Raw genomic sequence first — 57,671 nt, forward strand, 5'->3', positions numbered from 1 at the left:
CTAAATTCTTTTCCCAAGTCAACGGCAGCTAGGCTGTCGTGGATAATTGGGCTCATTTCATTGCAAATCCGGGAGGCGTTCCTCCCTTGCGGGCTGCAAAGATACGTAGCTCGCTTTCACCTGTGCAAGCTATTCCAAGCTTTGATTTGATGTTTTTTTCGCCTCATTTTCTAAGTCATTGAAGACGACCCATTTGCAGTTTAAGATCTGCCCGTTCCGCGGGTGTTAATCCTTTCCTTGCCCCTTCTCCCCTCCCCTGGCACCTGCGGCAGCGGCTTATTGAGTGGCGAGTTTCAAGTGGCGAGTTTCGAGTAGCGAGTTTCGAGTAGCGAGTTTCGAGTAGCGAGTTTCAAGTGGCGAGTGGCGAGTGGTAGCGCTCTAAAATCTATCTTCTAGCTTCTAAAGTCCGGCGTCCTATATATAAGGTCTCATTGCCCACAAAAAAGCCCGGCCCACCTAAACGGCAGACCGGGCGAAAATCAAAGCTTTCCGTAGAAAGCCTGAGCTGATTTAACCTTCTTGAGATTCTTGAGATGCGGAGCAAGAAGGGATCAACATTCCTATGAGATTTTAGACGGAAGCGGGCTTTACGGTCTTTACGATCCGTGCAGCTACCTTGTAGGGGTCCGCAGCAGAGTTCGGGCGGCGATCTTCCAACCAGCCCTTCCAGCCACGGTCAACCGTAGCGATGGGGATCCGGATGGAGGCACCACGGTCGGAGATACCGTAGCTGAACTCGTGGATGCTCTGCGTTTCGTGGAGACCGGTAAGGCGGAGGTGGTTATCGTGGCCGTAGACCTCGATATGTTCCTTCGTAACGGGGCGGAAAGCTTCACACACCTTCTCGTAGTCTTCCTTCTTACCGCTGTTGCGGAGGAAAGAGTTAGAGAAGTTGGCGTGCATGCCGGAACCGTTCCAGTCGCCTGCAACCGGCTTACACTCGTAGTTGATGGCGATACCGTACTGCTCGGCTACGCGCTCGAGGAGGAAGCGGCCCAACCAGATCTGGTCACCGGCTTCTTTAGCACCCTTCGCGAACGTTTGAAATTCCCACTGTCCGGGAGCCACCTCGCAGTTAATACCTTCAACCGTCAAACCGGCGTCGAGGCAGGCGTCGAGGTGTTCCTCCACGATCTCGCGACCGAATGCATTGTTGGCGCCTACGGAACAGTAGTACTGTCCCTGGGGAGCGGGGTCGGAGCCGTCAGCGGGGAAGCCGAGGGGCTTGTTCGTTTCTGGGTCCCACAGGAAGTACTCCTGCTCGAAGCCGAACCAGAAGTCCTGGTCCTCATCGTCGATCGTAGCACGGCCGTTGGATTCGTGTGGAGTGCCATCAGCGTTCAGAACTTCGGTCATTACGATGAAGCCATTCTTACGCTGGGGGTCTTTGATGATAGCAACCGGCTTAAGAAGACAGTCAGAGCTGCCACCTTCCGCTTGCTGGGTAGAGGAACCGTCGAAGGACCACATGGGGCAGTCCTCGAGTTTACCGCTGAAGTCAGCGATGATCTGCGTTTTGCAGCGCAGAGACTGCATGGGCTTGTTACCGTCAAGCCATACGTACTGTAGCTTATGCTTAGTAGCCATGGAAAAAGTTGTTTTGATTGGTTAAATCAGATTATTAAAAAGTGGCGCTGCCGCAGGTGCCGGGGAAGTGGGGAGAGCCCACCTAGCCGAGCAAGAAAGCCTGCGGCAGGCCAGTGTTGTTAATTAGAAAGAGTAGAAAGCACCTACGACAAAGTAGAGGGCGCTGGTGTCATCCGCATCAATGGGTTGGTTACCCACGTTGCTGAAACCAAACCCATTGCTACCCGTGTCGTAACGGAATTCCGGAACGATAGTCAGATCACCAATGGTGATGGCGCTGTTAGCCGTCAGGGCAATCACGCTGGGTTGGTCAGTATCATCGCCTTCTGCGGCAGTAGCACCGAAGTACTCACCACGGAGGCTGAAAGCCAGGTTTTCCTTGGCGGTGTAAGTAGCGTAAAGGGCGGTACCGAAGAAACCGTTACCGTCTGCGTCGCCGTCTACGGAAGAGCTGTAGTTGCTAGCGTTAACACCGAGCATGAAGGATTCGCTTACTTCGTAAGTTGCCGTAAGGTCGATTTGAAATTCATTGGTGTCATCGTCGTCTTCGTCGGTGCTGCCTTCAGATTCCTTACCGGCAAGCGCGCTGAGGTAACCGGCAAAACCGCCAGACTCAAAGCTGAGCTGTGCACCGTAGTGCTTACCCCCAACTACGTCGAGTTTGGAGTCCGTGTCGTTGAAGACACCAACCATTGCGCCGAATCCTTCCGCGATGGCGAAGTCAGCCTTCACACCGGTGTGGTAGAAGGGACCGTTGCTAAAGAGGTAGGACATGGTGTAGTTGGCGTTACCGGGCACATCGATTACCTCATAACCGATGAAGGTACCGAAGTTACCGAGGGTGATCGTCACGGCATCAGATGGTGAGTAAGCAACGTACAACTGCTGGACGGTGCTGGCAAAATTGCCGGTCAGGGCGCCACCGAAGTTGCTGTCACCATTAGCTTCTACGGCACGGGGACCGAAGCCCAGTTGGCCGACAAAGCTGACGTCGCCCATTGTCTTTTCTGCGAGCAGATTGACGTTACCGATACCGAAAGTGTTAGTGGCGCTGGAAAACGAAGTGGGCAGCAACAGGGCATCCTCATTAGCACCCGCGCTATTGATCAGGCTGGAGCTGTAGTAAGCATCCACGTAACCGGTAAGACTAAAGCTGGGCTCTTCCTCGGTCTTCTCCACCTCTTCGGTGGGAGGATCCGTGGGTAGTGGGTCAGTTGATTGAGGGCCCGTAACCTGGGCGAAGAGCGGCGTGCAGAAAAGCGTTCCGGCCGCAAGAGTGAGTGTAGTAAAAAGTTTCATTGTTAGTCTTCTGAAGTTCTGAGGGGAAATGGGAGTATATAATAGGTCGTTGTCCTCAGGCTGGGTGGCTAGCTCGTCACTAGTCTCCCAGCCTGAGTCAACGAGTTGGTTTAGCCTTCGGTAAGTTGGAATACACCGTCTTTCTTACCGTCCGTGTAAGCGTGCATATCGTGCTCGCCTACGTCGAGGCCTTTAATTTCTTCTTCCTCATCCACGCGAATGCCAAGGGTAACCTTGAGTGCACCCATGATGCCAAAGGCAGCAACGAAGGAGAAGGCGCCAATGGCGGCAACACCGATGAGTTGAGTTACGAAACTGTGCTCAGGGTTAGTAGAGAAAATACCTACTGCAAGCGTACCCCAGATACCACACACACCATGTACGGAAGTGGCACCTACGGGGTCGTCCAACTTGAGCGTACGGTCGAAGAATACGATGCTCAGTGGGATGATGATACCAGCGATGAGGCCGATAATGATGGCGGAAGAACCCGTCACTACGTCAGCACCAGCAGTGATACCAACAAGGCCACCGAGGATACCATTCATCACCATGGAGAGGTCGTAAGACTTGAACATGATGTACGCCGTAAAGAAGGCAGCGATACCACCGGCAGCAGCGGCCAGGGAAGTGGTTACGAATACGAGGGAAACACCGTTAGGGTCAGCGCTCAGTACGGAACCGCCGTTAAAGCCGTACCAACCGAACCACAGGAGGAAAACACCGATGGTAGCGAGTGGCATGGAATGGCCGGGGATAGCCGTAATCCGGCCGTCGCTTTTGTACTTACCCTTACGTGCACCCAACAGAATGATGGCGGCCAAAGCGGCAAAGCCACCGGCAGCGTGTACGACCGTAGATCCAGCAAAGTCGTAGAAGCCCATGGCATCCAACCAGCCAGCGCCCCACTTCCAACTACCCGTGATGGGGTAACAGATCGCTACGAAGATGGTAGCAAAAAGGAGGAAAGGAACGAGTTTGATCCGTTCGGCAACGGCACCGGATACAATCGTGGCACACGTAGCGGCGAACATACCCTGGAAGATAAAGTCGGTATAACCGGTCATAGCCATTGCGTCACCGGCATCCGCCTGTACTTGCTGGGCGGCGTAGTCGGCAGAAGCTCCGGCATCCCAGTCCATGGGGCTGAAGCCGCCGAGGATGTCACCGATCAACCAGCCGTCCCCGGGGTACATCAGGTTGTAACCTACCAGGTAGTAAGTCAGCAGACCGATGGAAAGGATCATGCAGTTCTTGAAGAGAATATTGACCACATTTTTCTTTTGCACGAAACCGGCTTCCAGACACGCAAAGCCGAGGTGCATGATGAATACGAAGCAAGTCGCTACGAGTATCCACAGGTTATTAATGAAAAAAGCTTCCATAGCAGAATTGAGGTTTATGGGAGATCGCCCTCCCAAGTAGAAGTGTAGTGAAAGAATCGTCCCAGGCCCCCCAATCAGCAGGGGGGATAGGACTTCTGAACTAATCTGGCTAAAAGTGGTGAATGGCTGAAGGGTGGCCCAGCGGTAAACAGTGAAAGAAGTGCTGAAGGCCAGTGATGGTCGAGCGGTTAAATCAACCAGTGTAAAGGTGAGTTGCAGTAGTATTTGCTGGAGGCATTCCTCGAGTAGCCTGCTTTAAATGGCGCTCTCGTCCCGCTCTCCGGTACGAATGCGGACGATGCCTTCCACGTCGTAAATGATGATCTTGCCGTCGCCTACTTTACCGGTCTTGCCGGCCGCCTGGATGGCACCAACAATGTCGTTGACCTTGGCCGCGGGGGCGAGGATATCCAGTTGGAGGCGGGCGATGTAGTCGGCGTCGTACACACTACCGCGGTAGGTGAGTTGCTCGCCGCGTTGGAGGCCGAAGCCTTTTACCTCCGTCAGGGTAAAGAAGTTGACGTCGATGGCCGCAAGGGCGTCCCGTACGGACTCAAAACGGGAAAGGCGAATAATAGCTTCAATTTTCTTCATGCGAAGTGGCTACTTATTGCTCCGAAGGTTGGTGGTTAATCAGCTCGGAAGGGTTAAGAACTAAAAATTGGGCGGTGCTATCTGGAGGGCTGCTCAGCGAGTGTCGTCACCCCCGCTTTGTTGATCACAAAAGTGAACAAGGATTTGGACCCAGTTTAGCTAAGGTGTTTGTACTTTTGTTATGATCACAATGGCTACTTTTTCCACAAACCATTGTTAATCAATTTCTTACAAATTATTAATCGCGCATGCCCAAGCAGATTAAAGATCAACTTTGGCGGCTCATTAAAAGCCTGAACAAGTCCGAGAAACGGAACTTCAAGCTCTACGCAAACCGCCTGGGGGCGGCTTCGGAACGGAAATTCGTCTCCTTGTTCAAGGCCATGGATCGGGCAGCGAGCGAGGATGATGGCGCCATCCGGGAGAAGCTACAACTGAGCGCGGCCGGCTACTCCAACCTCAAGCGCCACCTTTACCAGGAAGTGCTCACCAGCCTCCGTTTGATCCACATCACCAAGGAGGTGGACATTGAACTACGGGAACAGATCGACTTCAGCCGCATCCTCTACGGTAAGGGACTGTACCTCGACGCTCTACGCGTCCTCGAGCGGGCCAAGCACCGGGCCATCGACCACAATCAGGATTTACTCCACCTCGAGATCGTAGAATTTCAGAAGCTGATCGAAGCCCGCCACGTTACGCTTAGCCGTCAGATCGTCAACAAGATGGACCTGTTGCTGAACGAGTCCGCCATGAAGAGTTACTCCATCCTCAATACGAGCGAGTTGCTCAACATGAATATCCAGGTTCACGGCCGGTACATCGAACGGGGGCACGTTCGGTCCGAAGAAGAGCGGGAGGAAAACGACCGGTTCTGGTCCGAGATCCAAACGGTGCGGATTGACCGTGAGACCGTCACGAGTACCTTCCACCAGAAGATCAACCGCTTCCAGGCGGCGATGTGGTACCACTACATCGAGTTGAACTTTGCCGAGAGCCAGCAAGCCGCCGAGAACGCCTCTACCCTCTTCACCATCAGCCGGCAGATGACGGTGAAGGACCCCGACCTGTACGTGCGCTGCCTCTACTACGTCACGGTGTTCGCCTACCTCAACGAGGAACCAAAAACCATGCGGCGTTACCGATCTCGGCTGGGGGCTTTCATGGACGATGAGAAGATCCGCTTCAACGAAAACTCCCGCCGCATCGGGGCCGTGTACCGCAAACTCAGCCGGTACAATGAATTATTCCTGCTGAAAGACTACGCCGCGGCCTACGATTTCAGCCGGCGCATCGCGGAAGACTACGCCAGTGGGGCCTTCAAACCGGCCCGCCACCGTTGGGGGCTCTTCCTGTACAAATCCGCCGCAGCGGCGTTCCTACTCGGTAAATACGATGATGCCATCGATGATTTAAACGAGGTCATTAACATGAAGACGGGCATCCACCGGCAGGATCTGATGATCAACACGCGGCTCCTCCACGCGCTCTGCAATTATGAGTTGGGTCACCATTCGCTGGTCGCCTACCACCTCACCAGCCTCAGTCGGCTCTTACGCAAGAGTCGGGAGGCGGCGGAGGTCCACCGCGCTACCGTCCTTACGTTGCAGCGGCTCATCAGTCTTCCGGTTGCGGAGCGCGGGCCCCAGTATTTACGCCTGTCCCAGGAAGTCGACCGGCTGAAGAGCGACCCATTTGAGGCCAAGGCACTGATGTATCTTGACGTTACCCATTGGTTAGCCGGCTACACCCATTTCACCGCACCTGCGGCAGCGCCCAGTTCCTTCAAGTAGCTTGGACGAAGCAGTTCAAGGTGGCGCTGCCGCGGGTGCCCAGCCATTGGAATTGCAGTAATTGGCAGCTGACGGACAGGACAACTACCGGGGTGCAAATACCTGCTTAACGGGAAAGGACCTACCTTAGTCATGAATTTGTAAACTACTTCGACCGCATTGCACTGCGGTACTTTAAACCAACATCATGAAACGACTACTACCGATACTGGCCGTGATGGCCGGGCTCCTCCTCACTATTTTATTCTCCGCAAGTTCCGGTGGTGCCGCCGCTGGTAATGGACGTGGTTACACCGGCGCGCCCAGTTCGGGTGGAGGTACGGAAAGCCTGTGTACCCAATGCCACGGAGGGGGCAATTTTGGCGAACCGGGCGTAGCCGTCTTGATCTCCGAAACTGATGGAGGAGATAATGTAGCAGCGTACAAGCCCGGTGAGACTTACTTCGTAACCGTTGACATCTCCGCACTTAACTCACCGGCCGCTTACGGATTTCAGTCTCTCTTCCTGGCTGACGATGGCACCATGATTCGCCCACCGGCGGGCACGCTGCAGAATCCGACGAACGGGACCAGAATCTCTGCCGCGCGCGGCAGAGACTACGCCGAACAAAGTGCCCGCAGCGCCACGGGCTCCTTCTCCTTCGAATGGGTAGCACCCGAAGCGGGAACTGGCGAGGTGACGATGTACACCGTCGGTAATGCCGTTAATTCCAACTTCGGAACCAGTGGCGACAGTCCATCCACCGCGCCCACAATCGTAACCCTTTCGGAGGACCGATCCCTACCCGTCGACCTCGTGTCCTTCACCGCAACGGCCGAAAAAGGCACCCCTACCCTACGCTGGGAAGCCGAGAACGAAGAAGCCTTCTCCCACTACTCCGTAGAAAGGAACACCGGATTGGAGTGGACAACCATTGCCCGCGTGGACGGCAACGGTGCGGAGCATTATTCCTTTTCCGACGTGGCCGCACCAGTTGGCGAAAATACCTACCGCCTAAAAATGGAAGACCTGGACGGAACTTATGCCTACAGCCCGGTACGGAGTCTTCTTTTGGAGGAAGGAGGCATCAGTATATACCCCAATCCTACGCAGGACTTCATCAAGGTACCGCAACGAGCAACCTTATCCGGACAGGGGCGAATTATTTCCGCTGACGGTAAGGTCATCCGAGCCGTAAGTACTGTGGAGGCCATCGACGTGCGGGACCTTGCCCCCGGCGTGTATTACCTTTCCGTAGAATTGGCGGGCAACCCTTCCGTACAACGCTTCATCAAGCGGTAAGGAAGATTTCCCTATTCACTCACCTAGCGATACCACAATATGAATAAGAATATTTACACCTATCTGCTCCTGGCCGGTGGCCTATTGGCCTGCGTGACTTTTCTCGGAAACTCCCGCGGGGCGGCATCCGCCGGCAACTATTACACCGGAGCACCCAGCGCCGCCGGTGGAACGGAAGGCACCTGTAGCACCTGCCACCGCTCGGGTAGCTTCGGCGAACCCAGCCTGGAACTGCTATTTGCCGATGCCGGTAGCGATGATTTTGCCGCACTGACCGCCTACGAACCAGGAAAAGAATACCAGGTGAAGTTAGCCGTCGGATACATGAGCGACGCTCCGGCTGGTTACGGCTTTCAGACACAGATCCTGACGAGTGGGGCGAACCCCACCACCGCCGGAACTCTGACGGCGTCAGGACCGGTTAGAATCAGCAACGGACCCAACGGATCCGGCCGCCGTTACGCGGAGCAGAGCCAAATTTCGAACGATAGTAGCTTCGTCTTTAGCTGGACGGCCCCCGACGCGGGCACCGGTGCAGTGGACATCTACTCTGTCGGCAACCTCGTCAACCGCGCGCAGGGAATGGGTGGCGATAATGGAAGTTCCAGCCCTCTGATTACCGCTTTGGCGGAAGGGCAACCTTCCGGGGTAAATAATCTCGTACGTTTATCCGGCGCCCTATTCCCAAATCCACTACGGCCGGGCCAGGCTGCTACCCTGCGGGTGGACGTGCTGCGGAGCGGAGACTACCAACTGCAAGTGACGGACCTTGCTGGCCGCATCCTAACCCGCAGCGACCAATACCTGGCTACGGGTAGCCAAACGCTGAATCTCAACGTTGCTTCACTCGTGCCGGGTGTTTACGTGGTATCTCTTCAAAGTGGAGCGGATGCCTTCGTGCAACGCTTGGTGGTAGAGTGATCCGATAGTTTAACTGGTACTTAACCAAGAAAGCCGCCTCTTCCGTAGAAGGGGCGGCTTTGTCATTTCGTTGGCGGGCAACATCAAATACTATTGGCGTGGTTTTAATCCCAAACGTAGGGAAACGATGTGGCTAAAGGTGCTGCGTCCGTCGTCCTCCCCCAAATCGGTATAGGCGTAATCCACGTTGAGCTGGCCAACCTTGAGACCAAGGCCGAGTGACGGGCGGGAGTTGATGCGCTCTTCCAAATCAAAATCCTGGATTCTTTGCAGTTGGGATACACCGGCGCGGATGAAGATGAAGTCGCCGTAATCTGCCTCCAAGCCGAAGGCGGGGTCCAGGCTGATGGGGTCCTCAGCGATGAGGGTATTCCGTTCTCCGTCGGTGGTCGCGATGAGGTCGAGTTCGGCGGTTAGGTTTATATCCTTCGTGATATTGAACTTCCGGGCGGCCGCGAGGATGAAGGTAGGGTTGGTCGTCTCCACGCTTTCAATCACGATGTCGTTACCCGTTGCGGTGAGGGTGGTTCTTTCCTCTTCGGTGAAGTTGAGGGACCAGGTGTTGAAGGTGGAGGTAATGTCCTTTCCCAGCAAGGCGAAGGTCCAGTTACCCCGGTCGAGCTGCGCGCCGAGGTCGAGCCCGAACCCCCAGCTGGTAGCAAATTCCCCAATAGTGCGATGGATGACCTTTACGTTACCGCCGACTCGTAGATCGCCCGCAGCCTTGGGGAAGGTGCGTGCGTAGGTGCCCAGGAAAGCGTAGTCCGCAGCCGAAAACTCCGTGATGTTATCAAAGTTGATGGTGCCGTCCGCCTCGTAGAGGGAGAGGGTGTTTGGGATGTTATCGATCCCAAAGCGGATGAGGCTTAGCCCCAGCCGTTGGTTGCCACTGGCTAATGGCAAGGTGAAACCCAGGTAATCGTAGTTCCCTACGCCACCGAACCATTCGGCGTGCATGGCCCCGATCTCGAGGCCCGCATCCGGATCAATCCCCGCCAGCCCTGCGGGGTTCCAGGCGGTTGCGTAGACATCTTGCTGGCTGGCTACAACGGCCGTTCCCATGCCGTGAGCGCGGGCGCCGACGCCAATCGTCAGGAATTCGTTACTGTACTTCTGGGCGGTTGCGGTAGCCGTCAGCGCAAAAATGCAGATCAGGGCGAGTAGGTGCCGGTGTGGTTTGGGGGACATAGGACAAAGGTAAAAGGAAGCAACGACGTAGCGCGAGGAATCGGTGTGCGCCCGTAGGATATGTGATACCTTTAGCTTCGGAAACGTTGGCGAAAGCTGCTGCTCCGTCGTTGCCACTACACTTTACCCCTCCATGTCCACCCCTGCCGTTCAACTCCGCCAAGCCAGCATCCACCAGGGTGACCGGGAAGTGCTGGGTGACGTCAACCTGGAAATGGCACCGGGAGAATTCGTTTACCTCGTTGGTAAGACCGGGGCGGGTAAATCCAGCCTACTCAAAACCCTGTACGGGGCCCTGCCACTTAAAGGTGGGGAGGGTACGGTGGCCGGCACTGACCTTCGCAAGCTGAAGCGGCGCCAGCTCCCCAAACTACGCCGACAGTTGGGCATCATCTTTCAGGATCTCAACCTCTTGACGGACCGGACGGTCGACGACAATCTCCACTTTGTCCTCCGGGCCACCGGGATGCGCAAGCAAAAGGAACGGGACTCCCGCATTGCCGAAGTACTCCACGCCGTCGGTCTCCCCGCAGTGGGTGGGCAGCGACCCTTTACTTTAAGCGGCGGGGAACAGCAGCGGATCGCCGTTGCCCGGGCTCTACTGAACCAACCCAAACTGATCATCGCCGATGAGATCACCGGCAACCTCGACCCCGAGACCAGCCTGGAAATGCTTAATCTGATGCGCGAGCTGGCCCGCCAGCAATCCACGGCCATCCTTTTTGCTACTCACGACGATCGCTTGCGGGAAAGCTACCAGGCCCGGACACTCCACTGTGTTGACGGCAAGGTTATTAACGACTAAACTCTCTCGACACCACCGTGCACGCACCAAACAAGATCTACGTTACCCTGAGCCTGGGCCTCTCCCTTTTCCTGCTGGGAATCGTGGCCTTCTGGGCCTGGCAAGCGCACGACCTAACGCAGCGCTTGCGCCAACAGATGCAAATGGTGGTGGAGTTGGAGCCCGACTACCAGGAGTTCCAACTCAAAGGGCTGCTGACCTCCTTAACGACGGCACCCTACGCCAGCCTCGAAAGCCCTCCCCGCTTTGAGTCTAAAGATGTGGGCATTCGTGAATTGGACCCAGAACTGGCTAAAGACCTCGGTGATTTGGGTATCAATAACCCCTTGCTGGACATTGTCGCCTTCACCGTTCCTTTGGAGTACTTGCAGGAGGACAGCCTCCGCGCTATCGTCGCAGAAGTACAACTCCTTCCTGGTGTTTTGGCCGTGCACTACCCTTCCGGCTTGGCGGAGGAGTTGGCAGATAATGCGCGGAAGGTTACCCTGGGTTTACTCGCACTGGCGGTCCTATTTCTCCTGATCACTGCCCTGCTGATTCACAATACTGTACGGCTGAGTCTCTCCGCGAACCGCTTACTCATCAAAACGCAGGAATTAGTGGGGGCGAGTTGGGGCTTCATCAGCCGGCCTTACCTCTGGCGTGGATTGTGGCAGGGGGCAGTCGCTGGCCTGCTCGCCGCCGGTGGACTCGTCGCTACCTGGTTTGGAATTGACGGCTTACTTCCGGAATTAGGCTTGACACGTAACGTAGAACCCATCGCCATCGTCGCTGCGGCGCTGGTAGCGTTGGGGATGCTCATCAGTTTCCTTAGTTATTATGTCGGCGTACGGCGTTACCTTCGCCTCCCGATTGATGAATTGTACTGACTCGACTCATTGAGGTTGCCTCAGTAACGTGGCATCATTGGAGCGTGAGCACCTACTTTAACCTAAAGTAACCCGGCTCCCCGCTACTGCTCCTTATCATTGCCTACCTAAACCGCCCCCCTACCATGGCTAAAGGAAGAAAGAAAGATAAAAAGGTCAAGATCGCCGCTGAATCCACGCGCATTGCCTCCCCGAAAGTGGCCGTCCCCAAAGTTAAATTTGAGGAGCCCAAGCGTACGGTAGCCCAACCAGCCCGTGCCCTCACCTTTGGCCCAGAAACCTACAAGTGGATGGGCATCGGGTTTGGCCTCGTCGTCCTCGGTCTGATCCTGATGGCCGGCAGCCGGGGGGATAACTTCAGTGAATTCGACATTAACGACATCTACAGCCCGGTAAAGACCACCCTTGCCCCCGCCATCATTCTCGCTGGTCTTGGAGTGACGATCTACGCTATTCTTAAGAAGTAACGTTGGAAGAACTTTTGCGCGCCCTCGTCCTGGGCATTGTACAGGGCTTGACGGAATTTCTACCCGTTAGCAGCAGTGGGCACCTGGAACTGGCCAAGTGGATCATGGGCGACGATAGCCTCGCCGCCGAGAGCATGCTGATGACCGTCACCCTCCACGCGGCGACCGCGCTGGCAACGGTGGTCGTCTTCAGAAAGGACATCCTCGACATTCTACGGGACCTATTCCAATTCAAGTGGAATGAGGGTACCAAGTACGCCCTGCTCATCATCCTCAGTATGATCCCCGCCGCCATCGTTGGGGTGCTGTTCGACGAAGCCCTGGAGGCGCTGTTCAATCGGCAAATTGCCCTCGTTGCGGGGATGCTCCTGCTCACTGGTGTTCTCCTTTTCCTGGCGGACCGGGCGAAGGATACGGAGAAGTCCGTCGGCTGGTCCGATGCCGCCATCATTGGCATTGCGCAAGCCATCGCTATCCTCCCGGGTATTAGCCGATCGGGCGCAACCATCTCTACTAGCGTGCTTTTGGGAGTAGACCGTTCCAAATCCGCTCGGTTTAGCTTTCTGATGGTTGTTCCCTTGATCTTGGGAAAGATGGCCAAGGACCTGCTGGACGGAGAATATGCCGGCACGGTCAACATCACTGCTCTCGGCATCGGTTTCGTAGCGGCTTTCTTCACCGGCATCGCCGCCTGCGTCTGGATGATCAAACTCGTCAAAAAAGCGGAACTCAAGTGGTTCGCGTACTATTGTTTCGGGGTAGCCGCGTTGGTGTTTGCGGTACTCCTCATCCGGTAACTGCCCAACCAAATTTGTTGATAAAAGCAAAGCGGCGAGCTCCCAATGGGTACTCGCCGCTTTGCTTTTGGTACTCTACTAATTACCGTATATCAATCCGCGGATTGGTTGCTCAGTGGTTGTTTTGGATCCTTCGCCGCTTCCTGGGCGTAGGTATTCAACTTCACCTGCTTGGCCGCGGACTTACCCGGCCTGATCTTCATGTTCAGGAACTCTACCAAGAGGGAGAAAGCAATCGCGAAGTAGAGGTAGCCCTTCGGGATAGTCCCGATCTCACTACCAAATACTTCCAAGTGCCCCAGGTGAGCGCCCTCGGTGATGAGCATAAACCCAATCAGGATCAGGAAACTCAGGCCCAACATCTGAATGGTCGGGTTGCGGTTCACGAAGTTGCCTACGGGTACGGCAAAGAGCATCATTATGAGCACGGAAACGACTACGGCAATGATCATGATGATCAGGGCGCCCGTTACACCGTTCGTCATCCCCACCGCGGTAAGAATGGAATCAAAGGAGAAGACAATATTGATGAGGGTAATTTGAAATATTACGGACCCCAGTGAGGCGCCTCCTTTCCCTCCCGGATCACCGTCAGTATGTTCATCGCCCTCGAGTTTATGGTGGATCTCGGAGGTGGATTTATAGAGCAGGAAAATGCCTCCCGCGATCAGGATCAGGGCCTGTCCACCGAAGCCGCCCTTCGCCCAACCCCAGTCGAAGTGGAACCAGGCTTCCTCCATAGAGATCAACCACGACACCCCGAAGAGTAAGGCGATACGCATGACCATGGCGAGAATCAGGCCGATATTGGTGGCCTTTTTCTGCTCTTCTTCATCTTTCAACTTACCCGAGGCGATGGAAATGAAGATAATATTATCAATCCCCAGTACGATCTCGAGGAAGGTCAGAGTGAGCAGGGATAACCAAACGGCACCGCTGCCGAAATCAGGAATAGTAAACATGCGTGCTGGGTAAGTACAAAAGGCCGGAAAACCCGGCGCCTGACAAAACTACGCATCTTGTTCTATGTTTGTTCCCCTCAACTGACCCACTCATGTCCGAAACAAAATTCCGCCGTCTCAAATTGGACGAACTCAACGACGTTCGTGACCAATTCGTCAAGTTCCTGGCCGTGAACGGTATTGACGCTAATAGTTGGCAGACCATCAAAGTGGAGGACCCGCAACGGGCGGATGGCCTGATCCTGCAGTTTTCCCAAATCGTCTTTTCCGGAGTGATCGAAAGGGTGAAGTACCTCGTCCACCGCAAACCTAACGATCTGCGGACCTACAAAACGGACGAGGACAAGATCTACATGCGCGGCATCCTGCTGGACGGAGTGACAACCGTTGACTTTACGCGCGACGAGTATTCGCCCAAAGAGATGTTTGAGCGTTTGCAGGCGGATCAGGTTAAAGCTAAGCTGTATTCCGCCGAGCGTGCCTACCTACCCATCGGCCGCGATCAGGACATTTTTCACCTCCTCGAACAAGGCGCTCTCATCGATGAAGGGGAACTTTTCCGCACGCTGGAAGAAATTTAGGTAGTACAATCGTTTGTCCTTTTTACGGCGCTGCCGCGGGTGCAATGGAATGGGGAAAACACTGTACTTTACCCTTCTTTATTCCCCATTACCCTGCACCTGCGGCAGCGCCCAACTGGTGGCGGAAGATATGGGAAGACCATTAATCTAGACGACATGCGCTTTTTACTCTTCCTGGCCCTCCCCTTCCTCGCTGCTTTGGATGGATGCGGCGACAAAGGAGCCACCCCTGCAGCCACTGCCAGCAGCGGATCGGGCACCAACTTTACGGAAAAACCCGCCGACGACGCTATCTACCGGGACGCCTCGGAATCGACTAAATCCAGAATCGCGGACCTCATTAGTCGGATGACCGTAGAGGAAAAAGTAGCCCAGGTGACCGCCGTGTGGGCCGATAAGAAGCGGATGTATCAAAACGGTTACGACTTCAACCCGGACAGCGCCAGTGTGATCATGCCCCACGGCATAGGCCACGTAACCCGCCCGAGCGAACTTTCCGGGCCACCCGATACGGGGCGCACGGCCGTCAATGAAGTGGCCTACGTCAACGCTATTCAGAAGTGGATGGTGGAAGAAACGCGCCTGGGCATCCCCGCCCTCATGCACGAGGAAAGCCTCCACGGGCTAGCCGCACTGGACGCCACGAGCTGGGGCCAACCCATCAGCGTAGCCGCCAGCTTTAACCGGGAACTGACGCGTGAACTCTACGCCACCGCCGGGCGCCAGGCCGCCAGCCGCGGTGCCCACGTCGTCCTCACACCGGTAGTGGACGTTGCCCGGGACCCGCGTTGGGGCCGCGTGGAAGAAACGCTCGGTGAAGACCCCTACCTCGCCGCACAAATTGGATTGCAGGCCGTACTGGGCTTCCAGGGAGACGATAAAAAGTGGGACGAAGGCGAAATCTTTGCCACCCTTAAGCACATGGCCGGCCACGGAGAACCGGAAGGTGGTACCAACATTGGCCCCGCTAACATTTCGGAGCGGACGCTGCGCGAAGTGTTTCTCTACCCCTTCCGTTACATCGTGCGCGAAGGCAACGTGCGCAACATCATGGCCAGCTACAACGAAGTGAACGGCCTACCCAGCCACGCCAATAGCTGGATGCTGAACGACGTCCTGCGCGGCGAATGGGGCTACCAGGGCGCCGTGGTCTCCGACTACTTTGCCGTTCGCGAACTGGCCGACCGCCACGCCGTGGCCGCCGACTGGAAGGAAGCCGCCGTGCGCGCCATCTCCTCCGGGGTGGACATTGAGCTACCGGACCGCGAAGCCTTCCCCTTCCTCGTAGAAGCCGTCAACGACGGTACCCTGGACGTGGAGATCCTGAACACCGCCGTAGGCCGCATCCTCAAGCAAAAGTTTGACCGCGGGCTCTTCGAGAATCCCTACACCGACCCCGCCAAAGTGATCAATAACACCGAGGTGGATAACGCCCTTGTACGCCGCGCCGGCGCGGAGAGTATGATCCTGCTGAAAAACAACGGTGTGCTGCCACTAGATAAGGAAAGCGTTGGCCGCGTTGCGATCGTTGGGCCAAATGCGGACCGTGTTCTCCTCGGTGGATACTCCGACATGCCCGACCACTTCGTGACCGTTAAAATGGGCCTCGAGAACGCACTCGGGGAGGGTGACGTCATCTACTCCGAAGGTGCCCGCGTGACGGAACCAGGAAGTTGGTACCGTGACCCCGTGGTGGCCATCAACGAAAGCGAAGACCGGCTCCGCATCCGCGCGGCCGTACGCGCTAGCCGTAGTGCCGACGTCATCGTCGTGGCCGTCGGCGGCAACGAACTGACCAGCCGCGAAGCTTGGGCCGAAGGCCACTGGGGTGACCGCCCCACCCTCGAGCTCGTTGGGTTGCAGAACGAACTGATCGACGAACTGGCGAAGACCGGTAAACCCGTAATCGGGCTAGTCTTTGGTGGCCGCCCCCTCAACATCAGTAACCTGACGGAGAAAGCCGACGCCGTCTTCCAGTGCTTCTACCTCGGCCAGGAGACCGGCAATAGCGTTGCGGATGTACTCTTTGGCGACAAGGATCCTGGCGGCCGTTTGCCGATCTCCATGCCCCGCTCCGTTGGCCACATTCCGGCCTACTACAACTACAAGCCAACGGCACGCCGCGGTTACCTCTTCGATGACGTGACTGCCGCCTGGTCCTTCGGTTACGGACTGAGCTACACGACTTGGGACGTGAGCCCCCCTACCCTTTTGGCTGCTTCTGCTGCCATTGATGAAAACGTCACGGTATCCGTTACCGTTAAGAATACCGGGGAGCGAGAAGGCTCGCAGGTGGTGCAACTGTACGTTCGGGATAAGGTGAGCCAAGTCACCCGGCCGGTAAAGGAGCTCAAAGGGTTCCAGAAAGTCTACCTCGCGCCGGGTGCCAGTGAAACGGTCACCTTTAACCTCGACCGCGAAGCCTTGGAATACCTCGGCCCGAACATGGAATGGATCACCGAGCCGGGAGAATTCGATGTCATGGTAGGTACGAGTAGCCTGGATGCAGACCTGAAAAAAGTCACGTTCACACTGACGGGGAACGCTCGGTAGGTTGTACAAGTCAGAGTGCTGCTAACTTCCCAGATCGACGGACTGGTGCTGCTTCGGCGTGTCTTTACCGGCGTAGAGCCACTCCGAGAAAATGCTATCCATCATTGGCGTAACCACGTAGGCCAGCAGTGGCACCAAAATCAAAGTTTCCACGGCGAGCTTTAGGGCCAATGGTTTTAACCCCAGCCATTTGGTGGAGTAGCTAATTACGAGGATGGTGGGGAATAGCCCTAACCACTTTACGATGAGTAGTTTCCATTTGGTTGGTGGGGTGCCTTTTGCCGGGTCAGCCATTTTATAGTTTTAAAATAGAGCAGCTCGCGTCCGCAAAAGTTTGGGATGAAGTATCACCGTAGTATTCTCGTATAGATCTGAGAATCTTGAAGAACACTGCAAGCCAATGATTACACGACGGTTTTCCTCCAACAGCGCTTGGACGTTTCTTTTGCACTGTCGCCAGCTGACCAAGACTAGTTAGTCTATACACACGTGTTCTAACTGTAAAGCGCCGACTCCCCAGTTTGGGCAGTCGGCGCTTTACAGATTTGAAACAGTTCGGGATATCACTCAACCACAATCAGCTCACCAATAAAGGCACCGGTAGCTGTTTGGCCATTGCCATAGGTTACCGCGATGGCAACGGTACGGTTGTTACCCGTAGTACTCACCGTGATGGTACCTCCTTCAATGGCACCACCCTCATCTGAGAATATATCGTCGACCGGAGTATTGACGAGAACACCTCCACCGAACTGGAATGCATCAATATCATCAATATCGTCTTCCGCGGAGTAGGTGTACACACCGTCGGTCAGCGAGGAGGTATTGTCCGATTTCATGACCAGAAAAATACCGTTAGTGGACGTACCCTCGAATTCACCGTCGACTACGGTGATGCCACCGTCCGTCAAGAAGACGTACTTAGTGCTGTCGGGCTGATCCAGTTCGAAAAGGTTTTGGAAGTAGTATCCCTGCGTCAAATCGACGTTGGTACCATCTAGGGAGATTACGTTCTGTTCTGCCGGTCCGTCGGGACTGTCATCATCATCGCAGGCTGCGAAAGTGAAGAGGAAGGCCAGGAGGCATAGTAGGTTAAGAAATTTCATAAGAATAGGGTGTCTCGGGGTGTGAATTGCTTAGAGTTACTTGGCAACCCAACGTAAATGAAGAAGGTGTAACCGCTGGCTTGACGTTCACAAAGGTCAGTGTGTGAGTAGTGATCCAACCTTTCTCTCCAGGTACCGGAAATAAAATACCCCAGCTGAATTGATCAACTGGGGTATCTTATTAAGTATCGGGCGAAACGCTAGTACCGGTAGTGCTCCGGCTTGTAAGGACCCTCAACTGGTACGTCGATGTATTCGGCCTGCGCGCTGCTCAGTTCTTCGAGCTCCACACCAATTTTAGCGAGGTGAAGGCGGGCAACCTTTTCGTCGAGGTGCTTAGGCAGCATGTATACTTTGTTCTCGTACTTATCGCTGTTCTCCCACAGCTCCAACTGTGCAAGCACCTGGTTGGTGAAGGAGTTAGACATTACGAAAGAGGGGTGTCCCGTACCACAACCGAGGTTGACGAGGCGGCCTTCCGCCAGAATGATCACATCCTTACCATCCACGTTGTAGAGGTCGACTTGCGCTTTGATCTCGTCCTTCGTGTGGCCGTAGTTTTCGTTCAACCATGCCATGTCGATCTCATTGTCGAAGTGGCCGATGTTACAAACGATGACCTTATCGTTCATCGCACGGAAGTGCTGTTCGGTGAGGATGTTGAAGTTACCCGTAGCGGTCACGATGATGTCGGCGCGGTGAATGGCGTTCATCATTTTCTTCACTTCGAATCCGTCCATCGCGGCCTGGAGCGCACAGATGGGGTCGGCCTCGGTGACGATCACGCGAGCACCGGCTCCCCGTAGGGAAGCGGCGGTACCCTTACCAACGTCGCCGTAGCCGGCAACAATGGCGACCTTACCGGCCATCATGACGTCAGTAGCGCGACGGATCGCATCAACTGCGGACTCCTGACAACCGTACTTGTTGTCGAATTTCGACTTGGTGACGGAGTCGTTTACGTTGATGGCGGGCATTACGAGGGTACCCTTTTTCATCCGCTCGTAGAGGCGGTGCACACCAGTGGTGGTTTCTTCGGAAAGGCCCTTGATGGCGCCGGCTAGTTCGGGGTAATCGTCGAATACCATGTTGGTGAGGTCACCACCATCGTCGAGAATCATGTTCAGCGGCTCACCGCCGGGGAAGGCGCGCAAGGTTTGCTCGATACACCAATTAAATTCCTCTTCGTTCATACCCTTCCAGGCAAAAACGGGCACACCCGCAGCGGCGATCGCGGCGGCGGCGTGGTCCTGCGTAGAGAAAATGTTACAGCTGGACCAGGTAACGTCGGCGCCCAGTTCAACGAGGGTTTCGATGAGTACGGCGGTCTGGATGGTCATGTGGAGACAACCAGCAATGCGGGCACCCTTCAGTGGCTTAGATGCGCCGAATTCTTCGCGCAATGCCATCAATCCGGGCATTTCTGCTTCGGCGAGGCGGATTTCCTTGCGGCCCCAGGCGGCAAGGTTGATGTCTTTTACTTTGTAGTTCGTGGCGGTCGCGGCTGCGGACATAGCTTACTTGTTTTAGTAGGCCGCAAAGGTACGGAATCCTTACGGCACACGGATTGTTACCGAGCCCAGCGAAAAGATTTTCACTGAGTGCTGTTATGATGGTTAAAATGATTCCTATCGCATCCGCAACTACAGAAGTGGCGCCAGTACATCGTACGATTGCTGAGTAAGGCGGGTGTAGAATTCCTCCGTAAAGGCAGAGCTCCCGTGGTCTTCCAAAAATTTCTTTTGCTCGGGCGAGAGACCGACGGGGTTCTCGTCGATACTACCGGGGTAAGGGTTGGCGGGCGTTCGATCCAGTGGCGGGCAAAACTCTACGGAAACTGCACCGTCGTAGCCGATGTCCTTTAGCACGGCAATGATTTTGGACCAGTCCAGCGCGCCCATCCCCGGGGCCATGCGGTTGTTATCCGCGACGTGGAAGCCGTGGAGTCGGTCGGCGGAATCCCGGAGGGCTTGCTCCCAGTCCGCTTCTTCCAGGTTCATATGGTAGATATCCAGGCAAACCCCGCAATTGGGCCCAGTCGCTTCAGCGAGGGCGTAGGCCTGCGCGGCGCGGTTCACGAAGTACGTTTCGAAACGGTTGATGGGTTCAATGCCCAGCAGTACGCCTGCCTTTTCTGCGTGTTCGTACAGTTCCTGCATCCCGGCGACCGCCCACTTCCACTCTTGTTCCGGGGTGCTATCGGGTACGATCTTACCAACGGTTCCCGGTACCACGCTGAGCATATGGCCATCCAGTTCTTTGACCATATCGACCAGGCTCTTGAGGTAGACTAGGGTATTGGCCCGTTCTTCTGCCTTTCCGGACATCAGGTTCAGGCCATCTTCCATTAGAGTGACGCTACCCCAGCACTTGAGCCCGTAGGATTTTAATTGTTGGCGAATGACGGCCGTATCGTACAGCTGCGGTGCCCCCTGAATTTCAATGGAGTCGTAGCCAATTCGGCTGATTCTTTGCAGGGTAGTTTCGATGGGCTCGGCGCGCATCCAGTTGTGGATGGATAGGTGCATTTCGGGGAGATTTACGGCTAAAATAGGCACTGTTTTGCCACCTTAGGTTCCTTTCTCGTGTATGCCGGTACTTACCCATCAGGCGCGGCCCCCTTCCAATTTCATTGCACCTGCGTCAGCGCCAGCTTCTTATTTCATCCATTTTTTAGGCGCTGCCGCAGGTGCCAACATTAGGACCGAGTAAAGGGGACCGAACCTCCAAAAAAAGAGAATAAAATCCTGACGGATGCTTTGTGGAATAATTAACCATCCGTAGATTTGCAGCCGCTTAGGAAAGGAGCCGTAAACGATGCGCAACTTTTCGACGGTGCGAAAGCATTTGACGAGCGAAAACCCGGAGACGTGGGTGAGTGGCTGAAACCACCGGTTTGCTAAATCGACGTACCTTTAAGGGGTACCGCGGGTTCGAATCCCGCCGTCTCCGCCACTAAAAAGGTGGTGACTGTAGGATGTGCCTTTAAGGGGTGGGGTACCGCGGGTTCGACTCGCAGAGCAGCGAAGCTCATCCCGCCGTCTCCGCCAAGTAAAGATTTGACTGATCTTCAATTCAGTCACCGGGGTATAGCGCAGTCCGGTTAGCGTGCCTGCTTTGGGAGCAGGAGGCCCCAGGTTCGAATCCTGGTACCCCGACTTAGAATAAGCCTTTACTACTTCGGTAGTAAAGGCTTTTCTACTTATAACGCCACAGTTTCGAGCACGTAGCACGCGACTTTGGAGCCATCCTGGCACCCCGACCTAGAATAAGCCTTTACTACTTCGGTAGTGAAGGCTTTTCTACTTTTAACGCCACAGTTTCGAGCACGTAGCACGCGACTTTGGAGCCATCCTGGTACCCCGACCTAGGATAAGCCTTTACTACTTCGGTAGTGAAGGCTTTTCTACTTTTAACGCCACAGCTTCGAGCGCGTAGCACGCGACTTTGGAGCCATCCTGGTACCCCGACCTAGAATAAGCCTTTACTACTCCGGTAGTGAAGGCTTTTCTACTTTTAACGCCACAGCTTCGAGCGCATAGCACGCGACTTTGGGGCCATCCAAAAGTTCAATTCGCAACAACTATAGTTCCGACCACCTAAACAAACGCAACTCGCCAAGGTGCATGAATGATTTTGCGAAATTCTGTCCTTGAACACTTTTAAAGTAGTTGGCCCGATCGTTGCGGAACTCCGGCGGGACCTGGGACGCGTCACATGGGATGAAGCCATTTGCCGACACCCAGTTGTTCAACAGGACCCTGCCCTGTGACCACGTTACGTTATGGAGAACTAACTCTTCCAGGGTGGGCCAAGAATCGCTTAAAATTAGCTTGTGGCCAGCTTGCGTTGCGTACAAAGTATAATCGAGCGCTTCTCCTGAATAATCCTCGGCGACAGTGGAGAATGTAATGCTATCAGTCCAGGAAAGGTGTTCGTTGAAGTAGGAATTCAGGCTTTTATTGCTCTTGAAAACTGGTACTGGCGACACAAAGGCATCGAAAACCCAGCCGCGGCCCAAATCAGAACCAATGGTTACCCAACTTCCCGGGTAGCCTGCTACCGTATCTGGCCTCGACGGCAGTGAGTTCGTTAGGCCGAGCGGATCTCCGTAAGCCAAAACGGCCAATTGGGTGGAGTCAGTGCTCGGTGCGGAGAAAATGGGAAGCCCCTCCGGTTTGTTTGCAAACCAGTAAGGGTGTAGTTGGGTCGGATCATACCATTCATCGAACGCATCTACTAGTGCCTGATGAAGGATGGTATTATGGTCCTCTTGTGGTAAATGAAGCCAGCTGGATTTCGTGCGCTGGCCGAGCAAGCGTGCCAATCTTTTAGGTCCATCTACCATTACTGGATATTCCGTGCCCGCGGAGAAGAAGACCCTATTTGGATAAGCGGGCATTTCTTCAACCAGCCGGTCCATAGTTTGATACAGGTATTCGTTATCGTACCACAACGACGGGCTGACAATAACAAAATCGGCGAAGCCATGCCCTGGGTGCTTGAGTAATACTTCCGTGGCCAGTAAACCTCCCAGTGATTGACCAATTAGGGTACGGTGCCCATTGGGCCTAAATTTAGCATCGATAAAAATCGGTAACTCCTCCGTTAAAAATTTGATAAAAAGTGCTGAGCCGCCAAGCCTAGGCATATAGGCCGTATCCCGCGGGTCGGAACTGGGGTAAGTAAAATCTCTCTGCCGGTCCACATTTGCGATACCCACCAGAATGGCGGGTGGCATCATACCGTGGTCGATTTGGTAGCGTATTAACCCCGCAACGTGGAAAAAATCTTCACTGACTGCCCCATCAAGTAAATACAAAACGGGATATTTTTTATCCGTTGAGTCAACGTATTCTGCTGGCAATAGCACGTTTAGCGTTCGTTCTTCCCCTAGCACCTCTGACTGGTACTGATAAGATTGCCCGAAGTTTAAAGGCGCTTGGCCCGTCAATGAAACCATGGGCAGCAATGAAACAAGCATCACTTGGAGGCGAATTAGGTGGTTCTTCAAGAGCATAGTACCCAATCTACTTCGCCTCCCCATCCCAACGCAAAAACGCCTTCAAAAAATCTTCCAGATCTCCGTCAAGCACGGCATCCGTTTGGCTGGTTTGCCAGCCGGTGCGGTGGTCTTTGACACGGCGGTCATCAAGTACGTAAGAACGGATTTGGCTGCCCCATTCGTTGGCGGTCTTGCCGGACTCCACCTCATCGCGCTCGGCCCGCTGCTTGGAGAGTTCGAGTTCGTAAATGCGGCTGCGCAACATTTTCATGGCGCGGTCGCGGTTCTTGTGCTGGCTGCGCTCGTCCTGGCACTCCACAACGATGCCGGTTGGGGCGTGGGTAACCCGCACCGCAGATTCCGTTTTGTTGACGTGCTGCCCACCCGCGCCCGAAGCCCGGAAGGTATCCCAGCTCAGATCAGCGGGGTTGATCTCTACTTCAATGGTATCGTCTACCAACGGGTGGACGAATACGGAGGCGAAACTCGTCTGTCGTTTACCCTGAGCGTTGAAGGGGCTGATGCGCACCAGTCGATGGACGCCATTTTCGCCTTTCATCATGCCGTAGGCAAAATCACCATTGACTTCCATGGTGGCGGATTTGATGCCGGCGGCGTCTCCATCCTGTCGGCTGGCCATTTTGATCTTGTAGCCCGCATTTTTTTCGCAGTACATGGTGTACATCCGTAGCAGCATCTCCGCCCAATCATTGGCCTCGGTTCCACCGGCTCCCGCGTTGATCTCCAGGATGGCGCTCATCTCATCTTCGGGGCGGTTGAGGGTGGCGCGGAATTCGGCGTCGTCGACGATCTCGACGGCTTTTTCGTACTTCCTCTCCAATTCTTCTTCGCTCCCCTCCCCTTCCCGCAGGAATTCCTGAAGAATCTCTAGTTCGTCCACCCGTTCGGCAACGGTTTGGTACTGCTTCACCCAGCCCTTGTGGCTTTGCAGTTGCTTCATGATGGCTTCGGCGGCTTTGCTATCGTTCCAGAAGTCAGGATTCAGGCTTTGCTGGGTCAGGTCTTCAATTTGAAAGCTACGCTTTTCAACGTCCAGGTAACCGCGGAGGAGGGCGAGGCGGTCCTTAAGTTCTTTCAGTTGGTCGTTGGTCATTAGCTTTTACTATTGTGGTATGAAGAGGTATTAGGTGCCGTTCTAACAATGATAACGAACAGGATGGGTTGAGCTTCCGTTAGGCGAGAAAACCACAAACTATGGAAAGCAAAAAAATTATCGGAGTTATACTGGTCATTGCGGGCATCGTTGGCCTGTGCTACGGTGTATTCTCACTTACCGGCGGTGAGGTCGGCAACGGACAAGCCTGGGGAGCCACCATTCTTGGCGGTATCTTCTTCCTGTCTGGCATCGGACTCATGAAGAGCGTTGGTGGCGGATCTACCGCGGAATAATCTCACGGCAAGATTTGAGGCCCCATTATACTGAGTGTGATGGGGCCTTTCCTTTTTTGACCCGCATCAGCCAAGTGGTAACTACCTGGCTCCACTACCTGCTAAGAAAACACGAATAGCCCGTCAGCACTAAGAGCGCTAACGGGCTATCCAATTGGGAGCGAGATCGAAGCTTACTTAGCCTTGATGAATTCGTTCACCTTATCCTTGTGGATCATTACTTCCTTGTAGGAGTATGCGCCGGTCTCGGGGTTCTTGATGGACTTGATCACCTTCACGTAATCACGACCGGAACCTGCGTTGGCGGCACGTTGGCCCGTACGGGAGTTCTTCGATACTTTAGCCATGGTTGCTTATTATTTTGCGGTTCCCAGTGGAAAGGGGACACGGTTAGGTTGGATTACTTGATCTCGCGGTGTACGGTGACTTTGCGGAGGATCGGGTTGTACTTCTTGAGTTCCAGACGGTCGGGAGAGTTCTTCCGGTTCTTCTGGGTTACGTAACGGCTGGTGCCAGGTTGGCCGCTGGTCTTGTGCTCGGTGCACTCCAGAACGATCAGGTTACGATTGCCTTTGCTTTTCTTAGCCATGATAATTGTGTTTTAGCGGCGGGCTGCCACTGAAGGAATACGCGGGGCGCGTTACTTAAACTTAACTCCGGTTTCGATGCCTTTGGATTCGAGCTTCTTGATGTAAGCCATAACACCAAGCTTGTTGATGGTACGCATCGCAGAAGTTGAAATACGCAGCGTTACGAACTCATCCGTTTCCGGGACGTAGAACTTCTTCTTCTGGATGTTCGGTACAAAACGACGCTTCGTCTTGCGGTTGGAGTGGGATACGTTATTACCGCTGATCGGCTTCTTACCCGTGAGTTTACAAACTTTAGACATCGCTAGGAATCTTTATTGAACAGGCAGTACAGCCTTGAATAAAAAAGCAGACCGAAGCCCGCCACCGTGGGAGAAACCCCCTAAGTTTTCTTCACTGCAAGGGACGAACCCAGTTTTGGAAGGCAACTTCTTATAAGTCAACGGAGGCGCTATCTGTTGATAACGCCTCCGCCAAACTTAGTGACCGCGCCAGGATTCGAACCTGGAACCGCTTGATTCGTAGTCAAGTACTCTATCCAGTTGAGCTACGCAGCCGTGCTTTTGTATAGCGGGTGCAAAGGTAATCACATGTTTAATTCCTTGCAAGAGCCCGAACTAAATTTATTCATTTTTTTAGCCCACCCCACGCTCCAGACGCTGAAGAAGAACTTCAACTCCACCTTCTTACCGTTTAGCCAACAACTCTTTCTCCGCAATAGCGTCGAAAGTGGGCAGCTTACTGTGGTGCCACTTATTGATGATCTTCCCATCTTTCATCAGTACTACACCGGGGTTAGAACGGATGATCGTCTTCAACATAATGTCATCGCCCGTCCAGAAGGGGTAATCCGCCCCCACCTGCTGCTTAAAGTCAGCAATGTTCGTCGGGTCATTGTACTTGGTCATGGCCGCTACTTTGTGGCCCTGAGCTTGCGCGGCCTGCACGACGGGAGCAATATCTTCTTTCCAATCTTCCAGGTACCCTGCTTTCCAATTGCCAACCTCCCCCTTCAGTTTATAGGCGACAATGAGGAAGGTATATTCCGAGGAAGCCAGTAGGTCCACGGTGGGGTCATTGCCTTCGTCGTCACTCAGTTCAAAGTCACTGATCTTGGTGGCTTCAATGGCCGGGGCCGATTTCAATTGTTCGATGTCCCATTCCGCTTCGGGGTAGCTGGCGTATTGGTCCAGGTACTCCTGCAGGGTAAGTTCTGCCCGCTCACCGGTAGACTTATTCTCCATACTGTACCCCAGTACGGTGACGTTCGCCGCAGCGTCCATTTCAGCCTGCTTGGTGGTGGCCACGTCCGTACCCACTTTGAAGGGACGGAAGTCCTGGCCGGGTATGTCCCAGACATAATTACTCATACCATATAATAAGGACGCGACGCCGATACCAATCACCGCCAGGCGGCGGCCTCCCTTACTAAATAGCTGGTGCATTTTCTTAGAGGCAAACAAGAAGATGAAGCCTGGCACGAGCAGGGCGATGTCCTTAAAGAAGCTCGTTCGGGGTTCCAATTTTAGGAAGTCGCCAAAGCAACCGCAGTCCGTAACCTTCATGTTGGTCTCCGCGTAAGGTCCCCAGTCACCAAAGTCGAAGAAGTTAACACCGGAGGGTACGTAGCCCGTCAGGAAGGTGAAGCCAGTCAGTACCGTAAAGAAGGCAACGATACCGAAGAACAACCAGGAGGTCAGTTTAGGCCAGGCGCCCACAATCAGAGCAAGACCAAGCATGATCTCCAGGACGATCATAAATACGGAAAAGGCAACGCTGAACTCCGCCATTGCGGGGAACATCGGCGCGACAAAACTCAGCGCAGTATCCGCAAACGTACTTTCAAATTCAGCAAAGTATTGCTCCATCTTGTAGGCCGTACCGAGTGGATCCACGGCCTTTACGTAACCAGAGAACAGGAACAGAGCACCAGAGAAATTCTGCAAGAGGCTGAGTAGCAAGCTATCCTTCTTTTTAAAGACGAAGTAGGTCAACCCGGTTAGGGCGAGGGCGGCGATAGAGATGTAGACAAGCAGCGTCGTGAGCGTCATAACGGTCGGGGATTAAAGCACGGCAAAGTTAGGTCAGCCACCCGGGAGTGGGTGCAAATCACTTGTTAAGCGAAAGTCAGATTCAGCTGGGCAGGGTACTCAGTACCGCCACATATCAATCAGCTCGGTAAAAACCTTGGTGGTATTGATGGCGTCCGTCAGCGCCCGGTGCTGTTCCCCCTCCCACACGTGGCCTTCGTGCTTGACGGCTGACTTCAGCCCCCGCTTCTTCGGCAAGTTCCGAATTTGTTGGTACTGTCGCTTCAGGTCAATGTGTTCGTCCAACCACCAATCGTCTAAGCGATGCTGCTGAGCGTCGGCCATGAGTTGGGTACGGTCAAAATCTCCCCAACTGGCAAGTAGGTAATCTTCATCTTCGACGCCGATCCAATCCTGAAAATCCCGGATGACGCGCGGAAATTTTCGCGCCCGATTGATGTCGTCCTGGTCGATCTGCGTCAGTTTCCGGCAAAAATGACTGAGTTGAGGATGGATGACGGGCTTGATCAGCCGGCTGAATTGCCGCAGTGACCGTCCGTACTGGTCCACTTCCACGGCCCCGATCTCAATCGTTTCCTGTACCATACCGGGTGGGCGGCCTTCCCAGCAGGTAGCCTCAATGTCGTAGACGATGAATTTCAAGGGGTGGTAGTTTAGCGCACGGGACGTACCCAAACCTGAGTACTCAGGTTAACTAACACGCAAAAAGGAAATTCGTTACGCAAGCCAGTTAATGGACCGAATAGCAATGAAGCTACAGTCTTGGCATATGGCTCCGAACGTCAGTAAAGTAAGCTTTACCCATTTTCAGGGTGCGGTCTCCCATAGAAATTGTACCGTCGGCGAAACTTACCGAACTGACGTGCGTAAAATTGACGATCACCCCCCGGCTAACCCGAATGAAGCTCGTGTTATTGAGGCTTTCATCGATCGAGGCAAGGGAGCGTTTTACCGCGAAACGCCCTTGTACTGCTTGCAGGTGGGCGTAATTACCATCTGCTTCGATGTACAGCACGTCGCTTAAGGCGACCCGAGAGTAGGTCGTTCCACTGCGTAGGAAGATGTGGTCAGAAATAGAACTTTGAACGGAAACCATGAGAAACTTATTTTTTTTGCTGGGAGAGACACCAGTTATAATCCAATTCACAAAACATCTCGCCATCTTGGGCGATCTAACCTCCATTGCGGTATACTGCCCCGGTGAGTACAACAATAATACGGCAATTTTTCATACTCTTTGTGCATGACCAACCTTCCTTTGTATCAAATTGATGCGTTTTCCAGCAAATTATTCTCCGGAAACCCCGCAGCCGTCGTTCCACTGCCTGAATTTCTGCCGGATAACACTATGCAGTCAATTGCCGCGGAGAATAACCTTTCCGAAACGGCCTTCGTCGTAGTCCGCGGCCCCGGTGTCTTCGGCATTCGTTGGTTCACCCCCACTGCGGAGGTACGACTCTGCGGCCACGCTACCCTCGCCGCCGCCCACGTGCTTTACCAGAGCAGCGGCAAAACGCTGGAGCAACTCACCTTTCAAACGGAACGGGCGGGCAGCATCACCGTGCGGCCGTTGGCAAACGGAACGTACCAAATGGACTTCCCAGCTGACGCACCGCACAAAACAAAGAAGCCAGCCAATTTGCTGAGCATTCTTGGAGTAAAGAAAGTTGACGGCGTCTACCGCGGCAAGGATGATCTGTTAGTCATCATCAAATCCAAGAAGCAATTGCAGCGGCTTGAAGTGGACTTTCAGGCCATGGCAAAACTCACCAAGTATCGCGGTGTCATCGTATCGGCACCGGGTAAGAAGTTCGATTTTGTTAGCCGCTGCTTCTATCCTCAAACCGGTATCGACGAGGACCCCGTCACGGGTTCGGCCCACACCTTACTCACGCCTTATTGGTCATCTCGCCTCGGCAGAAACAAGCTTTCCGCCAAGCAAATTTCTGGCCGTGGTGGTGAGATCCGCTGCCAGTTGAAGGGCAAAACAGTACGGCTCACTGGGCGGGCGGCTACCTACCTATCCGGCCAAATCAATCTGGAGAACGAGGAGGAGTTCTAAAGTAAGCGGTCACCAATAATACGGGCGCTGCCGCAGGTGCGAGGTAATTGGGATACCAATCTTAATTATGACGGATAGGCTGGCAAGTAAAGTGACCACCAGGGAACTATTAAGTAAAGAATGCATTGGGAGAGTGATTCCTCCCTAGCGTCTGCCGACCATAATTTGACTACGTATGCCCCACCACCAATTTGATCTCTTCGTAATGGGTTGCGGCCCCGCAGGACAGCTGGTCGCCAACTCCGCGGTTAAGGCCGGGCTCTCCGTTGGGATCACGGAAGCGACTACCTACGGTGGCGTTTGCCCGAACCGCGGCTGTGACCCCAAGAAGGTTCATTACGGCGTAGCTAAGGCCATGGTCAGTTTGCAACGGCTACAGGGTAAAGGCCTGAATGGTATTCCGAAAGTCAACTGGGCTAATTTACAAGCTTGGAAGACCAGCTTCACGGAAGACATCCCTGAGGAAACGGAGAAGGGGCTACTGGAAAAAGGCGTTAAGTGCTTCAAGGGCCAAGCGGTATTCACCGGGCCCCACGAAATTGCTATTGGTGACGACATCACCATCCGCGCGGAAAAAGTCATCGTTGCCACGGGAGGGATGCCCGCCCCACTGGATATCCCGGGTAAGGAGCATTACTTGGATAGCGCCGGCTACCTGGAAATGGAATCCCTCCCAGAACGTATCCTCTTTATCGGCAGTGGCTATATCGGTGCCAGCCTTTCGCAAATTAGCTGCATTTTAGGCGCAGAAGTCACTGTGATTGCCAGCGATGACAGCCCGGTGGGCCACTTCGACCACGACCTCAACGACATGTGGACGAAGGCCGCCGAGGAACACGGTATAACGTTTCACTTTAGCTCCAAGGCCACCAAAATTGAGAAAATCTCCTCCGGCCTAAAGGTTACCTGCACGCCCGAGGAAGGAGACGATTTCGCCGTGGAAGTGGATGCCGTCATCCACTGCGCGGGTCGCGTCCCCAACGTAAAGGGAATCGGTCTTGACCTAGCCGGTATCGATTTCAGCGATAAGGGGATATCCGTGGATCCCCAACTCCGCACCAGCGTCAGCGCCCACTACGCAATTGGCGATTGTACGGACGCCGCGCCGAGCCTGACGCCGGTCGCCACGTACCAGGGGCGGCTACTGAGCGATAACTTATTTGCGGGCAAAAACCGGAAAGCCGACTATAAACCCATCCCCACGATGGCCATGATCGAACCGCCAATCGCCGGTGTTGGGATGTCCGCCAAGGAAGCGGAGGACGATGACCGTGACCTCAAGATCAAGTTTGAAGACACGACAGAATGGTTCACCAGCCGCCACCTGAACTGTGAAGTGAGTGGCTACAAATTAATCACGGACCCCGAAAACGATCTGATTCTTGGCGCCCACCTTCTTGGGCCCAATGCGGATGAAGTCATCAACTTCTTCGCTCTCGCCATTGCCGAGAAGATTCCAATCAAGCGGCTGCAACATATGATCCTCGCCTACCCAACGGCTACGAGTGATGTGAAAAAGATGTTGGGGTAAGTAGGAAATTACTGTTCTTACTAGTCTAGCTATTCATGTATTTAGCAACTTACGAGCTAGTATTAATTGTTAGCTGACTGTGCTTGCACAGTCCAGCGTTCGCAGCTACTTTTGCGTCGCTTTACAGAAAAGCTATGCTTTTCGTCAAGTCCTGTCCGGTCTCGTAGTACAACGGATAGTATTCAGGTTTCCGAAGCCTGCGATGATGGTTCGATTCCATCCGAGACCACCCCGTAAAGAAACCCCGCTCCACGCCGTTGGATCGGGGTTTTTCTTTTCAACCCCCTGCCCTGCGCTGCGTTAGTCAGGTCCCACAGCTTACCAACCTATGTACCGACTGCTATCCCTCTTCGTTCTGGCCATCCTGGTCACCAATTGCACGTTCGTACAGGAACGGTACCCGACGTTGCCCCCCGGGCCCTACCGCGGTATACTGGAACTGGAGTACAACCCCATCGTCCCCAACCCGAAGGGCGCACCGATTGCGGAGAAAACCGACCTGGAGTTCGACGAGGTGCTGGAAGGTGCCCTACCCTTCACCTTCGACGTCGTCTACGAAACGGACACCACCTTCCGCATGGAAATCCATAATGGTGAAGAAACCATCATCGTCCCCGCCGCCGACATCGTCACCGGGCGGGACCAGCTGCAGGGCCGTGATACTATTCGGATTGACTTTCCCGTGTACGATACCCACATCAGTGCCTACCACGAGGAAAATGTGATCGAAGGGGTTTGGGTGGTGCACTACCGCGACAACTATCGGATTCCGTTTAAGGGCTACTTCGGTAAAGGCCACCGTTTCACCCCCCTGCGCAAAGAACCGACCGCCGACATCAGCGGCACCTGGGAAGTCATGTTCTCCGATAAGGACAGTGAGTACCCCGGCATTGCCGAGTTCACCCAGAATAAAAACCACCTCACCGGTACTTTCCGCACCGAAACGGGTGACTACCGTTACCTCGAAGGAACCGTGCAGGGCAACAAAGCCTACCTCAGTGTCTTCGACGGTAGCCACGCCTTCCTTTTCGAGGCCAAAATTGGTGACGACGGCAGCCTCGTCGGCACCTTCCGCTCCGGCCGCCACTACATCGCTAACTGGAAGGCCACCCGCAACGCAGAAGCCTCCCTCGCCGACCCCGACAACATGACCCGCATGGTGGATGGCACCCCGCTAAAATTCAGCTTCCAAAACAGTAAGGGCGAACTGGTAAGCCTGGACGATGAGCGTTACCAGGGCAAACCTAAACTCATCAAGATCATGGGCACCTGGTGCCCTAACTGCATGGACGAAGCTGTCTTTCTCAAGGAATACCTCCAGGAAAATGAAACGCAAGATCTAGAGGTAATCGCCCTCGCCTTCGAGCGCTACGGCGCTGATGATGAACGCAGTATGGCAGCCATCCGCCGTTACGAAGAGAATATGGACGTCCCCTGGCCCGTGCTGCTCGCGGGAAGTAGCGACAAGACGGAAGCTGGCAAGGCACTCCCGATGCTGTCTAAAGTCATCAGCTACCCTACCCTGCTTTTTGTTGACCGAAACAATCAGGTGACCCGTATCCATACCGGATTCAATGGGCCCGCCACTAGTCAGTACGCGGACTTTAAGCGTAGCTTTGATACGTCCGTCAGAGAACTGCTGGAGGGCGACGCATCTAAATAAATCATTACCCGCGCCAGCTGGCCACCCCTACCTTGAAGTCACTCCTCACCCAACTCTACGCGCGGGAACCGCTTTCCCGGCAAACCGCTTACGAAACCCTCTCCCGGGTAGGGAACGGTGAAGCCTCCGATATGGAGATCGCAGCCGTCGTTTCCGCCATAAACATGCGCCCCGCCGTGCTTTCGGAAATTCAGGGTTTCCGGGATGCCATGCTGGAACTCTCCCGCCCCATCGATCTTGGTGGAAGGCAATCCATCGACATCGTCGGTACCGGCGGTGATGGCAAAGACACCTTCAACATCAGCACGCTTTCGAGCTTCGTCGTGGCGGGGGCTGGCCATTTAGTGACCAAGCACGGCAGCTACGGCGTGAGCAGCAGCGTTGGCAGCAGCGACGTGCTGCAGTCGCTCGGCGTCCCCTTCACCCACGAGGAAGACGCGCTGTTGGCAATGCTGGACCGCGCCGGCATCTGCTTCTTTCACGCCCCCGTTTTCCACCCAGCTATGAAAAATGTCGTCCCCGTACGTAAGTCTTTACGGGTGCGGAGTTTCTTCAATTTGCTCGGCCCCTTACTCAATCCGGCCAAGCCTACGCATAGTCTACTCGGAACTTACGACCGTCAGGTAGCCCGGGTGTACGACTATATTCTGCAGGAGGAACCCGACCAGCAGTACACTATTGTGCACGCTCTCGATGGCTACGATGAGGTGAGCCTCACCGGTGGGGCGGCCGTCCGCAGTAAGGACCGGCAGAAGATCTTGCAACCGGAAGATTTTGGTTTCAGCCAGTTACGGCAGGAAGATCTTTACGGCGGAAGCACCGTCGAAGAAGGGAAGAAAATCTTTTTGGCGGTGCTGAACAACGAGTCTACCGCTGCGCAGCGCGACGTCGTTTGCGCCAATGCCGGCCTGGCCATCCACACCATTCACCCCGAACGCAGCTTATTGGATTGCGTAGCAACTGCCCAAGAGAGCCTCGCAAGTGGCCGGGCCCGCGGTGTGCTGAACCGCCTACTCGCCTAAATTCTTACTATGTCTATCCTCGAAAGAATCAATAAGTACAAGGCGCTGGAAGTAGAACGCCGTCGGGAACGAACCCCCTTGGAAGCCCTGATGGATACTGCGGGCTACCAACGCGCGCCAGTGAGCTTGTCCAAAGCGCTGCGCGATAGTGACGACTTTGGCATCATCGCGGAGTTCAAACGCAAGTCACCGAGCCAGTCCGACATCAACGTAGCGGCCGATCCCGCTCACATCACCGCGGCCTACCAACAGGCGGGCGCGACCGGTATCAGTTGCCTGACGGACACGGAGTTTTTCGGCGCAGCCCCTACGGATATCGATGTGGTACGCCAAACGGTCACGCTTCCCCTGATTCGAAAAGATTTCACCGTCGATCGCTACCAGATCCACGAGGCTAAGGCTATGGGCGCCGACGCTATTCTGCTCATCGCCGCTTCTCTGAGTGCCGGCCAGATCGACGAGTTCTCAGCGGAGGCAAACGAGATGGGGCTGGAGGTACTTTGCGAGGTCCACAATGAGGCGGAAGCAGCAAAAATTAGCCCGGAAGTCAATATTGTCGGCGTCAACAATCGTAACCTGAAGGATTTCTCGGTGAGTATCGCCACCAGCTTACAACTGGCGGAACTGCTCCCCCCCAGCATCGTCCGCATCAGCGAAAGTGGGATCGATGACCCACAGTCGGTCGTTAAACTACGCCAGGCCGGTTACGAGGGCTTCCTCATCGGAACCCACTTTATGGGCCAGCCGGACCCCGGTGCTGCCCTCGCCCAATTCATCGCCGACGTACGCCGCATTGAAGATCTTTACGACGGCGCCATTGCCTGATTAGGGCGCTGCCGCAGGTGCAAGGTAAATGGACTGGGGATTTTCGCATTGGGTTAGACGTCCCTTCAGACTGACAGGGCCAAATCGCAGCGGATGAACTTGCTTCGACGTAACCGAAATGGCGGTAAGGGCGTTCCCCGAGCAAACGGATAACTATGAAAGTCAAAGTATGTGGCCTCACCACACCGGACAACCTAACTGAGGCAACTACCCTCGGCGTGGATTTCGTTGGTATGATTTTCTACGACAAGTCCCCTCGCTACGTGGATAATCCTGAACTGAAGAAGTGGCTGGAGGAGAATGCATCCTTGTTCACTGGCACAAAAAAAGTGGGTGTTTTCGTCAACGCAGAAGTGGATTACGTACTGAACGCCGTCCACGATTACCAGTTGGATTACGTGCAACTACACGGTGACGAGAGTGCCGGCTACTGCTCCGAACTGAAATTACTGTGGTCCGTCAATACACTGCGTAGCGCCCGCGTTATCAAGGCTTTCCGCATTACTGAAGACTTCGATTTCAACCAAACCGCCCCTTACACCGGGTCGGCTGATCTTTTCGTATTCGACACCGGTGGCCACCAGGATCACGGTGGGACGGGCGAACAGTGGAATTGGGATTTACTGGCCAACTATACCGGCCCGACTTCCTTCCTATTAAGTGGCGGCATTGGCCCCAAAGATTTGGAGAAGCTTCGCAAACTGGATCACCCTCAATTTGTGGGAGTAGATATCAATAGCAAGTTTGAAACCAGGCCGGGGGTCAAGGACATGGAGGTGGTTGCAAAGTTTGTGAAGGGTCTTCACGCTGAGCAGAATACCTAAGCTCAAGCAAGGTCCGTAAAACACAAAAAGCCCCATCCATACAGGATGAGGCTTTTTGCACTGAGAGGCTGGGCCGGACTAAACGTCCATGCCTTTGTAGACTTCCAGTACGCCACGGACGGCGTCGGCGGAGGTATTCATGAGGGCCATTTCATCTTCGTTGAGCTTCAGTTCCATGAGCTCAGCGATGCCTTCTTTACCGAGTTTCACGGGTACGCCGAGGAAGATACCTTCTTGACCGTACTCGCCTTCGAGGTAGGCACAGCAGGGGAATATCCGCTTCTCATCGCGTAGGATGGCGGCTACCATCTGGGCGGCAGCGGCGCCGGGTGCGTACCACGCGGAAGTGCCCATCAATTTGACGAGTTCTCCCCCACCCTTCTTGGTGCGTTCTACGATGGCGTCTAGCTCATCCTCACCAATCAATTCAGTGACGGGGATACCGGAGACCGTCGTGTAACGGGGCAGTGGCACCATGGTGTCGCCGTGGCCACCGAGGAGCATCGCCTGGATGTCCTTGGAAGAAACGTCTAGGGCCATGCTCAGGAACGCACGGTAACGGGCCGTGTCCAAGATGCCCGCCATACCGAAAACGCGGTTCTTGGGTAGACCAGAGGCCTTATAGGCCGCGTAAGTCATCACGTCAAGTGGGTTAGAAACGACGATGATGATCGGGTTCTTGGAGTGCTCCATAATGGAACGGGTAACCATCGTCACGATCTTAGCATTGGTGCTGATCAGATCATCACGGCTCATGCCTGGCTTGCGGGGGATGCCGGCGGTGATGACGACGATGTCAGAGTCGGCAGTGTCCGCGTAGTCATCCGTACCGGTGAGGCGGGTACTGAAGCCGTCCACGCTCGCCTGCTGGTAGCTATCGAGCGCTTTGCCCTTGGCGAAATCTCCTTTGATATCGAGAATGACAACCTCCTTGACGAGGTCCTTATGGGCCAAAACGTTGGCTACGGTAGCGCCGACATTTCCGGCGCCGACTACGGTTACTTTACTCATTGAATGCTTAGTTACTGTTTGAGAATACTGATTTGCCACATCCGAGCGGTGGCAATTTGGTGGCACGAAAGTAAAGAATAATCTAACAGACTTGTTCAAATGCCGCCTTTAAGACGGTACGTCCCTCCCGCAATTCTTACTTTTACCGTACAAATCGCTCTAACCCCAACTTTATGAGATCATTTCAACGCACCTGCCTATTTCTACTGGCAACCCTTCTAGTTCTTCCCCTCTCTGCTCAGCAGAAGTTTACGGGCGATTCCCACTGTGGTTACGAGGGTAAATCCCAGTGGTTGCAGGACTACCAGGATGGAAAACTCCCCGCCGTACAAAAATCCAACAACGGCATCAACTACCTGCCACTGGCAGTAAATATGTTGGCGGATAACAACGGCACCAATTACATGAGCCCGCTCCGTTTTTTGGACGCGCTGACGTTGCTCAATAGCGACTTCCTCGACCAGGACATTCAGTTCTACGTAGAGGGTGGCCTGCGCTACATCAACAGCACCCGCTACAACGATCACGATAGCAACACGGGCGATGAAATGATGCGCACGTACAATCTGCCTAACCGCGTCAACACCTACATCGTAGAGGATCCCAACGGTAACTGTGGGTACTACTCCGGCGGCCGCGATGCCGTTGTGCTTGGCCGCAACTGCCTCGGTGGTCAGGACCGTACCTGGAGCCACGAAATGGGCCACTACTTCAGCCTTCCCCACACTTTTTATGGCTGGGAATCCGTGCAGGAAATCGCCGCCATCGATTTAAACAATCCCGCTCCCGCCACCGTCCGCTACCGTGGCCGGAACGTTCCTACGGAACTGGCGGACGGCAGCAACTGTGCCGTCGCAGCTGATGGCTTTTGTGACACCGACGCTGACTTCCTCATGCAGCGGTGGGGCTGTAACAATCAGGGCTTCTACCCGGATAGCCTGATGGATGCTGATTCCGTGCGCTTCGCCGTTCCTGCATTCAACATCATGTCCTACGCCCTCGACGTATGTGTATCCTCCTTTACGCAAGAGCAAAAGGACGCCATGTTCGCCAATATGGAGAGCATCATCCAAAATCGCCCGGTTGCCTCATCTCCACCAAACCTTGAAGCAGCTAGCGTAGATGATCTGATCATGTACGCGCCCGAAGATCGCGAACGCCTCGTTTACCAGGACAGCGTTTCCATGATCTGGAACTCCGTCCCCAATGCTTCTTACTACGTCGTACAGGTCAACCAGACCAGCAACTTCAACGGTGCCGTCCTGCTGACAACGACTACGAACGATACTACCCTTACCCTTACCGAAGGCCTGTCTCGCCGTACCACCTACTACTGGCGCATCCGCCCCGTAGCTGAGTACAACGTCGGGGGAGCTTTCGGGCCTACCTTCCAATTCCGTAATGGCACGCAGCTTACGTCTACGATCGATGCTGAATTGAACGCTGCCATCAACGTGGCGCCCAACCCCGTCTTCGGTGGGCAGATGCTACGCATTGAAGGCCGTGATCTCGACCTTACGGGTACCCTCAACTACCAGGTTATCAACGCAGCCGGACAGGTGATGATCAACCGTCAGGGCATTCCGGTAAATGTCTCCGGCATTAGCGAGCGGATCGATACCGGCAACCTTCCCGCGGGCATGTACTTCCTGCGTATGCAGGTTGCTGACCGCATGATTAGTCGCCGCATTGTAGTGACGCCTTAAGCGGCACCAACCTACTATACTAAAGCCCTGCATCAAAAGCTGATGCGGGGCTTTTTCGTTAATAGTGATTCCATAATAGCTACACTGTTATACATGAAACGCCTATCACTTCTCGACTCTCGTATGGACCACCTAGTAGCCGCAAAACGAAAGCGGCCAAGAGAGTGGAATATCTAAAGTCACGTATAGCAGTGTACGGTGAGGATTCTTCGTCTCATTCCGTCAAATTTATTCAGACCACCACTTGGCTGTTAACAAGAATGTTGTTCTCACCCGAGTGCCACTTTTAGGTACCGAAGGAAGGACAGAGGCAACATTTCCCCCAGTGGTTTGGCAACTGACCGGGTTTCTTAACTCGATGAAGTCTAGCTCATTGAAGATGGACTGAAAAACAAAACTCCCATTAAGCAAATGCTCGATGGGAGTTTTTTCGGAACGCGATTGCGATAACCTAGATCACGGACTTTAGCGCTTGCTCAATGCTTGCCGCACCCCGCAGGCCAACGGCAGCGATGTTTCCTTCGCGATCGATCAGGAAGGTCTTGGGGATGCCACGGACGCCGTATTCCCGGCCAGCAGTGGAATCCCATTTCTTTAGCTCACTGACGTGGTAGGGCCAAACCAGGTTATCCTGTGCAATGGCGCTTGTCCAACGATTTTTGGAATTCGCCGTAGCCTTCGCTATTTGATCGGGATTCATGTTTCCAGTACGACGGGCATCAAGACCATCGAGGCTGACGCTGTAGATGGTGAAGCCATCATCCTTGTACTTATTGTAAACCTTAACCACATTAGGGTTTTCGGCCCGGCAGGGGCGGCACCAGCTCGCCCAGAAGTCGAGTAGAACCACCTGCCCCTTCAGATCGGAGAGTTTGTAAGTTTTGCCATCCGGACTTTCCATGGCAATATCTGGAGCAGGTTGGCCAACCTGAATACGTTCTCCGGCTCGTTGCGCCGTCGCCTGCTTTTCTAATGCATCGATGTACTGCAGGTAGGTTACCCGGTTAGGATTACTGGCGGGTAAGCGTTTGACAACCTCCTGGTGGATGGGCAAGCCCGCAGCGCCCGACCGGCCAAGGACGGAGTAGGCAACGAAGGCTGCGGTATTAGGGTCCTTTACCTCACCAATAAGCGCCTGGATTTCCTCCACCTTCATCTGTCCCTGGCGCAAGGTCTGCATGGTGGACTGCAGTTCAGCCGTTGCCGGTGAACCTTCAACCGAGAAAGTATAGGTATTGAGATCCGTCAAATTTCCTTTGATCTCCACTACCGGGCTGTCTTCCGTGATGCTAAGGAAAGCCGTTTGAGCACCGATGCGAAGCTGATAAACTCCGGGCTCTAACCCTTCTACGAAACCGAGCGCAAAAGAACCATCAGGGCCAATGGCAGCGGACGCCTTTTCTTTTGCGGGTTTAGCGATCATTAGTTGATCGAGTGCGACCTGAAGGTTTTCTGCACCCGTTAATTGGCCCTTAATTAGGGTGCCAGTCGGCTCAGTCTTACAAGCAGCGAAGCTTAACAGCAGAAAGAATCCGAAAATGATATTTGTGAACTTCATAAGTTTGATGTGATTGAGAAACACTACGTTTCTGTCAGCAAATATAAAGATGGCCGCCATCTACTACACTTGTAGTGGCCGATGACTAACAGCTCATTAACAGGAACGTGTCGCCGTAAATTTACTGCGTGTCTTTTGTGATTCCCAGTCGCAGTAATACCGAAGAGCAATTTACATAGCCTTCTGGCTGCTCACAAAGTTGCTGCCCTTAGGCTTCAAGTAGGGCACCCAGCGTCAACTGGTGCATGGTCATGAACTCATCCAATTCACCCCATTTTTCACCGTCGACGGTGATATCATCACCACGCACTACACCGAGTACGGTGAAGCCGATGCCCCGGTCACGAAGTAGGTCTTCCAGCTTGGCCGTTTGGTGGTCAGCAGCTGATACGACTACGCGGCCCTGAGCTTCTCCAAACCAGAAAGCATCCTTGCGGAAAGCCTTATCGGAGGTGACGTCGAACCCGTGACCGCCTTCAATAGCGGATTCTACGATGGATTGAAACAGACCTCCATCCGCCACGTCGTGGGCAGATTGGATCAATTCTTCCTGGATCAAAGTAGAGATAGCCGCGTGTAACGCCTGTTCCTCTTCCAGATCGAAGTAGGGAGCGGGGCTGTGCTCCACGCCGTGGATGCGCCGCAGGTATTCACTGGAGCTGATATCATTGTGGCTATCCCCCACGAGGTAGATGATGTCGTTCTGGTCCTTAAACCCGAGCGTCATTCGGCGCTTGAGGTTTTCGACGATGCCCAGCATACCGATGGTTGGCGTAGGATATACCGGCTCGACGCGGCCGCCTTCGTACTGGCTCTGGTTGTAGAAGCTTACGTTACCACCCGTCACCGGGGTGTTGAAAGCCCGGCAGGCATCCCCCATCCCCTTGATGGCATTGACGAATTGGTAGAAGGCTTCCTTGTTGTAAGGGTTACCAAAGTTGAGACAGTTAGTAATGGCTACCGGCGTACCACCCGAACATACAATGTTACGCGCTGCTTCCGCTACGGCAATCATCGCGCCTTCGTAGGGGTCAGCATACACGTAGGTTGAGTTACAGTCGGTCGTGACCGCCAGGGCTTTTTCAGATCCCTTCACGCGAACCAGAGCTGCATCGGAAGATTCATTCTCGGACATGGAGTTCGTCCGGACGGTGCCGTCATACTGGTCGGTCACCCATTTCTTGGACACCAGGTTGGGAGACATAAAGGTCTTCCGGGCGGTGGCTGCCATATCTTCCGGTACGGCGATATCATCTAACTTGAAGGCATCCACTTTATCGAGGTAAGCGGGGCGCTGGGTTTCGCGTTCGTAAACCGGCGCTCCACCACCAAGGACGAGGGGCTCGGAGGGAACGTCCGCAACCAATTCGCCGCCTGCGTAGAATTCCAGGCGGCCGGTGTCCGTCACTTCACCAATCTGCTCACATTCCAGGTCCCACTTGTCAAAGACGGCCAGAAGTTCTTTCTCCATACCCTTCTTGCAAACGATGAGCATCCTTTCCTGGCTTTCGCTGAGGAGAATTTCCCACGGCTTCATATTCTTCTGGCGGGTTGGTACCTTATCCAGATCGATGATCATACCCGTACCCGATTTAGCGGACATTTCCGAAGTGGAGCAGGTGATACCGGCAGCGCCCATATCCTGCATGCCCACCACGGCACCGGTGGTGATGACTTCAAGGCTGGCCTCCAGCAATAGCTTTTCCTGGAAAGGATCACCTACCTGAACGGCGGGGAGATCTTCGGCGCTATCTTCCGTTAGGTCAGCGGAAGAGAAGGTTGCTCCGTGAATACCATCCTTTCCGGTGGCGGATCCAACGATAAAAACCGGATTGCCCGGGCCATCCGCCGAGGCGCTTACCGTTTCTCCGTGCTTGACGATGCCAACGGACATGGCGTTCACCAAAATATTCTGATTGTAGCTGGGGTGGAAAACCACCTCACCGCCTACTACCGGGACACCAAAACAGTTGCCGTAGTCGCCAATACCACGCACTACCCCATCAACGAGATGGCGGGTGTGGGGTAACGATGGGTCACCAAAACGCAGGCTGTTCAGCGAGGCGATGGGCCGCGCACCCATGGTAAAAATGTCGCGGTGAATCCCTCCTACACCCGTGGCCGCTCCCTGGTAGGGTTCCAGCGCGCTGGGGTGGTTGTGCGACTCAATTTTAAAGGCGCAGGCCAGCCCGTCACCAATGTCGACGAGGCCCGCATTTTCTTCCCCGGCACCGACGAGCAGTCGTTCCCCGTCGCGTGGAAGCGTCTTCAACCACATGATGGAGTTCTTGTAGGAGCAGTGCTCGGACCACATCACGGAGAAGATGCTCAACTCGTTAAAGTTGGGGACGCGCCCCATGATCTCAACAATTTTCTCGTACTCAGATTCGATGAGACCAAGGTTCTTTGCTACCTCGAGATCCACTTTAATTTCGGTTGCGGCCGCCATATCAACAGGGGTATTGGGTTAAGCGGCAAAGGTAGCAAAGTATAACGGGGAATGATAACCTTGTTGGGGTTACTATTGGAGAGAGGGGCGGCTTATAAAGCGGGAGGGAGGGGGGTGGTTTTTGGTGGGAATTGTCCTTACTCAAACATGGTAGAATGGACCAGCACGATAATGTAAAATGGCGATCCCGACGTTGAAGAATAGGTCAATGACAGATTGTAGAATGGACCAGCACGTCGTTGTAGAATAGGCCACCATGACGTTGTAGAATGGGCCACCTGCCGGTGTGCCATCGCTACGCAGGCCGGCCCTTCGGGGAGGGTAGGTTTAGGGGAGCAAGGCTGAATCATAGTAGAATGGGCCACCTGACGGTGTGCCATCGCTACGCAGGCCGGCCCTTCGGGGCGGGCAGTCTGTGGTTAAAGGTCGCGGACGGAGTTACGATCGGTGATCACGTCGCGCAGTTCGCGGAGGAAGGCAACCTTATTTTCGCTGAGGTGGCTTTTGAGGGCTTCCTTGATGGTGACGAAGGTGCCCTCTTCCATGTTGAGGAACTTGCCGGCTAATTCACTACCCTCTTCGAAAAGCATGGTTTTGAGGGAAGGAATTTCGTGCCAATCGGCTTCGACGGCAACCGCTTCTTCGCGGTCCGTACCGGGTTCCAGCTCGATCATTTCCGGGTGGGCGTTTACTTCCACCTCACCTCCGGGCAGGCCCCACTCCTTGGATTTGTTGTGGACGAATACCTCCAGCCCACGCTCGCGGAAACGGTAGATGATGAGACTTGCTTTTTTTCGTAAACCCACGGGGAGATTGTTTTCGACGGGAAGCTTGGCGATTGGACTTTCTAATCCAATGCCATAATTAGGCAACCTGCGGTATCGTTTAGTGCATCCGTAACGGTAGATGACTAACATCGTTCACGCAAAGATAAGGTAGTCCTTGTCTTTTATCCGGCCCGCAAGAATAGATACCCTTACTTTGGAGGCCCCTACTTCACCAATATAATCGGCATGCGCTTCACGTTTTCTCTCTTACTCGCCCTCTTCCTGTGCACCTGCGTCAGCGCCCAAAAGAATGACCTGAAAGACCTCCCCGGGGCCTGGGAGAGCAACTACGTTGATGCGGATGGCCGCCCGGCAAAATTGAATATGATCATCGCTGCGAACCACTTCAGCTTGGTCGCCTACTACCCCGACGATGGAGAATTCATCGCTACCCTGGGCGGAAAGTGGCAGGCGGACTGGCAAAATATGAGCGTTACCTACGAATACGAATCGGCGGAAAGTAGCCAGGTGGGCCGTACGGTAGTCATGCCCTACGACCTCTCGGGTAACATCCTCGTGTTTAACGGCAACCGCTTCTGGACGCGAGTTGACCAACCTACAGATGGAGCACTCGCCGGCGCCTGGGAGATTACCGGGCGGATGCAGGATGGGGAAATGCAGGACCTCTCCGCCCGCCGCGACGGGCCCCGAAAAACGATGAAAATCCTTTCCGGCACTCGCTTTCAGTGGATCGCGTACAACACCGAGACCGGCGAATTCAAAGGCACTGGTGGCGGCACCTACACAGCCGGCGACAACGGGATCTACGCCGAAAAAATCGAGTTCTTTAGCCGTGACCAGGCAAAGGTGGGTAGACAATTAGGCTTTGACTGGCAACTGGAGGATGGTAATTGGATTCATCGAGGTTCCAGTTCTGCGGGAAAGGCCATCCACGAAATCTGGAGTAAACGCCGGTAGCAAGACCACCAGTCAACAATTGAAAAGCCCCTGAGTACGGTAACTCAAGGGCTTTTTCAATTTGGCCTGGGTGGCCCCAGCAAGACTCGAACTTGCATTTTCAGTTTAGGAAACCAACGTTCTATCCCTTGAACTATGGGGCCGGAAGGGTAGTCTATAGTCTATAGTCCTTTGGTTCTCCAGGCGGTCTCAAAACCGAGCGCAGCGACATTTTGAGATTCCTGGAGCGGCCGGTCCTCTACCGAGCCCAAAGATAAACCGCTACTTATTTTTCGCCAACCTTGATGCCTAACTCGGTTGCCGGAGCAAAATTGAGGGCAGCGCCGTTGATACAGTAGCGCAAACCAGTAGGTTCGGGGCCGTCGGGGAAGACGTGGCCCTGGTGGCCGCCGCAACGGGCGCAGCTAACTTCGACGCGCTTCATGCCGTAGCGGTAGTCCTCGTCCTGCTGAATGTAGGTGGGTTCGATGGGCTGGTAAAAGCTGGGCCAGCCGGTGCCGGATTTAAATTTTGTATCGGAGGAAAACAAGGGCAAACCACACGCGGCGCAGGTGAATATGCCCGCCCGCTTTTCGTCGTTCAGCGGGCTGGTGAAGGAGCGTTCGGTGCCATCTTCCCGCAAGATATTGTAAGCCTGCGGTGAGAGGCGCTCCTTCCAGTAGCTATCCGGCTGGTCAATTTTTTCCACTACGCCCGGCTCAGCGGGTGGGTCATACTTGAAGTCCATCTCATTTTCGATCACCGTAGCGGTATCTCCGGATGCCGTAGTGGTGACGGTCTGAGAGTTACAGGATGCCGTAAAAAGCAATAATAAAGCAGACAGGGATAAGATGAACGAGCGCATAATTCGTAGTTGTTTGTAGCACAACGCCAAGCCCAGCCGGTAAGGTTCGAGCAATTTCTTAAGAAGTAGCATTGCGGACACCTTGCCCACACATTTCTTTAAGACCGGGGCGCTGCCGCAGGTGCCAGGTAATGGGGGATACGGTACCGAACCACAACCAATCACCGGCGTTGCTGAGGTATGAATGACATCAAAAACAAGACCGCCTACATCACCGGCGGCAGCAAGGGCATTGGCTACAGCGTAGCCGCGGAAATCATGAAAGCCGGCGGCAACGCCATCGTGACCAGCCGCAGCCAATCCGCCGCCGATGAGGCCGCGGAAAAACTGAACAGTGCCGGATACTCAGGAAAAGCACTTGGCTTGGAAGCGGACGTCCGTAACCTGGAAAGCCAGCAACGCGCTGTGGCAAAGGGCAAAGAAACCTTTGGCAGCGTGGACGTAGTCGTAGCAAACGCCGGCGTTGGCCACTTCGCCAACATTACCGACCTGACCGCAGACCAATGGGCCGAAACCATCGATATTAACCTAACCGGCGTCTTCAACTCCGTAAAGGCAGGGCTGGATGAGCTCATTCGGAACGAAGGCTACCTGATCACCATCGCCTCCTTGGCGGGGACCAACTTTTTCAAGACTGGTTCGGCGTACAACGCCAGCAAGTTTGGATTGGTCGGTTTCACCCAGGCCGTAATGCTGGACGTGCGCGATAAGGGCGTTAAGGTGTCCACCATCATGCCAGGTAGCGTGGCTACCTTTTTCAACGACCATACCCCGTCAGAAAAAGATGCGTGGAAAATCCAACCGGAGGACATCGGGCAAATCGTCGTGGATCTACTGCGGATGCCCGCGCGGACCTTACCCAGCAAGGTAGAAGTAAGGCCTTCTACCCCAAAGCCCTCGTAGACTATCGTTGATTGAAGAATGCTAATTAAAGCCCGTGACGCACTCGCCGTTACGAGCTTTAATTATCTCCCCGCATCTTATCCAGCAAGTTGGACAGGATGGTGGCCTCTTCATCGTTGAGGTTTCCCAAACTCTCCTCGACGTTAGCCTCTACGGAATGGCTGGCCGCTTCTAGTACTTCGAGGCCCTTCTCCGTGATTCGGATGTCTACTTGACGGCGGTCGGTCGGGCACTGGTCGCGCTGGACCAATCCCTTTTCCTTCAACTTATCAACCAGACGAGAGGCGTTGCTCATTTTATCGAGCATCCTTTCGGTGAGAAGCTTGATGGTGGAAGGCCGATCTCCCCTACCCCGTAGGATTCGCAGGATATTGAATTGCTGTAGACTAAGGCCGTGCGGCTTCAGGGCTAACATCGTGCGGTTATTCAACCAGTTGGACGTGTACAGAATATTCACTTGCATCCGGTGGAGGGAATTACGAAACTTGGGCTGTTGGATGGCTTCTTCGATAGTAGGCATGCACAAAGGATTAGGACCGAATTACGATTGTAATTATTACAAATGTATACACATTAAATACAAAAGGTGCAGTCTGGTTCACTGCCCGGCCACGAATAAGTGTTTGTCTGCTTGCATCAGCTTCCCAAATCGGAGATCCCTTAATATCCGGGGAAGGATTGGGTAAGAAACCGTGCCTGCGAAACAGTGCGCACCCCTACTTTCGTGGGAAAGTAATTGGCAATGAAGATTCTGATCATCGGTGGCGGTAATATGGGCAAGACCTACGCAAAGAGCTTGCTACGCGCCCACCTCGTCAAGCAGGAAGACCTCATGATCCTGGAAAAGGATGGCCCCAAAGCGAATACACTCCGTGAAGAAAAGCTCGGCGTGATCCACACGGACCCTACCTCCTGCCTGAACGTTGCCGATCTGATCATTCTCGCAGTTAAGCCGCAGAATTGCCCTTCTTTATTCAAGACGCTCCGCCCCGCCACCGATCCACAACAGGTGTACCTGTCCATCATGGCCGGGGTAACGATTGAATCCATCCAGCGAGGGCTGGGCGTGGAAAAAGTTATTCGGGCCATGCCCAACCTTCCCGCGCAGATCGGACTGGGCATGACCAGTTACACGGCCAGCGATGCGGTGACGCGGATTGAATTGGTCCTCGTCCAGAACCTCCTCAACACGACGGGAAAAGCCATCTACGTATCGACTGAGCGAGCCATCGACGCGACTACGGCCATTTCCGGCAGCGGCCCCGCCTACGTGCTGTACTTCATGGAAGCTATGATTGAAGCCGCGGCCGAGATGGGTTTCTCCAGCAGCGAGGCCGAACTTCTCGTTGCCCAGACCTTCCGCGGTGCGGTGGAGCTGCAGATGAAGAATGATCTCACGTGTGAGGAGTGGATCCAACGGGTTTCCAGCAAGGGGGGCACCACGGAGGCCGCCATGAATAGTTTCCGGGCTACTTCCGTATTTGAGGACATCAAAAACGGTGCGAAGGCCGCCCTCGCCAGAGCGGAAGAATTGGGGCGGGAAGAGTAGCCGTTGTTATTGACGTAAGCGTTGATCCGAAGAATCCCGCGCTCCCTTTGCTTATGTATGGCGTCCTTATCTTTGCGTCATGCCCAAACTGAAGAATTCCCATCTCCCGCTGATCCTGGTCCTGATCGTTGCCGCCGTGGCTACCCGCCTGCTGCCGCATCCGCCAAACTTCGTCCCCGTTGGAGCAATGGCCCTCTTCGGTGCAGCCGCGCTACCTAAAAAATGGATGGCGGTATTGGTTCCCCTGGCGGCCTTCTACCTCAGCGATCTGGTGCTGAACAACGTCGTGTACGCCGCTTACTTTGAGGGCTTGTACTTCGGCGCGGATCCCTTCATCTACGGAGGTATCCTACTAATGGTTCTTTTGGGGCTGGGTGTCCTCCGGTCCCAAAAGTTCAACTGGCTACGCATTGGTGGGGCTGCCATCGGGGCAACGGCCATATTTTTCCTCCTCAGCAATTTCGGGGTGTGGGTCAGTGGCACGATGTACCCTAAAACAGCCGGCGGATTGGGACTGGCTTACGTAGCTGGCCTCCCCTTCCTGTTGAATAGCTTACTCGCCAATCTCGTCTTCAGCGGTATCCTTTTCGGCGCGGGGAAGGCACTGGGTGTGTTCAACGGAGATCGGTTGGGGGAACCGGCCTACGCAACTTCCCCGATCAAGTAGTCCAATTTGTTCGCTTCGCTCCATTCTACTCGCTACAGCCTATCCCTATCGGGGTTAGCTCTGTTCCTACTGCTGAGCACCTGCGTCAGCGCCCAAATCGTCAACATCGAGGACAAACGGCGGAGTCTGGACAGCCTGGGGTGGCACGGGCAAATTGATCTCGGGGCGAACCTGACCAAGAACACCAATTCGGTAACTACCCTGCAGGGCGCACTGCGGCTGGACCGGCTCGGAGAACGCGGCAACGTCCTCCTACTCAGCGATTACCGGCTGGTTCAGGTGAGTGGAAGAAACGCCGTCAACGCCGGGTTTCTGCACTTGCGTTACGGCTACGAACCGAAGGATAAATGGCGGTGGGAGAGCTTCACGCAGATCCAGTACAACGAGCAATTACGGCTGACGCTGCGGTACCTGATCGGTACGGGTGTCCGGCGGAGGCTATACAAAATCAACGGATACCGAGCTTACGTGGGCGCGCTGTACATGTACGAATACGATGAGTTGAGCGAGTCCAGCATCATCTATCGGGACCACCGGCTGAGTAATTATCTCACCCTCCGATTCCCGTTGACGGATGACATTACCATCTCCAGCACCTCTTATTACCAACCGCGTTTGCCGGAGTTTAATCTCGCCCGGCTCTCCACCGTAACCTCCCTGGTGATGGCTTTCAATAAGCGCCTTCGCCTCACGAGTACTTTCAACCTGACCTACGACGAGCGCATTAACCGTGATTTGCCGGAGGTACCCATCACCACCTACAGTTGGGTAAATGGGCTCAGGTACACCTTCTAATGCTCCTACCAAAAGCACCGATTACCAGCCATACCGTATCTTGAGCACCAGCCCTAATAGGATGATTACTCGCTACACTTTGCGATCCCGGGCAACCAGCAAAAGTTTAATTTGATGAAGGGTAACTATAAGTTCACCAAATTCCCGATCGAAGGTGATACCCAGGAATCTACGGCGGCGGAACTTTTGGAACTACTCGATACCAACTGCCGCCAGAACGGTCTCCTCCCCACCGATAACGCTAGCGATGCGCACTTCGTCGCTTTAGTGATGCTCGGGGAAGCGAATTGGGTCCATTTCGATTCAAAAGGCCACTACCAAGCCCTTGACGAGACGGACTACCTACCCGTCATCCACGACCTCAGTAAATGGCGAGATTCAGTTACCTGTTGGGTCTACGGCAAACACGGCTACACCCTGCGCCGCTATCACCTGGGTCACCTCAAAGGCCAGTGGGCCAATCTGAACGCTACGAATGAGTTCGACTCGATGGACGAAGCGGAAGATTGGTTGCCCCGCTTCGAAAATTGGAAAGATCTCGTACAGGAAGACGTCACGGAACAGACCTTTTATCAATCCTTACCGCCGCCTACGGTTGCCGGAAGTCCCGTGCCAACCTACTCCACTCCCCCCGCCGAGATACCACAACGAATAGCAAATCTTTTCGGATGGGACGAGCGGTTCAACGATGCCAGTGTAGTCGTCGATCCGGCTAACAGCCCTGACTTGGTCCGCTTTGGTTACCGGTCCGCCACTGGTGACTACGCCAACGAAAACCTCGGTGTGCGCACGTTTGTCCGCTGCTACGCCCACCCCGATCCGCAAGACCGCTACAGCCGTCATTGGAATAAATAACTACGCGTCGCACCTTAAACTTTGGCTGTATTCATGAACGATCTAGTTAGCTGGATGGGCTCTACTTTATTTAAGCCCGTGCCTCCCGTGGATTTAGCCGGACGATCCTGTGTTTCGTTAGATCTTTCTAGTACTAATTTTGCCCTTCCAGAGCTTTCGCATCTAGACCGTCTGCCGGCTTTCGAAGAGAAGATTACGGCACTGCTCACCGCGCAGCGGGCAGATTTTGGTATTGGCGGTTATGGCGAAGTCCGATCCCTGTACACGACGGATGACTTCTCGGTACTAAGCAACGGCCGCAAGACTTACCGTACCGTCCACCTCGGCATCGACGTGTGGGGGGCAGCCAGTACACCCGTTGTGGCGCCACTGGACGGCAAGGTATACCTGGCTTTTCGGGATGCTACCACGGGTGGCTATGGACCCACTTTAATTTTGGAGCATCGGGGGCCAGGCAACCTACCGTTTTATACCCTCTACGGTCATTTAGATGAATCCAGTTTGACTGATATGTGGGCGCTGCCGCAGGTGCGATCGGGGGACCAGATCGCCACCTTCGGAGGTACGGAGGTGAATGGAAACTGGCCACCCCACCTCCATTTTCAGGTGATAACGGACTGGCTGAGTTATGAACCAGCAGACTTTCCGGGAGTAGCACTCGCTAGCGACGCGGAACGACTGCTGGCCGTGTGCCCGGACCCCGCACCGTTCTTTGGATAGGTTCTTAAATGATTCAACTTAAGCCGACTAAAGGACGGCCCGCTCCAGTTTATTGAGGTACTGGCTACTCGTCTCCTTCAAGTAGATCCCCAGGCTGATCGCTGTTTTATCCAGTAGATTAACGTCGAAGAACTCATAGTCCAGGTGGTGTTCCCGGCCGGAGGTCAATTCCTCCCGCTGGCGGACGATGAGCTCATACTCCGAAACGCTAATGTTATCGACGCCGCCAGCGTTGACGTAGGTCTTGATCCGGCGCTCGGTATCCTTCAGACCGGTGTGTAAAATCTGCAGGTTGTTACAAGCATCCGCCAGCACCCTGCGCTGGAGGTTGATTCCATTGATAGCCCGAGTGATGTCGGACTGCACGGCTCGGTCTGTTTTTTCAACGGAGTAATAGTTCTTGTCGATATCCCGATTGAATTGCTGTACCGTTGCTAAATGGAGAATGGCCAGTTCTCGCATCGGAGCGGCAATCAGGCGAAATTTCTTCTCCTTCAGTGCGTGGTACTGCCGCTCGCCGGCAAGTGATCCCCTATCCTGAGGGTCATCCATGATGAAAAACATGCGGGCCACGTTACTCTTCACCTTGTGATCCGCTACGGAAAGCTGGCTCAGTAACTGACTGAATTTGGCGGCCTGCACATTGAATGCTTCAATATCCTCCAGGATCTCATCGAGCGGTTCGGGGCCGGTATTCAGGAATCGAGGATCATCAAGATCAACCGTCGGTTTGAACCCACTTGTTTCCGCTTTCGGCGTTGACCGCTGCTCACCGTCTTCAGACTTCAGGATATCGTCGTAGGGGTTAGGCATGCTGCACGGATTGAAGGATGAATACCAAAACTACAAACTGCGGGCCGTTCGGTTTGAAAATACGGTGGCCACCTTCAATCAGTTGATCGAAGGTGGCCACCGGAATTGCTACTAAGCCTGCCGGCTTAATTGGTTTGAAGAATTAGTCACGGCTACCGTCCCAGAAGAAGCTGCCACAGTCAACCAGCAGGATCGTCGCTACGGTACGCGCAACTACCGGGCCACAGGGGCCAGGCTGCTCATCACCGACGAAACGCAGGTTTACGAATCCAGCCTCAATGTCACGTGGTCCGGGAATGTACCGCGCCCGACCGGGCACCGTACCGTCCGTGACGAACTCACCGTCACCCAGGCTTTGGAATTCACCGCTTGCATCGGCTGGCGTCAACTGGATCTGTTCGCCCAGGTTGAAGCCCGTCGTACAGCCCGTGAAGTCCGTCAGTTCAGCCATCACAGCTTCTTCCACCGTTATGTTAAGCGTGGACGTGCCCATACACTGACCGTCGTTGAAGGAGAATTCTACGTCGTAGCTCATGTCCTGCTGCAGGTCGGTAATGACCGGCTCAACACTGTTCGGGTTCTCGATACCAACGGGGTTGATGATCTCAACGGTAATGTCTTCCTGCAGGGCCTGTGGGATATTGAGGTCAACTACCTGCGATCCCATATTACATACCGCGTAATCGTAGGGACCGAAGTCCAGATCGGGTACAGAAGAGAAGCCAATAGATTTCTCCAGGCTACAGGAACCGAAGGCGCCCGTGATGTTCAGCGGAACGGGAGCGTCCTCACCAAAGCCGGGGTTCAAGCTTACCGTCACTTCATTCGTCATCTCATCAACCGTCACCGTTCCGGCGCTTAATGGCTCGAAAGCGTAGTTAAGGTCTGCACACAGACCACCGAAGGTGAAGGGCTCACCGGGACAAAGGACTACGTTGTCACCCAGGTCGTCCAGGAAGTCGGGCAGTACTTCGGGGAAGGGAAGTACGGATTCGGAACAGGTACATCCATCAGCCTCGATGACTAGGAGGAGCGGACAGATATCCGCCTGGTTGACACCGGTGAAGGTGCCCATGAAGGTTTCCGTAGCGTCCTTTTCTAGCATTACTGCTTGGACTTGTTCGGTACTAACCATCCGGTCAATATCGCGGTCCAGTTCACCGTCGCCATCTACGTCAGTAAAGAGGCTCAGCGTCACGTCGTCGTCGAAGTCATCGCTTTCGGCGGTGAAGTCGAAAGTGAAATCAACGTCGAATACGCCGGGTACGTCCGTACAGGCGGCATTGAGTGTCGCTTCTTCGGCCGTGACGGCGGGAACTACCTCGAGTTCGAAGTACAAATTATCCGTTGTGCTGACGGGGATCTCACAAACTTCACCGGAAGTAGCACAGGTCACTTCGATGCGCGTGATTACCGTTGCGCCAACGAAGTAGGGGCCACAATCCAAGTCACCCACCACAAATGGAATCTTGAGGCAGACGAAGCCACCTTGCGGCAGTTCAGGAGCGGGGAAGCAGAGTTGCTGATCACCGCTAGAATTGATGTCAGTCGTGGTGATGTCACCCGCTTCCACTTCGTAGCCGGTTGGCGCGATGGCCATCAGGCTGTCGAGGTTGAGGGAGATGCCCGCGGGCAGGCGAACACAAATTTCGGCCTCAGCAATGTCAGCCTTACCGACATTAGCTGCCGTTACGGTGATCGCGTCACCAGCTTCGGAACAGCTCACTGCCAGCGGATCCTGGTCGGCATCCACCTGGAAGAAGACGGCGGGTTCGGTGCCCGGTAGCATCACGTCGATGTTCTGGCTGAAGGCCAGGTCACCTTCGTAGTCAATGGCACAAGCGGCGTCACCACGGGGGCGGCTTACGATGGGTACACCGGAAGTGAAGTCACAACTCGTAGCGGCCGTAAAGGTGATCGTCAGCACCTGGCCGGGCTCGAAGCCGTCGGGGCCGAAGAGTGCGTTGATCTCGGCTTGATCAAAGACGCTTCCCGTACCGAATACGGCGTCGGTGGTCGGGTCGTTCGTGGGGTCAGATAGGGCACTCATGGCACCACCGGTAACGCTACCCATGAAGTTGCTCACGTCGAGCCCTTCGGGGATGTACACTACGGGGTTAAAGTTGCCAATGGGAGAAGTACCGTCGTTGAAGAACTGAATGTCAAACTCTTCTTCAGTACACAGCGGCACGCTCATTGGCTCATCGTAGCTCGTTGAGATATTCGCCTGGCCACCGATGTAGCGGTAGCACTCGCCGGTTGATCCACAGTCAGGCATGAAGGCCACAAAGGCAGCGGCGGCCTGTTCGGCGTCATCGCTACATCCGATGATGGGGAAGGCACAAATTTCGGCGGCGGCACAGAACTCCAAATCAGTCTCTAAATCGAAAACGAAGGCTTCACCGGCGGCAAGGCCGGCAGGGATTACCAGGGCGTAGACCGTGCTGGTGTCCGTTACCAATGCTTGAGTGAACATGAGGTCGTCACCATTGTCGCGGGTGATACCATTGAGTACCGCACCGTTTCCTACGGTAATGGCGATTACGCCTTCCAGTGGAATGGCGGGGTCGTTATTGATTACCGTTGCGGTGTTAACCTCATCCATCATCGGCGCATCCTGCAGCGCACCGCCGGGGGCAATCGTCAATGTAGCCGACTGGGGTTCGGGAGCGTTGATGATCTGGTACATGACCTGGTTGCCAATACTCCGGTGGGGGTTGATCTCATCCATGTCGTTATCGGGGAGACGCTGGAAGGGGAAGTAAAACAAGGTATTATTCCGAGGGATACCATTAAAGAATCCCCGATCTGGGTCAACCAAATCACCGTTGTTATCTCTCACCTTACCATCCCAGTAACCGTCACCTGCGGTAGTACGTTGCCGGTAAGGAAAGAATTCGTAATCCGGTAGGTGCTTATTAGCCCAGGAATAGGTGGCCGTAAGCGTCGGCAAAGGTTCGTCCGCACATACTCGTAGTAGTGGGACTCTAATGACTACACTATCCGTAGTTGGGCCCCCAACGGCAATCAGAGGAATACTACCTCCTACCGTAGTCACGTCATCTTCGCCAAAGTCGAAATTATCGTAACCATCCGCGCGAACACCATCCGCGAACTCAGCGTCCGTAAACCGTACCTGGCCAATCCCAGCGTTGGGTGCAAATGCTGGAACACCACCGACTACTGCGGAATCGACCGCAGTACTTGTATCAGCGAATAGAGGAATTGGATCCTGTCCAATCACGTCCACGAAAGCTCCACCGTTGAAGTAGTAGGGACTAGAGATATCAAGTACAATCTGCTCAATACCCGTGATTGGACGCACCTCGTTTGGGTACCAACCAGCAGGTACGGCGTCATTGACGAATGGAATAGCAATTTCTGCATCACAGCCATCTTCCGAGTACTCAATTCGCGGCTGTGCAGAAATTTGGGGATCAAAGAAATTGAAAACCGTAGGGATCTGAGGGCAACCCTGTTCAAAAACTCCAGCAAAGATATTTGCGCCTCGATTGGAAAATTGCTCCGCAAAGAAGTACCCAGTAAATGTTGTTGGAATTTCTGGATTGGGAGCGCCATTCACCATATCAACCTGTCCGGGGTTATCAATTAAGACAGTAGTCCACACGGCCTCAAATTCGTCGCCGGGCAAAAATTCTCCGCCGATGGCGTCCATAAACTTTTGGGCTGCATTGGCTTCTCCAATTCGCCCCGGATCACCACGAAAAATAAGTTGTAGGCGCTTACCATCTCGCTGATCAAGACTGTTTTCTCCACCACGACTATAAGTATATCCACCATTAGAGAAGCCAGGATTAGACACCTCACCTACTCCATAGGTGTTATCAAATCGAGGGTCAGTCGATTCGCTACCAGCGACTAAGACACCCGTTTGAGCTAATGGCCCATTTATAAGACCGGAAAATTGATTCCCGATGTCAATTCGCATGCCATTTCTGATTAATGTAAATGACTGTAAGCGGGTGAGTTGGTGGTCAAGGACGGTAGGATAATTATCAGCCGCGTTCCAGTTACGGTTTCCTGGAATTTCCATCTGAGTTTCAAAACCAATCTGGCGCCAATCATTATCAGTACCTGCCAACTCACCGTCAAAGCGAGTGCTCATAGCGGCCTGGTCCTGGATACGCCACAGCGTAGTCAGTTCGATGGTGTCACCCGCTAGTACGTTTTTACCTTGAGGGTCAAGGGTATCAATTTCGGGCACTAGGGTAGTACGGGTATCATCTGTGAAACCACGGCTTATCCGTCGGCCGAACACTTGTGTATCTATATAACAATCACAGTCACAGTCATCAGGGTTTGCTTGCAAATTACTGGAGGATCCCGTAAGGGTTGGGCTACAGGCACAGTCACCAGTAGGACAGGTTGATGAAATAGACCCTGCCAAAATGAGAATTTGGAGGGGGGAACAGTAATTCGTATCCAACGTCACGTCAAAGGTGAAGAAATTATCTTGCCCTTCAGCCGATGACCCCGCAGGCCCTGCAATTGTAAAGGTCAATCCTTCCTCAGAATAAATCAACGCAGTGTCAGCATCAGCAATTGGCGTAACCACACCTCCGGTTTCGAAGTTAATGTTGCTAATGACTATGTCATCCGTCAATTGAGGAGTACCCACGAATGAAAATACCCCATTTGCCTGCCCATCGTTATTAGGGCATTCTGTTAATGGGTTGGGACCAAGGTTATACTGAAAACGCAGATTGCGGGTACTCACTAGCGGCACATTACATCCGTTCGTTTCGTTACGCCCGATGAAACCAAAATTGTATCCCTCCAAAGTTCCGGCCAGATCGTCCGTACCGTTAACAAAAGAAGAGGTAGAGGCTGCATTAAACTCAGGAGCGTCGGTATCCGTATCGCGAGCGTTAGTAGCACGCGTACCACAGCCACGACGGCCATCTACGCGGACTTCATTAATCTGACAGTCCTGGTTACTGCCAGCAGCAGGAGGCGTAGCGGAATCTTCAGCATCACACGTAATTTCGTAGAAGTAGCGAAGCGTGAACATGTCACCTGCAGCCAAATCGTCAAAATTACCGTCTCCGTCTAAATCTTGTAGGGTTGAGCTTGTCAGCTCCGAGTTACCGCGCAAATCAATACGAACGGTACCGGCTACATTGGCGGTTGCTACTCCTTGATTTGTAAATTCATCAGCGGTGAACAGACGAACAGCGCTTTCCGGAATTGTACCTTGCTCGTTTCCGTCTTCGTCCAAGACCAGGATACGATCCAAGGCAAATGTTGTGGAAGCACATGCACGCAAGGTGATGATCAGATCCCGGATCTCACCGATCACTTCATCATCATTCGTGGTTCCAATATTTACGTCGAATACGTAAGGAGCGTCCGCACAGACATTGGGCAGGCCATCCTGTGGAAATTCCATATCGTCGGCTTCTACTGCAGTGCGGTCGTACTCGACTGTCAGAAACCCTGGTAGATTAAAGGTATTGCCAACAGTAGCCGTCTCGTTCACATCGGCAGGGCCAGTACACACTTCACCATCACATGCGCTAACGACCGTATAGATCGGGCTGAAGTCAATGTCGGGGTAACACTCTTCAAAAGTATAACAGACCGTTATCGCATCCGTCTCATTGAACATGAGCGGGTCATCACTTAAATCGACGTTGGCTTCGAGACGACCAGTTGCCGCGTCGATAGTAAAGTCCGTGCCTTCTTCCAGGTCGGCACCACCGTACACGACGCGAGTAATCGTGATGCCTTCATCAAAACCGTAATTATCGGCGGTAAAAATGAATCCAGTTGCGCCACTATTAAGGCCGGTGTTGGTGACCGTGATGGCCTGGCAAGCATCATTTCCCGGTAGGCCAAGTTCAACGAGACCAGGCAGCGGTGCTGTAAACTGCACTCGTGGAATAGCAACGTCGCCACCGTAGGTCTCAGGTGCGGTGTACTCTCCTTCACAGGCTACCCCAGCGGCGCTGGTGTACTCCCACTGGTAAGTGATATTTGGTGGATTGGCTTCCAGGTCTGAGCCACACTCCGCGCGAATTCCGAAACAAACATAAACAGCGCCACTATCGCGGCTTACCGAAGAGATCAGGAAGCTGGGTGCTTCCGGGTTTTGTACGGAAATCTCCCGCAAGTCCGTTTCGGAACTGGGGAACACGGCGTCGTCTCCTTCGGGGATTTCGGCGAAACCACCGTATTCAAGACCCTCATCAAAGAGCAATGTTAATTCAATGTCCTGGAGCGGGTCTTCACTCTTCGTGAAGAGAAGAATACAAGTCGTATCGGCTGCGCCACAAACCTCAAGCGCGTCCGGCACTGGGTAGCAATCCGTTCCACGGAGGTCGATGATGCGGAGTTGGTTGGGGTCCGGTGACAAAAAGGGTGCCGTGAACACGAGCTCGCCACTCGTTAACTCAACGGTTGGCATCGTCACGTAGGGATGCTCCGCCGCCAATTCTGCCGTGGAAGCAGCGGGCGTAACGATGAGATTACCCAAATAATTGTCGATGGAACTGGCCGTGAGGGGTAGCGAACCGGCAAAAATTAGTGTCAGACTCAACAACACGAAGCGCTGAAGTCCTGCTTTCAAATTCATCATGAGTTACGATTAAGATCTTAAAACACTGACAATCAAAGTACTGCAACCTAAACGGAATGAACTTCCAACATAAAGTGCACACTCAAATGGCTTAAAGGAAATACACCACCAAAAGTAATTAAATAAACCGTCACAAAAAAGTCGCCCTACCCTACGACAAACTGGCTGCTGGTCACTCCCCGCAAACGAAAGAAGCCTCCCCGTAAGTCACGGAGAGGCTTCTTTGTACCATTATGCAGGAAGGAGTCTAGTCACGGCTACCGTCCCAGAAGAAGCTGCCACAATC

At 54.1% G+C, this 57,671-nt stretch carries 51 protein-coding genes and 5 tRNA genes (1 of these 56 cut by a window edge); 27 read left to right on the top strand and 29 right to left on the bottom strand.

From position 1 onward, the window contains the following. Positions 1-570 precede the first annotated feature (570 nt). The 4 genes from A3850_RS00050 to A3850_RS00065 all read right to left on the bottom strand — a co-directional run bounded on the left by A3850_RS00050 (position 571) and on the right by A3850_RS00065 (position 4,865). Complete coding sequence (locus tag A3850_RS00050) at positions 571-1,587, bottom strand: glutamine synthetase beta-grasp domain-containing protein (RefSeq protein WP_068212562.1); 1,017 nt, start codon at positions 1,585-1,587, stop codon at positions 571-573. A gap of 123 nt (positions 1,588-1,710) precedes the next feature. Beyond that, a complete protein-coding gene (locus tag A3850_RS00055; protein ID WP_068212565.1) occupies positions 1,711-2,886 on the bottom strand; it encodes an outer membrane beta-barrel protein in 1,176 nt (391 codons plus the stop codon). A gap of 110 nt (positions 2,887-2,996) precedes the next feature. Then, positions 2,997-4,271, bottom strand: a complete 1,275-nt coding sequence (locus A3850_RS00060) for an ammonium transporter (protein WP_068212566.1) — start codon at positions 4,269-4,271, stop codon at positions 2,997-2,999. Between the two features lie 255 nt (positions 4,272-4,526). Further along, positions 4,527-4,865, bottom strand: coding sequence for a P-II family nitrogen regulator (locus A3850_RS00065; protein ID WP_068212568.1), 339 nt, complete (start codon positions 4,863-4,865; stop codon positions 4,527-4,529). Positions 4,866-5,113: 248 nt separating this feature from the next. Here A3850_RS00065 and A3850_RS00070 point away from each other — a divergent pair, with 248 nt between their 5' ends. The 3 genes from A3850_RS00070 (at position 5,114) to A3850_RS00080 (ending at position 8,861) form a co-directional block, all read left to right on the top strand. Then, a complete protein-coding gene (locus A3850_RS00070; protein WP_068212570.1) occupies positions 5,114-6,658 on the top strand; it encodes a hypothetical protein in 1,545 nt (514 codons plus the stop codon). 187 nt (positions 6,659-6,845) lie between these two features. Next, a complete protein-coding gene (locus A3850_RS00075; RefSeq protein WP_068212573.1) occupies positions 6,846-7,940 on the top strand; it encodes a choice-of-anchor V domain-containing protein in 1,095 nt (364 codons plus the stop codon). Between the two features lie 39 nt (positions 7,941-7,979). Then, entirely contained in the window at positions 7,980-8,861 is an 882-nt protein-coding gene (locus A3850_RS00080) for a choice-of-anchor V domain-containing protein (protein WP_068212576.1), read from the top strand. Positions 8,862-8,951: 90 nt separating this feature from the next. On the opposite strand, the gene A3850_RS00085 is transcribed toward A3850_RS00080, so the two are convergent. After that, a complete protein-coding gene (locus A3850_RS00085; protein WP_068212579.1) occupies positions 8,952-10,049 on the bottom strand; it encodes a PorV/PorQ family protein in 1,098 nt (365 codons plus the stop codon). 133 nt (positions 10,050-10,182) lie between these two features. Between A3850_RS00085 and A3850_RS00090 the strand changes: the two genes are divergently transcribed. From A3850_RS00090 to A3850_RS00105, 4 genes are all read left to right on the top strand, one after another. After that, positions 10,183-10,854, top strand: a complete 672-nt coding sequence (locus tag A3850_RS00090; protein ID WP_068212582.1) for a cell division ATP-binding protein FtsE — start codon at positions 10,183-10,185, stop codon at positions 10,852-10,854. A gap of 17 nt (positions 10,855-10,871) precedes the next feature. Next, positions 10,872-11,723 carry an ABC transporter permease gene (locus A3850_RS00095; protein ID WP_068212584.1) on the top strand — a complete coding sequence of 284 codons (852 nt, stop codon included), beginning with the start codon at positions 10,872-10,874 and terminating at the stop codon, positions 11,721-11,723. A 125-nt stretch (positions 11,724-11,848) separates the two neighbouring features. Continuing rightward, positions 11,849-12,190: a DUF3098 domain-containing protein gene (locus A3850_RS00100; protein WP_068212586.1), complete on the top strand. Its 342-nt coding sequence runs from the start codon at positions 11,849-11,851 to the stop codon at positions 12,188-12,190. Between the two features lie 2 nt (positions 12,191-12,192). Beyond that, the gene (locus tag A3850_RS00105; RefSeq protein ID WP_068212588.1) at positions 12,193-12,987 is read left to right on the top strand and encodes an undecaprenyl-diphosphate phosphatase; all 795 of its coding nucleotides are present in this window, start codon (positions 12,193-12,195) and stop codon (positions 12,985-12,987) included. A 92-nt stretch (positions 12,988-13,079) separates the two neighbouring features. Here the strand turns inward: A3850_RS00105 and A3850_RS00110 are convergent, their stop codons facing one another. Beyond that, a complete protein-coding gene (locus A3850_RS00110; protein ID WP_068212590.1) occupies positions 13,080-13,949 on the bottom strand; it encodes a TerC family protein in 870 nt (289 codons plus the stop codon). Between the two features lie 92 nt (positions 13,950-14,041). On the opposite strand from A3850_RS00110, the gene A3850_RS00115 reads away from it, so the two are divergent. Continuing rightward, positions 14,042-14,530 (top strand): DUF6495 family protein, encoded by a 489-nt coding sequence (locus A3850_RS00115; protein WP_068212592.1) that lies wholly within the window; start codon positions 14,042-14,044, stop codon positions 14,528-14,530. 156 nt (positions 14,531-14,686) lie between these two features. After that, positions 14,687-17,083 carry a glycoside hydrolase family 3 N-terminal domain-containing protein gene (locus A3850_RS00120; RefSeq protein ID WP_082921530.1) on the top strand — a complete coding sequence of 799 codons (2,397 nt, stop codon included), beginning with the start codon at positions 14,687-14,689 and terminating at the stop codon, positions 17,081-17,083. Positions 17,084-17,104: 21 nt separating this feature from the next. Here the strand turns inward: A3850_RS00120 and A3850_RS00125 are convergent, their stop codons facing one another. The 4 genes from A3850_RS00125 to A3850_RS00140 form a co-directional block, all read right to left on the bottom strand. Next, a complete protein-coding gene (locus A3850_RS00125; protein WP_068212593.1) occupies positions 17,105-17,377 on the bottom strand; it encodes a hypothetical protein in 273 nt (90 codons plus the stop codon). A gap of 269 nt (positions 17,378-17,646) precedes the next feature. After that, a complete protein-coding gene (locus A3850_RS00130; protein WP_068212595.1) occupies positions 17,647-18,189 on the bottom strand; it encodes a hypothetical protein in 543 nt (180 codons plus the stop codon). A 200-nt stretch (positions 18,190-18,389) separates the two neighbouring features. Then, positions 18,390-19,703, bottom strand: coding sequence for an adenosylhomocysteinase (gene ahcY, locus A3850_RS00135; RefSeq protein ID WP_068212597.1), 1,314 nt, complete (start codon positions 19,701-19,703; stop codon positions 18,390-18,392). A gap of 129 nt (positions 19,704-19,832) precedes the next feature. Continuing rightward, positions 19,833-20,717 (bottom strand): sugar phosphate isomerase/epimerase, encoded by an 885-nt coding sequence (locus A3850_RS00140; RefSeq protein ID WP_068212600.1) that lies wholly within the window; start codon positions 20,715-20,717, stop codon positions 19,833-19,835. Positions 20,718-21,053: 336 nt separating this feature from the next. Here A3850_RS00140 and A3850_RS00145 point away from each other — a divergent pair. Then, positions 21,054-21,144, top strand: a tRNA-Ser gene (locus A3850_RS00145). 128 nt (positions 21,145-21,272) lie between these two features. Then, a tRNA-Pro gene (locus A3850_RS00150) sits at positions 21,273-21,347 on the top strand. A gap of 425 nt (positions 21,348-21,772) precedes the next feature. Here A3850_RS00150 and A3850_RS00155 read toward each other — a convergent pair. Together A3850_RS00155 and prfB are read right to left on the bottom strand one after the other, a co-directional pair. Then, positions 21,773-23,209: an alpha/beta hydrolase-fold protein gene (locus tag A3850_RS00155; protein ID WP_068212603.1), complete on the bottom strand. Its 1,437-nt coding sequence runs from the start codon at positions 23,207-23,209 to the stop codon at positions 21,773-21,775. Positions 23,210-23,219: 10 nt separating this feature from the next. After that, positions 23,220-24,308, bottom strand: a complete 1,089-nt coding sequence (prfB, locus tag A3850_RS00160) for a peptide chain release factor 2 (RefSeq protein WP_068212605.1) — start codon at positions 24,306-24,308, stop codon at positions 23,220-23,222. 101 nt (positions 24,309-24,409) lie between these two features. Here prfB and A3850_RS00165 point away from each other — a divergent pair, with 101 nt between their 5' ends. Further along, entirely contained in the window at positions 24,410-24,604 is a 195-nt protein-coding gene (locus A3850_RS00165; RefSeq protein WP_068212608.1) for a hypothetical protein, read from the top strand. A gap of 173 nt (positions 24,605-24,777) precedes the next feature. On the opposite strand, the gene A3850_RS19175 is transcribed toward A3850_RS00165, so the two are convergent. The 7 genes from A3850_RS19175 to A3850_RS00195 form a co-directional block, all read right to left on the bottom strand. Continuing rightward, complete coding sequence (locus tag A3850_RS19175) at positions 24,778-24,951, bottom strand: DUF4295 domain-containing protein (RefSeq protein WP_076639908.1); 174 nt, start codon at positions 24,949-24,951, stop codon at positions 24,778-24,780. 53 nt (positions 24,952-25,004) lie between these two features. Continuing rightward, the gene (gene rpmG, locus A3850_RS00170; protein WP_068212611.1) at positions 25,005-25,193 is read right to left on the bottom strand and encodes a 50S ribosomal protein L33; all 189 of its coding nucleotides are present in this window, start codon (positions 25,191-25,193) and stop codon (positions 25,005-25,007) included. A gap of 51 nt (positions 25,194-25,244) precedes the next feature. Beyond that, complete coding sequence (rpmB, locus tag A3850_RS00175) at positions 25,245-25,496, bottom strand: 50S ribosomal protein L28 (protein WP_068212615.1); 252 nt, start codon at positions 25,494-25,496, stop codon at positions 25,245-25,247. Positions 25,497-25,677: 181 nt separating this feature from the next. After that, positions 25,678-25,751, bottom strand: a tRNA-Arg gene (locus A3850_RS00180). 129 nt (positions 25,752-25,880) lie between these two features. Beyond that, a complete protein-coding gene (locus A3850_RS00185) occupies positions 25,881-27,245 on the bottom strand; it encodes a DoxX family protein (RefSeq protein WP_068212619.1) in 1,365 nt (454 codons plus the stop codon). A 99-nt stretch (positions 27,246-27,344) separates the two neighbouring features. After that, a complete protein-coding gene (locus A3850_RS00190) occupies positions 27,345-27,887 on the bottom strand; it encodes a 3'-5' exonuclease (protein WP_068213384.1) in 543 nt (180 codons plus the stop codon). 112 nt (positions 27,888-27,999) lie between these two features. Continuing rightward, positions 28,000-28,341: a LytTR family DNA-binding domain-containing protein gene (locus A3850_RS00195; RefSeq protein ID WP_068212622.1), complete on the bottom strand. Its 342-nt coding sequence runs from the start codon at positions 28,339-28,341 to the stop codon at positions 28,000-28,002. Between the two features lie 147 nt (positions 28,342-28,488). On the opposite strand from A3850_RS00195, the gene A3850_RS00200 reads away from it, so the two are divergent. The 7 genes from A3850_RS00200 to A3850_RS00230 all read left to right on the top strand — a co-directional run bounded on the left by A3850_RS00200 (position 28,489) and on the right by A3850_RS00230 (position 35,172). Then, positions 28,489-29,307, top strand: coding sequence for a PhzF family phenazine biosynthesis protein (locus A3850_RS00200; protein WP_068212624.1), 819 nt, complete (start codon positions 28,489-28,491; stop codon positions 29,305-29,307). Positions 29,308-29,482: 175 nt separating this feature from the next. Continuing rightward, a complete protein-coding gene (locus tag A3850_RS00205) occupies positions 29,483-30,838 on the top strand; it encodes an NAD(P)/FAD-dependent oxidoreductase (protein ID WP_068212627.1) in 1,356 nt (451 codons plus the stop codon). A gap of 157 nt (positions 30,839-30,995) precedes the next feature. Continuing rightward, positions 30,996-31,067 (top strand) — tRNA-Arg (locus A3850_RS00210). A gap of 99 nt (positions 31,068-31,166) precedes the next feature. After that, positions 31,167-32,501 carry a TlpA disulfide reductase family protein gene (locus A3850_RS00215; RefSeq protein ID WP_068212630.1) on the top strand — a complete coding sequence of 445 codons (1,335 nt, stop codon included), beginning with the start codon at positions 31,167-31,169 and terminating at the stop codon, positions 32,499-32,501. A 32-nt stretch (positions 32,502-32,533) separates the two neighbouring features. Next, positions 32,534-33,523 (top strand): anthranilate phosphoribosyltransferase, encoded by a 990-nt coding sequence (gene trpD, locus A3850_RS00220; RefSeq protein WP_068212632.1) that lies wholly within the window; start codon positions 32,534-32,536, stop codon positions 33,521-33,523. A gap of 9 nt (positions 33,524-33,532) precedes the next feature. Next, a complete protein-coding gene (gene trpC / locus A3850_RS00225; RefSeq protein ID WP_068212634.1) occupies positions 33,533-34,348 on the top strand; it encodes an indole-3-glycerol phosphate synthase TrpC in 816 nt (271 codons plus the stop codon). Positions 34,349-34,503: 155 nt separating this feature from the next. Continuing rightward, a complete protein-coding gene (locus tag A3850_RS00230; protein ID WP_068212637.1) occupies positions 34,504-35,172 on the top strand; it encodes a phosphoribosylanthranilate isomerase in 669 nt (222 codons plus the stop codon). A gap of 78 nt (positions 35,173-35,250) precedes the next feature. Here the strand turns inward: A3850_RS00230 and mdh are convergent, their stop codons facing one another. After that, the gene (gene mdh, locus A3850_RS00235; protein WP_068212640.1) at positions 35,251-36,183 is read right to left on the bottom strand and encodes a malate dehydrogenase; all 933 of its coding nucleotides are present in this window, start codon (positions 36,181-36,183) and stop codon (positions 35,251-35,253) included. A gap of 173 nt (positions 36,184-36,356) precedes the next feature. Between mdh and A3850_RS00240 the strand changes: the two genes are divergently transcribed. Continuing rightward, entirely contained in the window at positions 36,357-37,889 is a 1,533-nt protein-coding gene (locus A3850_RS00240) for a zinc-dependent metalloprotease (protein WP_068212641.1), read from the top strand. Between the two features lie 451 nt (positions 37,890-38,340). Here A3850_RS00240 and A3850_RS00245 read toward each other — a convergent pair whose 3' ends face one another. From A3850_RS00245 to A3850_RS00255, 3 genes are all read right to left on the bottom strand, one after another. Continuing rightward, positions 38,341-39,447 carry a TlpA disulfide reductase family protein gene (locus tag A3850_RS00245; RefSeq protein WP_068212643.1) on the bottom strand — a complete coding sequence of 369 codons (1,107 nt, stop codon included), beginning with the start codon at positions 39,445-39,447 and terminating at the stop codon, positions 38,341-38,343. A gap of 208 nt (positions 39,448-39,655) precedes the next feature. Next, complete coding sequence (gene purL, locus A3850_RS00250; RefSeq protein ID WP_068212644.1) at positions 39,656-41,896, bottom strand: phosphoribosylformylglycinamidine synthase subunit PurL; 2,241 nt, start codon at positions 41,894-41,896, stop codon at positions 39,656-39,658. 419 nt (positions 41,897-42,315) lie between these two features. Continuing rightward, positions 42,316-42,702 (bottom strand): hypothetical protein, encoded by a 387-nt coding sequence (locus A3850_RS00255; RefSeq protein ID WP_068213387.1) that lies wholly within the window; start codon positions 42,700-42,702, stop codon positions 42,316-42,318. Between the two features lie 207 nt (positions 42,703-42,909). Here A3850_RS00255 and A3850_RS00260 point away from each other — a divergent pair, with 207 nt between their 5' ends. Continuing rightward, positions 42,910-43,641, top strand: coding sequence for a hypothetical protein (locus A3850_RS00260; protein WP_068212646.1), 732 nt, complete (start codon positions 42,910-42,912; stop codon positions 43,639-43,641). A gap of 71 nt (positions 43,642-43,712) precedes the next feature. On the opposite strand, the gene A3850_RS00265 is transcribed toward A3850_RS00260, so the two are convergent. Further along, positions 43,713-43,784, bottom strand: a tRNA-Arg gene (locus A3850_RS00265). A gap of 122 nt (positions 43,785-43,906) precedes the next feature. Next, a complete protein-coding gene (gene msrB / locus A3850_RS00270; protein WP_068212649.1) occupies positions 43,907-44,485 on the bottom strand; it encodes a peptide-methionine (R)-S-oxide reductase MsrB in 579 nt (192 codons plus the stop codon). A gap of 180 nt (positions 44,486-44,665) precedes the next feature. Here msrB and A3850_RS00275 point away from each other — a divergent pair, with 180 nt between their 5' ends. Continuing rightward, positions 44,666-45,388: an SDR family oxidoreductase gene (locus A3850_RS00275; protein ID WP_197493952.1), complete on the top strand. Its 723-nt coding sequence runs from the start codon at positions 44,666-44,668 to the stop codon at positions 45,386-45,388. Between the two features lie 58 nt (positions 45,389-45,446). On the opposite strand, the gene A3850_RS00280 is transcribed toward A3850_RS00275, so the two are convergent. Then, on the bottom strand, positions 45,447-45,908 hold the full coding sequence (locus A3850_RS00280; protein WP_068212652.1) for a MarR family winged helix-turn-helix transcriptional regulator: 462 nt from the start codon (positions 45,906-45,908) through the stop codon (positions 45,447-45,449). Between the two features lie 222 nt (positions 45,909-46,130). Here A3850_RS00280 and proC point away from each other — a divergent pair, with 222 nt between their 5' ends. From proC to A3850_RS00305, 5 genes are all read left to right on the top strand, one after another. Beyond that, complete coding sequence (proC, locus tag A3850_RS00285; protein ID WP_068212655.1) at positions 46,131-46,937, top strand: pyrroline-5-carboxylate reductase; 807 nt, start codon at positions 46,131-46,133, stop codon at positions 46,935-46,937. 79 nt (positions 46,938-47,016) lie between these two features. Then, the gene (locus A3850_RS00290; protein ID WP_068212660.1) at positions 47,017-47,604 is read left to right on the top strand and encodes a DUF6580 family putative transport protein; all 588 of its coding nucleotides are present in this window, start codon (positions 47,017-47,019) and stop codon (positions 47,602-47,604) included. A gap of 6 nt (positions 47,605-47,610) precedes the next feature. Next, the gene (locus A3850_RS00295; protein ID WP_068212663.1) at positions 47,611-48,399 is read left to right on the top strand and encodes a DUF481 domain-containing protein; all 789 of its coding nucleotides are present in this window, start codon (positions 47,611-47,613) and stop codon (positions 48,397-48,399) included. Between the two features lie 114 nt (positions 48,400-48,513). Next, positions 48,514-49,254: a hypothetical protein gene (locus A3850_RS00300; RefSeq protein WP_068212666.1), complete on the top strand. Its 741-nt coding sequence runs from the start codon at positions 48,514-48,516 to the stop codon at positions 49,252-49,254. 33 nt (positions 49,255-49,287) lie between these two features. Next, positions 49,288-49,974 (top strand): peptidoglycan DD-metalloendopeptidase family protein, encoded by a 687-nt coding sequence (locus A3850_RS00305; protein WP_082921534.1) that lies wholly within the window; start codon positions 49,288-49,290, stop codon positions 49,972-49,974. Positions 49,975-50,001: 27 nt separating this feature from the next. Here the strand turns inward: A3850_RS00305 and A3850_RS00310 are convergent, their stop codons facing one another. The 3 genes from A3850_RS00310 to A3850_RS00320 form a co-directional block, all read right to left on the bottom strand. Continuing rightward, complete coding sequence (locus A3850_RS00310; protein WP_068212668.1) at positions 50,002-50,787, bottom strand: hypothetical protein; 786 nt, start codon at positions 50,785-50,787, stop codon at positions 50,002-50,004. A gap of 142 nt (positions 50,788-50,929) precedes the next feature. Continuing rightward, positions 50,930-57,376 (bottom strand): hypothetical protein, encoded by a 6,447-nt coding sequence (locus tag A3850_RS00315; protein WP_197493953.1) that lies wholly within the window; start codon positions 57,374-57,376, stop codon positions 50,930-50,932. 256 nt (positions 57,377-57,632) lie between these two features. After that, positions 57,633-57,671, bottom strand: the 3' end of a protein-coding gene (locus A3850_RS00320) for a hypothetical protein (protein ID WP_197493954.1). Its footprint extends 6,315 nt past the window's final position; the window shows 39 of its 6,354 coding nt (coding positions 6,316-6,354); the start codon falls outside the window, past its right edge; it ends in the stop codon at positions 57,633-57,635.

The sequence above is a fragment of the Lewinella sp. 4G2 genome, assembly GCF_001625015.1.
Classification (GTDB): domain Bacteria; phylum Bacteroidota; class Bacteroidia; order Chitinophagales; family Saprospiraceae; genus Neolewinella.

Coding starts and splice junctions, on each gene's coding strand:
- A3850_RS00050 (WP_068212562.1), bottom strand. CDS start 1,587: ATGGCTACTAAGCATAAGCTACAGTACGTATGGCTTGACGGTAACAAG.
- A3850_RS00055 (WP_068212565.1), bottom strand. CDS start 2,886: ATGAAACTTTTTACTACACTCACTCTTGCGGCCGGAACGCTTTTCTGC.
- A3850_RS00060 (WP_068212566.1), bottom strand. CDS start 4,271: ATGGAAGCTTTTTTCATTAATAACCTGTGGATACTCGTAGCGACTTGC.
- A3850_RS00065 (WP_068212568.1), bottom strand. CDS start 4,865: ATGAAGAAAATTGAAGCTATTATTCGCCTTTCCCGTTTTGAGTCCGTA.
- A3850_RS00070 (WP_068212570.1), top strand. CDS start 5,114: ATGCCCAAGCAGATTAAAGATCAACTTTGGCGGCTCATTAAAAGCCTG.
- A3850_RS00075 (WP_068212573.1), top strand. CDS start 6,846: ATGAAACGACTACTACCGATACTGGCCGTGATGGCCGGGCTCCTCCTC.
- A3850_RS00080 (WP_068212576.1), top strand. CDS start 7,980: ATGAATAAGAATATTTACACCTATCTGCTCCTGGCCGGTGGCCTATTG.
- A3850_RS00085 (WP_068212579.1), bottom strand. CDS start 10,049: ATGTCCCCCAAACCACACCGGCACCTACTCGCCCTGATCTGCATTTTT.
- A3850_RS00090 (WP_068212582.1), top strand. CDS start 10,183: ATGTCCACCCCTGCCGTTCAACTCCGCCAAGCCAGCATCCACCAGGGT.
- A3850_RS00100 (WP_068212586.1), top strand. CDS start 11,849: ATGGCTAAAGGAAGAAAGAAAGATAAAAAGGTCAAGATCGCCGCTGAA.
- A3850_RS00110 (WP_068212590.1), bottom strand. CDS start 13,949: ATGTTTACTATTCCTGATTTCGGCAGCGGTGCCGTTTGGTTATCCCTG.
- A3850_RS00115 (WP_068212592.1), top strand. CDS start 14,042: ATGTCCGAAACAAAATTCCGCCGTCTCAAATTGGACGAACTCAACGAC.
- A3850_RS00120 (WP_082921530.1), top strand. CDS start 14,687: ATGCGCTTTTTACTCTTCCTGGCCCTCCCCTTCCTCGCTGCTTTGGAT.
- A3850_RS00125 (WP_068212593.1), bottom strand. CDS start 17,377: ATGGCTGACCCGGCAAAAGGCACCCCACCAACCAAATGGAAACTACTC.
- A3850_RS00130 (WP_068212595.1), bottom strand. CDS start 18,189: ATGAAATTTCTTAACCTACTATGCCTCCTGGCCTTCCTCTTCACTTTC.
- ahcY (WP_068212597.1), bottom strand. CDS start 19,703: ATGTCCGCAGCCGCGACCGCCACGAACTACAAAGTAAAAGACATCAAC.
- A3850_RS00140 (WP_068212600.1), bottom strand. CDS start 20,717: ATGCACCTATCCATCCACAACTGGATGCGCGCCGAGCCCATCGAAACT.
- A3850_RS00155 (WP_068212603.1), bottom strand. CDS start 23,209: ATGCTCTTGAAGAACCACCTAATTCGCCTCCAAGTGATGCTTGTTTCA.
- prfB (WP_068212605.1), bottom strand. CDS start 24,308: ATGACCAACGACCAACTGAAAGAACTTAAGGACCGCCTCGCCCTCCTC.
- A3850_RS00165 (WP_068212608.1), top strand. CDS start 24,410: ATGGAAAGCAAAAAAATTATCGGAGTTATACTGGTCATTGCGGGCATC.
- A3850_RS19175 (WP_076639908.1), bottom strand. CDS start 24,951: ATGGCTAAAGTATCGAAGAACTCCCGTACGGGCCAACGTGCCGCCAAC.
- rpmG (WP_068212611.1), bottom strand. CDS start 25,193: ATGGCTAAGAAAAGCAAAGGCAATCGTAACCTGATCGTTCTGGAGTGC.
- rpmB (WP_068212615.1), bottom strand. CDS start 25,496: ATGTCTAAAGTTTGTAAACTCACGGGTAAGAAGCCGATCAGCGGTAAT.
- A3850_RS00185 (WP_068212619.1), bottom strand. CDS start 27,245: ATGACGCTCACGACGCTGCTTGTCTACATCTCTATCGCCGCCCTCGCC.
- A3850_RS00195 (WP_068212622.1), bottom strand. CDS start 28,341: ATGGTTTCCGTTCAAAGTTCTATTTCTGACCACATCTTCCTACGCAGT.
- A3850_RS00200 (WP_068212624.1), top strand. CDS start 28,489: ATGACCAACCTTCCTTTGTATCAAATTGATGCGTTTTCCAGCAAATTA.
- A3850_RS00205 (WP_068212627.1), top strand. CDS start 29,483: ATGCCCCACCACCAATTTGATCTCTTCGTAATGGGTTGCGGCCCCGCA.
- A3850_RS00215 (WP_068212630.1), top strand. CDS start 31,167: ATGTACCGACTGCTATCCCTCTTCGTTCTGGCCATCCTGGTCACCAAT.
- trpC (WP_068212634.1), top strand. CDS start 33,533: ATGTCTATCCTCGAAAGAATCAATAAGTACAAGGCGCTGGAAGTAGAA.
- A3850_RS00230 (WP_068212637.1), top strand. CDS start 34,504: ATGAAAGTCAAAGTATGTGGCCTCACCACACCGGACAACCTAACTGAG.
- mdh (WP_068212640.1), bottom strand. CDS start 36,183: ATGAGTAAAGTAACCGTAGTCGGCGCCGGAAATGTCGGCGCTACCGTA.
- A3850_RS00240 (WP_068212641.1), top strand. CDS start 36,357: ATGAGATCATTTCAACGCACCTGCCTATTTCTACTGGCAACCCTTCTA.
- A3850_RS00245 (WP_068212643.1), bottom strand. CDS start 39,447: ATGAAGTTCACAAATATCATTTTCGGATTCTTTCTGCTGTTAAGCTTC.
- purL (WP_068212644.1), bottom strand. CDS start 41,896: ATGGCGGCCGCAACCGAAATTAAAGTGGATCTCGAGGTAGCAAAGAAC.
- A3850_RS00260 (WP_068212646.1), top strand. CDS start 42,910: ATGCGCTTCACGTTTTCTCTCTTACTCGCCCTCTTCCTGTGCACCTGC.
- msrB (WP_068212649.1), bottom strand. CDS start 44,485: ATGCGCTCGTTCATCTTATCCCTGTCTGCTTTATTATTGCTTTTTACG.
- A3850_RS00275 (WP_197493952.1), top strand. CDS start 44,666: ATGAATGACATCAAAAACAAGACCGCCTACATCACCGGCGGCAGCAAG.
- A3850_RS00280 (WP_068212652.1), bottom strand. CDS start 45,908: ATGCCTACTATCGAAGAAGCCATCCAACAGCCCAAGTTTCGTAATTCC.
- proC (WP_068212655.1), top strand. CDS start 46,131: ATGAAGATTCTGATCATCGGTGGCGGTAATATGGGCAAGACCTACGCA.
- A3850_RS00290 (WP_068212660.1), top strand. CDS start 47,017: ATGCCCAAACTGAAGAATTCCCATCTCCCGCTGATCCTGGTCCTGATC.
- A3850_RS00300 (WP_068212666.1), top strand. CDS start 48,514: ATGAAGGGTAACTATAAGTTCACCAAATTCCCGATCGAAGGTGATACC.
- A3850_RS00305 (WP_082921534.1), top strand. CDS start 49,288: ATGAACGATCTAGTTAGCTGGATGGGCTCTACTTTATTTAAGCCCGTG.
- A3850_RS00310 (WP_068212668.1), bottom strand. CDS start 50,787: ATGCCTAACCCCTACGACGATATCCTGAAGTCTGAAGACGGTGAGCAG.